This is a genomic window from Colwellia sp. 5_MG-2023 (assembly GCF_030547795.1).
GTDB lineage: Bacteria > Pseudomonadota > Gammaproteobacteria > Enterobacterales > Alteromonadaceae > Colwellia.
Genome location: NZ_JAUOPW010000007.1, coordinates 57,672 through 115,342 on the forward strand (window position 1 = coordinate 57,672; position 57,671 = coordinate 115,342).

Here is a 57,671-nt window from a genome sequence, read left to right on the forward strand (position 1 = left end):
TTTTTTACTTGTATTTTTTTATAACTCTCATGTCCTGTTACTATTACAACAACATCCGCCCAATTAAATACCTCATCTATTGCTTCAATTCTCTCACATTCCCATTGAGGAACATGATCATCGTGATATTTAACATTAAAACCCTGAGATAAGAGGTGTTGTAAAATAGGCTCTGCTGGTGTCTCTCTACAATCATCAACATTGGGTTTATAAGCTACACCTAAAATAGCTATATTTTTACCTGACACCTGTTGTGCCATTTCTATTACTTTATTTGCAATAACAAAAGGTCTTTCATCATTCACTTTACGTGCTAAACGAATAAACTCACCTGTTTGTGTGCTTTCTACTAAAAACCATGGATCAATAGGAATACAGTGTCCACCAACCCCTGGGCCAGGATTTAACACATTAACTCTTGGATGACGGTTAGCTAATTTAATAACTTCACTCACATTCACATGAAGCTCATCACAAACCTGAGCCAATTCATTAGCAAAAGCAATACCAACATCTCTTGAAGTGTTTTCTACAAGTTTCACACATTCTGCGGTTGTTAAATCTGTTAAAAAGACTTCACCTTCTACAAAACTTTGATAAATATCTTTTACTTTTTGCTGTGCTTCTATACTAGACGCACCTATGATTCTGTCGTTATGAACCAGTTCATGTAAAGTTTGACCTGGGATAGCACGCTCTGGACAATGAACTACATCAACATTTAACCCTTTTGATTGAAAACGTTTTTCAACTTCCAAGCTAGTTCTAGGTGAGATAGTAGATTCAATTATCACTGTTTGTCCATCTTTAGCCACTTTAGCAATAGCATCAACAGCAGCAAAAACATAAGAACGATCACAGCTCTTATTTTTGTGTGGTGTAGGCACTGCAACTAAATATGTTTGACTTGATGGTATCGATAAAGATGCTGTTAAATACCCTTGGTCAACAACCTTTTTCACTAATTCAGGCATACCAACTTCATCAAATGGACATTCACCTCGATTAATTGAATCTACCTTTTCTTGGCTTAAATCAACTCCAGTAACCGAATAGCCAGCTTGTGCCAATAGACTAGAAATAGGTAACCCCATATAGCCCATACCAATAACACTTAACGTTTCGTTTTTCGCTATTATAGGACGTTCAACAAGTTCAGTATTATCAGCAACAATAATATCCAAAATAGCCTCTGCAACATGCCCGTCACCAAACGGATTATCCCAAGCATAGCTTTCTCGACTTAACCATTGTTTTGCAGCTTTTACCGCTTTTTCAGCATTTCTACCTACGAGCTCACTGGCACCGACTTCAACAGCTTCTGGACGCTCGGTATTCTCTCTTAGTGTTAAGCTAGGGACACCTAACAAACAAGCTTCTTCTTGAATACCACCAGAATCAGTTAAAATTAATTTGGCGAATTTTTGTAATTGAATAAAATCTAAATAACCCACAGGAGGAATGAGTTGTAGGTATTCAGGTAACTCAATATTAAATTCTTTTATTTTCGCTTGAGTTCTAGGATGAATAGGCCAAACAATGGTACCAGTATAATTAGCGTGCATTTCATCAAATAAATGCAATAGTTCTAAGAGGTTAGAGGCTATATCAACATTAGATGCTCGATGAGCCGTAACTAAAAAGTAATCTCGTTTCTTTAACTTCAAATCAGCTAAAATAGTACTATTTTGCGCTGAAATTTCTAAATGCTGAAATAAAGAGTCTGAAACCGTATTACCAACAGTATATATACTTTGATCTGCTATACCTTCTTTTAGCAAAATTTCTTTTTGATTAGGGCCAACTGCAAATAAATATTCACTGATGTGATCTGTCATTATACGGTTTGTTTCTTCTGGCATAGTACGATCATAGCTACGCAATCCTGCCTCAATATGCCCGACTTTAATACCAAGTTTAGAAGCCGCTAAAGCACCCGCCAGCACTGTATTAGTATCCCCTTGAACAAGTACTACATCAGGGTTTTCATCAATGAGTATAGGTTCCATCTTAATTAAAATGTTACCTGTTTGGTTACTATGCAACCCCGAGCCTACGCCTAAATTATAGTGTGGCACAGGTAGTTTTAATTCATCGAAAAAAATACTATCCATTTCTTTTGAATAATGTTGATTCGAGTGAATAATAAAAAAAGATATATCTCGCTTTTGGCATTCTCGAATGACCGGTGCCATTTTAATAATTTCAGGGCGAGTACCAACGATAATCCCAATTTTCATGTAAACTTTCCTTTAATTTATTTTATGAATTAATAACAGCAGAATAACAGCAGTTTACCCGTTTCAAAAAATATTAAACAGCACTTTGTCGGTAACTTAACCTAATATAAAACATTGAGACTAAGCTATCTCTACTAGTGTGAGTATTATTTTCCTTTAAAGCATATGCTAACCAAAATAATTGCACAGAGATACTTCTCTTAGAAAAAAGTGTTAACAAGGGCTTATCATTAAAATCAAAAATATCTTATCGAGTAAAACGAGCAAACAACCAAATAATGTTAGCCATCATAACTTTAATATCTCTTAACAAAAAGTTACTCTCCAGAGCATACTTTTTAATACAAAAGATGATATATTAGGCCATTAAGTAGTACGTCTGTACCCTACTGGAGCATAGTAATTAAATGCTAAACCACATTGACAAATTATGGCTGTAATAGACAAATCAATAATACTTTTTTTGTAAATTACTAACTAACACCCCTTATAAGAAAGCTGGTAATTTTTTATATTAGAATGGATACCAAAAAGTAATGAATATTTATCATATTACGTTAAAAACAAAGCTTTTTTATGTGTTTTTTATTTTACTACCTTTACTACAATCTTGTGGTGGAGAAAGTGTTGTTAATCAAGCTACTGCAAGTAGTAATAATATTGAAATTATCTCTATTGAAAGCGAAGAAGCGCTTTATGAAGAAAATGATGCATTCATAACTGGGAAAATAGTAGCACCAGATAACACACAATTGACTTATCAGTGGATTCAAACATCGGGTATTCCGCTTACTTTAAAAAACACGACCCAACAAACAGTAAACTTTTCTATCCCTAACTTAAATGCTGATGAAGAAATCACTCTCGAATTAACAGTGACAGACGCCAATAATAACACGCAAACAAAGCAAACTAAGTTTACTTTATTATATGTCAATACTCCTCCTAATATAGATATAGAAAAAACAGTAACTGTTAACGAACTATCCGAAGTCACGCTAACGGGTAGTCTTTTAGATAAAGAAGGTGACGTAACAAGTAAGTGGCTACAGAAATCAGGAACAATTGTTGAAATAACGCCACTGCAAAATTTAGGCATATCATTCACAACGCCTAAAGTTAACGCTATCGAAACATTAGTATTTGAGCTAACCATAATAGATAGCGATGATGCTCAGACCAAAGAAACAATCACGGTAACGATATTACCTTACGCGGTTGAAATTCCACAACATGTGTTACTGTTAACCAACGACAGAATTAACCAAGTAAAAATAAAAATAGCAGAAGACGATAGTGCCTGGAATGATCTCACGAGTAACCTTGAGAATTATTTTGTCCAAATACCATATAATTCTGGAGAATATGCCGCTAGCTTTGCGTTAGCTTTCTATGTAAGCGGTGAAATAAGATACATGGACAGGGTTATTGAACTATTAGAACATACCTACTTTAGTGAACCTAATATCGGTTGGAAATATTACAATAACCGTAACATTTTCAGAAGTGGATCTCGCTGGGCCATTATGGGATATACATGGATCAAGTCATATATATCTCAAGCTAAGCAAACAGAAATAGAGAGTTTTTTTGCCCTATGGGGTGAATATTGGCTAGAATATATTGATTTTAAGAATGATTTTGAAAAATTCAGCGTTGGAGATAGTGATGAACTTACTTCATTAGCTGAAAACTTGACACTATTAGGTTATGCCCTGAATGACTCTTCTCAGCATACTGATTTAAGCCAACAACTGTTAAGTGCCGGTGATACTTTACTTAATCGTTTTGTTGGTGAATATTATATGAAAGATATAATGGCAGGTGGTGCTTGGGCCGAAGGTTCAGACTACAGTCCTGCGACACAAGCTCATTGGATAAGAATATATATGATCAATAAAGATCAGCGCGATATTCCTTACCCAACAAATTACGGTCATGACGCACTGCAAGCACTTATCCATCAAACACTCGCTAACTATTCTGGTGTTTATAAGTATGGTGACGAAGAAGGCTCAACTGATTACGAGCCGTTGTCTGACGACAACCGTTACCAATTCGCTTTAGAATTAATGGGTTTATTGGAGAATGAAGACGATATTGCGCAGCTTAACCAATGGTTTAATACGCTATTAGCCAATGAAGGCTATAAAAGCAGCTCTATAACTACGCATTTTCAACGTTTATTACATCATGACCCTCAGCTTAAAAACAGCTCACCAGTTTTCCCAGAAAGTACGCTCAACATATCCCCGGGCGTAGGCCTGATAAGTAGTAGAAACGATTGGACAAGCTCTGCTACTAATCTATATTTTATTAACAGAAAAATACGTGTTCATCATGAACATAAAGATGCATTGTCGTTCGACATAGCCTATGGTGGAAATTGGATCACCAAAGAAGTAACAGGGTATGATGGCAGTGCAGTATCAAGCTTAGCCCATAACACAATTTTAATAGAAAATGCGGACAGTGGTTCATCAAGCCCAACTCTTAGGGCCGCCGGAAAACCTAATTACACACACATATCCGACGATCCATATACGACATTAATTTCTGCAGATGCAACAAATGCTTATAATATGTCAGCGTATTATGCTACGAATTATGCGGCATTAGTCAACAGACAGTTAGCCTTTATTAAACCCGGTATAGTCATAACCTACGATCATGTAATAACGATACCTGACCAAATAAAAGATTTAATCCAGTATAGTGACCTTGGATTAACAGCAGGAATGAGCCACACAAGATGGGTGAAAACCATTCAGCACTTTCAAGCTAAGCCTGAAAAACAAGCATCATTGAATAATAGTTTTTTAATCAAAGACGGCATAAGCAAAGTGTTATTTCAAAATATATGGCCATTAAATACCAATATAGAAGTGGTTGATGAGCAAAAGCTATGGGCTGATGTCGCGGCTTATCAAATACAAGACAATCAAAAAAAATGGCACTTAAGTATATCCAATGAATCAAAAACACCAAATAATGAAATTATAAACATTCTTCAATTCTCTGCAGAAGATGAAAATATACAATTTGATCAAAACCCTATAATGATGACAATAGAAAATGGGTTAATAAAAAGTAATAACGTAATTGGGGTAGCCATTTCCTCTGATTCAGAAAAATTTATAATATTATTTAATCAAACTCCGGATAAAATCATAGAAAATGTCGAATATGTGCATCCGAGTGGTTATGATAACGCATTAGTCTATGGCATTGGTATTGACTTAAAATAAACGATAATCAATTCAATTTAAGCCATCTTTTTATTTTCAATAACTAACATTACAAATCTTGGAAGAGTTAATATGAGAAAAGGAATAATTTTAGCGGGAGGCAGTGGAACTCGCCTTTACCCCTTAACAAAGGTTGTTAGTAAGCAACTAATGCCTGTTTACGATAAACCAATGATTTACTATCCATTAGCCACATTAATGCAAGCGGGTATTAATGAAATTTTGATTATTTCAACGCCCGAAGAAATAGACAGATTTAGTGATTTACTTGGCAATGGTGATAATTTTGGCATCAAACTTTGCTACGAAGTACAAGCAAGTCCTGATGGCTTAGCACAAGCCTTTACAATTGCAGAAGAGTTTTTAAATGGTAGCTCTGCTGCCTTGGTACTTGGCGACAACATGTTTTACGGCCACGATCTGGTAAAATCACTTAAAAATGCTAACGTTCAAACATCCGGCGGCACAGTATTCGGTTATCATGTTGCTAATCCAAAGTCATATGGCGTAGTCGAATTTGATAAAAATGGTGTTGCAATTTCTATCGAAGAAAAGCCTGAAATACCTAAATCAAACTATGCCGTTCCTGGTATCTACTTTTTTGATGAACGCGTGGTAGAGTTTGCCAAAAAGGTAAAACCATCTGCACGGGGCGAATTAGAAATAACCGATGTTATCGACCAATATTTACAAGCAGGTGAATTACGCGTAGAAATTATGGGGCGAGGCACTGCCTGGTTAGATACCGGTACGCATGATGATCTACTCGCTGCAGCACAATTTATTGCCACTATAGATAAACGCCAAGGATTAAAAGTTAACTGTCCTGAAGAAGTTGCCTATAGAAATGGCTGGATTACCGAAGACAAGTTACGTGAAATTGCAGCTCCTTTAGTTAAAAGCGGTTATGGCGCATATTTATTGAAACTGATCAGCGAGAAAGTATTTTAATGAAATATATTGAAACAGCCATTCCCGATGTAAAAATAATAGAATCTAATGTATTTGGTGATGAACGTGGTTTTTTTATGGAAACGTTTCGGGTCGATGAGTTTATTAATAACTGCGCTGAAAAAACCTTTGTTCAAGATAATCACAGTAAATCAAGTCATGGTATTTTACGTGGTTTACATTACCAACTACAGCAAACTCAAGGTAAGCTTGTGCGAGTTACTGCAGGGGAAGTATATGATGTAGCAGTAGATATGAGAGCAAGTTCGCCCACCTATGGTCAACATGTGGGTGTTGTATTATCAGCTGAAAACAAACGTCAATTGTGGGTGCCTGAAGGTTTTGCTCACGGATTTTATGTAATGAGTGAGTCTGCAGAATTTGTTTATAAATGCACTAACTACTACTCACCAGAACACGAAGTCTCTTTATTGTGGAATGATGCCGACTTAGCAATAGAGTGGCCGCTAGTCGATAATATTGCACCATTATTATCAGCAAAAGACAAAGACGCTCTACCCTTTGCAGAAGCTCCCACATTTAAATAATTTCAAATGGTACTGTTTTCATGAAAATTGTTGTTATAGGTAAAAGTGGTCAACTGGCAACCGAGTTAAGTTACCTGGCAAATGATCAACTAGACATCATTTGCTTAGGTAGGAATGATATTAATATTGAAGATAAAAGCGCTATAGAAGCAAAGTTATCTGAATTAAAACCAAATGCAGTGATTAATGCTGCTGCATATACAGCGGTAGATTTAGCAGAAACAGAGTCTGACAAGGCAAAAAAAATAAATGGTTATTATGTCGGTTATTTGGCAGAAGTTTGCCAAGCCCTTTCGTTACACCTTGTTCATCTTTCAACAGATTTTGTATTCGATGGTACTCATTCAATTCCATATACAACCACTGACACAATAGCACCTGTAAATACTTACGGTGAAAGTAAAGCTATCGGTGAAAACTTACTATTCCAAGCCGCGCCAAATAACAGCTGTATAATTAGAACAGCATGGGTATATTCAACACACGGTAATAACTTTGTAAAAACCATGCTTACCTTAATGGAGAGTAAGCCTGAATTGGGAGTTATTAGCGATCAAATTGGTACACCAACTTATGCTAAAACCTTAGCTCAAGCGAGTTTACACGCCGCAATTAACAAGTTAACGGGCATTTATCATTGGACAGACCAAGGCGTGGCAAGTTGGTATGACTTTGCTGTTGCAATTCAAGCATTAGCCTTTGATAAAAAAATTATTACTAAGTGTATCCCTATAAAAGCAATAACCACTGCTGACTACCCAACCCCAGCAAAAAGGCCACACTTTAGCGTTTTAGACAAATCAAAAAATGCAAATATTTTCCCCTTAGAATTAATTAATCACTGGCAGACACAGCTTGATTGCATGTTAAACAATTTAAAGAACAGAGAAGAATAACACTATGAAAAAATTACTTGTTACTGGTGGTGCAGGGTTTATTGGCGCAAATTTCGTTCATTACTGGATGCAACACTACCCTTTAGACAAAGTTGTTGTTATTGATGCACTTACATATGCGGGTAACATCGCTAATTTAGCCTCAGTAAAAGACAAGCAAAACTTTACCTTCATCCATGGTAATATTTGCGATCAAAGCCTGATAGAGACACTATTAACTGAGCATGATATTGACACGCTAGTACACTTTGCTGCCGAATCTCATGTAGACCGTTCAATAACAGGGCCTGATGCCTTTATTGAAACCAATATTCTTGGTACTTACGCACTACTAAAAGCCGCGAAAATAGTATGGTTAGACGCGCCTAAAGCAGAAGGAAAAGAACCTAAAGAAAATCATCGTTTTCATCACGTATCAACGGATGAAGTATACGGCACATTATCGGCGACGGACCCAGCGTTTACTGAAGATACCGCCTACGCACCTAATTCACCTTATTCAGCCAGTAAAGCCGCAAGTGATCATTTAGTTCGTGCATATCATCATACCTACGGATTAAACGTAACGACTAGTAATTGCTCAAATAATTATGGCCCTTACCATTTTCCTGAAAAACTTATTCCACTTGTTATCACTAATATTCTTCACAATAAATCATTACCTATTTATGGAGACGGGCAACAAATTAGAGATTGGTTATATGTAGAAGATCATGCCTACGGTATCGACTTAGTATTACAAAAAGGGAGAATTGGCGAAAATTACAATATTGGTGGTGATAATGAATGGGCGAATATCGACATTGTTAAAGAGATATCAACACTCGTTGAAAAAGCCTTTGCAAATGATGCCTCTTTATCAGCAAAATTTCCAAATGCCAAAGCCGCGATAGATGCCAATACCGAGTCATTAATTACCCACGTAACCGATAGACTAGGTCACGATCGCCGTTACGCTATTGACGCAACAAAAACTAATAACGAGTTAGGCTACAAACCCAAAGAATCATTTCAATCGGGTATAGAAAAAACAGTTCAATGGTACTTAAATAATGAACTGTGGTGGAAAAGTATTATGAATGGCAGTTATATTAAGTAGACCAATGAATTTATTGTGAATTTATAAAACCTTAAGAGTAACCAAATAAAATGACTAAAAATATATTTTATAGAGCTGATATTGATGGCCTTAGAGCATTAGCAGTAATAAGTGTGATTATTTATCATATTGATTCTAGCCTTTTACCTGGCGGTTATTTAGGTGTAGATATATTCTTCGTTATCTCAGGGTTTTTGATAACAGGGCTATTACTGAATGAATTACAAAAAACAAAAAAGATCAACTTCAAAACCTTCTATTCTAGGAGAGTTAAACGATTATTACCTGCACTATTAACTGTAATTATATCAACACTTGTTGTAGGTTTTTTATTATTCGCACCCGCTGATTACTTTTCACTTTTAAAGTCAGCTGTTGCATCATTAATATCTGTTGCAAATATATTTTTCTACGTTAATTTAGATCAAGGTTATTTTGCTAAAGACAGTAGTGAAATACCATTACTTCATATGTGGTCGTTAGCTGTTGAAGAACAATTTTATTTGATATGGCCTGTTTTAATGGCATTTATTTATAAGCAAAAAGGCACCTCTTATTTATTTTATTTCTTAGTTATATCTATATTTTTATCATTTGGCCTTGCTCAAACATTACTTTCTTTCGATCAATCCTTCGCTTATTACTCACTTCCAACAAGAGTTTGGGAACTTTCAGCTGGTGGCGCACTAGCAATCTACTTAAAAGACAGAAAAGCATTCTCCAATAATATATCTACGGCTTATTCCATTATTGGTGCGATCTTAATAGGAGCAAGCTTCTATTGGGTAACTTCCCACAGTGATGTACCGGGAAAAGATAACATCCCGTTAATTATAGGTACTTTAATGCTTATTACTGCAGGGAAAGTTAAGGGTAATATTTCACAAAAATTACTTTCTAATAAACTTTGGGTATTCATTGGACTAATTTCTTATTCTGCATATTTATGGCACTGGCCTATTATAGCTTTTACAAAATATGCTGCTATAGAAATAGACCTCATAGTTGGTACCACTATATTTATTTCAACATTCCTACTCGCTACAATAACTTATTATATAGTTGAAACGCCCTTAAGAAATGTAAAAGTAACTCCTAGTAAAGCATTTACCCGTTACTACATAGTGCCTGTAGCTCTAGTAGGATTAAGCACTGTGGTTTTAGCTTATGGTATTAAAAGCTTTTCACCTTCTATGTACAACTGGAGTGCTTATTCTGAAGTTACTGATATAACCCCAAACTGGAAATATAAGTACAATTGCCAATACTCAAACTTTGGAGCCGAAAGTAAGGATGAGAGTGAATGTATTTTCCCAAAGGGGTCACCTTATAAAACTTTATTAATTGGTGACTCTAATGGTGCTCATTATATTGGGATGCTTCAAGAGTTTGCTCAATATGATCATTGGAGCTTCAAAAATATCACTCAGAGCGCTTGTCCGCCATTGATTGAAACCAAAGAACTCGATTGGATTGAAAAGAAATATGCAAAAGCATGTTTAGAATACAGAAAATACTTATCATCTAACCTTATGGCGTTGGATCACATAATTATTGGCGGAGATTGGTTAGATTATGATAGATTTGCTGAATTTAGGCCTTTATTTATTGAAACAATAAATAAATTAGCTAAAGAGAATGAAAAAGTCACTATTTTAGCAAAAATCCCTACATTTTCGCATTACAATACCGAATGTGAAAAGCGACGAATAAAAATTACAAGCTTAAATTGCTCATTAAGCCGCTATGATAAGTTATACGAAAAAAAATCTTCACATTATGCTGTTAATAATTTCTTACTAGAGCTTTCAAATAAGTACAAAAATGTGAATTTCTTCGACACAAAAAATAGTTTATGCCCTAACAATATTTGCTCTCCTGTCTTAAATGGAAAGTTTATATATTCAGACGGTTCTCATTTAAGTATGGACGGCTCTCATATGCTAGGAGCAAAAGTATTAAAATCTCAAGAGAAGAGTGCATTAGGATTTAATTAATTTTCAATATTAACAATTAATTAAGGAGAAAATTATTATAGCTATTATTAATAAGATGATATATATACTCGCCATAATGGTTGGAGTCTTCACTTGTTTTTTGTTTTTTTTTCCTGATAGCACTGCATTACTTCCCTTGCAGTATGTTGTGTTCTTTACTCCAAGATATTTTTATTTGTTTATAATATTGTATCTTTGCTTCCAATGGAAAAATGCTAAAAAAATTAAAAGAATGATACTTACTACTTTAATATTTTTGTGTATTTATTTACTAGATTTTCAAGTGAATATTAATACGAAAGTCGCTTTCAAACAGAAAAACCCGACTTTTACATTAGTATCAATTAATATTGGTGAAGGTATCGAGTTGAAACATTTGATGTCTGTCATGAGGTTTCATGATCCTGATATCTTCACATTACAAGAAGCGGGTAGGATCACGAATATTGATAAATTAGATAGTTACCCATTTCAAGATTGTAAAGGCAACTTATGCTTAATTAGTAAATATCCTTTTGAAAAAATCAACTCATTTAATAATGATATGTATAAAGGTTATGGTGATTGGGCTGCATTTTATAAAATTGATATCAATGGCGTTCAAATAAATATGGCTAACGTGCACTTTCCTTCAGTACGAAGAATATTTCCAAGGTTTGATGGAATAAAAGATATTCATCAAAATAGAACTTTGTCTGCACTACTTATTGAGAACTGGGCTCAATCTAAACAAAATGTCATAATTGCAGGAGATTTTAATATGAGTGTAATTGAAGGTATTTATCAGCAAACATTCAAGAAATATCAAAATGCACTTTCAGATAAAGGTAATGGTTTTAATAATACAGTGGATTATAAATATAAAGGAATAGGCCTCCCTAGTGTACGAATTGATCATATATTGTTATCACAAAACTTTAATATAGAAAAAGCTTTAGTTCTAGAGGCATTAGGTGGAGATCATTACCCCATTCTATCTAGCATTTCATTAAAAGAACATTAATCATGACTAATTATATACAACAATATTCTGTATTTACTTTCTTGTTTATAAGCTTAATATCGTTTAGAAGCATAGCCCAAGTTGTTTCTATTGAATTTTCAGCCCCTGCCAATGAATCAATATTGATATTACCTGTACCGAATATGAAAATAGCATCAAACTCTTCATTAAAAATCACTCAACAAGGTAAAACGATAAATGCTTCATTCTATTCACTTAATATATGGGATACAGACAAAACGGAAAAATTCGTTCGCCTATTAACTATTAAGTTAAAAAATGTAAAGAACAAAACAAAAGATAAACCTTTGAATTTTATATTAAGCTGGTCTCAGTCAAACAGAAGCCTTTCAAGAGAAACTATTACTTTCAACAAACAACCTTATTTGGTATTCCCAAATAAGTCGTGGTTATCAGAAAGCATTTTATTGCACCCTAAAACTAAAAAAAACAATAGTACTTGGTATACTCAAGGACAAATTTTATATGCTAATTTTGTAACTAATGAGTCTTTATTGAGTGAGAAAGGTTATGCTAAAACTAAATATTCACAATGGTTATTTGATCGCCCAAGAGCAATTTATCAATTATATATATTAACTGGTGATCCTAAATGGCTTAAAGAAGGAACTAAATTAGCAGAGTTTTATTTAGAAAATTTAGACGAGACAGGAAAATTCAAATTAAAAGAAAACTTCGATTTAAAATATTTAATGCCTAACGGACTACTTTATTACTACTTCCTTACTGCTGATAGTAAAATAGAAAATGTATTAAAAACTCTTTTTGAAAAGTCATTAATTTGGACACCTAAATACGAAAATGAATATAAATTCTGGACTGAACGTCACCAAGCTGCAGCATTAAATTTAGCAATTGCCTATTGGGAGATATCAGGTAGCCAGCGAGCTAAAAATAGAATAGATGAAATTGTTGATGCTACTGTTCAAATGGTATTTAACCCTATAAACGATTGGCCATTAAGAAGTTGCCCTCAACATACATATGAATCACACGAAGGTAAGCCAGGTAATTCCCCTGTTTGCTCTCCTTGGATGATGGCCTTACTTGGAGATGGTTTATGGCGCTATTACCGCCTTACTAATGATAAAAAATCAGCTGCTTTACTTAATGCCTTTGGTGATTTCATGCCAAATTATGGAATTCATTTTGCTGATAAAAGATTAAACAATAAAGTATTACCTTTGTATCTTGCTTCAATGGGCAATAAACTTTTGGAAATAAGGAATCAATGGACAGACGGCCAACATGCTTGTGATGTAGCTGGCCTTATTGGAAAATCCATATATATAAAGAAAAAGTCAGGCGAAGAGGCTTTTTTATTAAAAGAGCTCTTCAATGTATTTATTCAACAATGTAAAGATATTGATAAAAAATATAGAAACAGTAAAAAAGACTATTCGGCTATGCTACCTCCGAGACGTTTTGGTTGGACATATTCAACAACCAGTGATTTGCCGTGGCTAGAATTTTGGTTAAACCAAGCAGAAGCTAATGAATAATAAAAGTATCAGCTGGCATGTGATTGAAGATATTTTAGAACTTAAAAAAATGTCAAAACAATGGGACTGTCTTGCAGAAAATTCAATAAACAACACCTTATTTTCTAGTCCTCACTGGATTTTAAATTGGTATGAAGTGTACTGGCAAAAAAATTGGAAATTACATGTCATTGTTGGTTTTCACAATGAAAAGTTAATCGCTATACTACCTAGCTATATACAACACTCAACTAGCTGGCCCCATATTTCTACCTTATACCCGTTAGGGCAAGGAGAGCCTGAAGATGAAGAGGTTTTATCTGAATATTGCGATATATTATTATTACCAGAATATTCTGAACAAGTTACGACTGAACTTTCTGAGCAAGTATCACAAATCACAGTAGACCAAATCATTTGGCATTCAGTATTAGTGAGTAGCGTTATAACAAAATTGCTAACAAAGCTACACAATGTGTCTAGCCCTGCGACTAATTATAGATATTGTATTGACCGTTCAAATTGGTGTATTAAGAAATTAAGTAAAAACACACGTTCACGCTATAAAAGGTCATATAACCAATTAAGTCATTTAGATTATAAATTTCAATGGATTAATCCTGATGAATATGACACTTATGCTCAATATATGATTGAATATCATCAAGCTCGATGGAATAAAAAGGGGAAACTTGGCGCGTTCGTTCAACAAAACTTTCAGTTATTTCATCAAAAATTTATGAAGGTAAACGCTCGAAAATTTGTAAATATCAGTGCTCTTATTGTTAATAACAAGCCAATTGCAATAAACTACTACCTAAGTGATAAAAATACACTCTATTTTTATCAATGTGGATGGGATGAAGTAAACTACTCACACTTTTCACCCGGTTTATCTTTACATTTATGGTCGATTGAGAATGCTAAACAACAAGTTTATGATTTTATGAAGGGAGAATTAACTGACAGTTACAAAAGTAAGTTTGGCTGCCAGCAACAACTAATGACAAACATTATTATCCCTATTCACAACTGGAAATTGATGATAAATAAGCTCATAGTGAAATTAAAAAACGACTATTTGAATAAGTTAAAGACTTCTATTAGTCTATTTAAGTAATATTAAAATTTATATACATAATAACTCGCTAATATCTAAGGTTTCCCCTAATGGCTCGTCAGTTACCTGTAAGAGAAGAAAAAGATTCAACCGCGGCATTCTTTTTCTTATTTTTATATACCGCATCAACATTAATTCGCCCTCATGAAATGTTTCAGACAAGTATCGATTGGATAGTGATTAAAGTATTTGCAATTATTGCTTTTTGTTTAGTATTAGTCGCTCAAAGACCACTCAAACTATACCCCCAACATTGGATGTTACTCGCTTTACTACCTTTTATTATTATGTCTGGCTTTCTAAATGGCTCTGGAATATTTGGTATTGAAGAAGCTCAAAAGCTTCTTATAACAGCAATTATTCCATTATTTTTAATGAGTACTTGTATAACCACCATCAAACGTCAACACATACTTATGGTGATTTGTTTAATTGCAGCATTATTAATGGTCCACAATGGTCATGTTCAACAAACCGCTTATCAAGGTTTTGGTTGGGCATTAAATTCTCATTCTGTAGGCTATATTGACTTAGGTGAACGAAGAATTACCTATCTAGGATTTTTCAATGATCCGAATGACCTAGGTATGTTTTTAGTTATGAATATCCCTTTTGTGATTTATTTTTATAAAAAAGCAAGAGGAGTTATAAAACTTGCTATGTTCGCTATGTTAGCCATATTGGGCTATGGTATTTATTTAACAGGCTCTAGGGGGAGTATGCTTGGTGCGGGCGGTCTGCTTGGCATATATATATTAGTAGTGAATGCAGGGCCAAAACTATTCATTTCAGCTGTATTATTAGCTCCTATTGCCGCTACTGTTGTTGCCTCACTACAAAGTAGCATTGATGCTTCAGCCAATGGAAGATTAGAAGCCTGGTATGCTGGTATACAAATGCTAATATCAAATCCCATATTTGGTGTCGGTAAAGGTCAATTCTTTGACCATCATGGGCTTGTTGCTCATAATTCATACATACATGTAGCAGGTGAATTAGGTGTACCTGGTTACTCCTTGTGGGGTGGAGCTTTAATTTTCACCGTGTTAACGGGTTATCTATTTATTAAAGCTAGCAAGCTAAAAAAAGATGCTGAGACTACTACAGATGACACTGTAATAAATGAAGAATTTGAGAATGAACGTTTACTAAACAAAACTTTATTTTTCTCGATGATTGGCTTTATGATCACCGGATTTTTTATTAGCCGTATGTTCACCCTGACACTGTTCATTTTTATGGGTATGGCGATTGCCTCTCATATTCGTATGGTTAAAGTCAATCCTGAATATAAAAAATACTTCAGCAATTCTTTTGCTTTTAGATCTATGGGATATTGCTGGGTCGTTATTGTGGCTGTATATATTTCCTTAAAACTAGGTTTATAATATCTAAAGAGGATATAAAATGGTGATGGCAAACTTCATTGAGAGTTAGTGTTACTAGTAAACTATTTTATTAGTATAACTGTAACTATATTGTGTTTAATGAATGAAGCTTTATATTTTTAGCTGTTTACATGCTCAAACAGCTAAATTTATAATCGAATTATACTATCAATGATTCTTGTTAACCTATCAGCAAAGATATTTTTTCAAAATTTTCTAAATACTTTTTAGTTAAAAACTCTTCTTTATCTTTAAGCTCTGATTTTGGTACTGCCATTGCTTGAGATACTGCTTTAGATAATTCACCTGGTAATACTCCACTAGGCATAGCAGGCAAATCCCATGTTGCCATATAGTTTCTTTGTTTACGTAATTTTGGAAGTAAACCAACGCGCGGTACATGAAAGGCCATCGATGTTATAAGCCCATGCAAGCTTGTTCCACAGTAGCATTGTGAGTTTCTAATAATATTCATTAAATCAAAAACCCCTCCACTGAGGTATTGCTTAACCTTAATATTCTTGTCTAAATGTTGTTTAATCCTTTCTATACCTTGTGAGTCACTATGACCCGCAGCATTCCCTATAGCGATAAAGACAATAGTTAAATCATGTTCATTTGCTATCGCAGTTAAATTATGTGCGAATTCCGCTTCTAATCCTGCACAGTGAGCAGATGAAATTTGAAAAACTAAATAGTTCCCCTTCAATTCTGTAATCAGTGATTCAGCTATACTACTTGTTTTTTGATGTATCTCATCATCACTAAACACTGAAGACATTACCGTGGCAGAATCAGGGTATACATCATTAACATTACCGCCAATTCGCTCGATGTGTTCTCGTGAAAATTCATCTCGAACTGTGACATAATCAGCATTATTCAATGTATTAGCTAAAGTTATCGCGGATTCTCCTTCAATACTTGAAACTCCAGTAGCTCCCACTGAATTGTAAATAAGTTTCATATTCTCAGTTAGATCTTTAGATGTTAAATCAAAAGGACCGTCTGACTTTAACCCTATAATCTTTTTAATTACCCCTTCTGTAGCCCTAGGAATAAAGCGAGTAAAAATTCGTTGAAATATTGAAAATGAAAAGTCTGATAACAAATAGCTATAGGCCGAAAGCCAATCACAAGCAACAACGTCACCGCCTGCTAGTATAATGCTTACGTCTTTGCTACTTTCTCTCATTGCTTTTTTAATACTATCAGTTTGTAGCGCATAAAATTCAGACAGATCACTATCAATCAGCCCTGCCACTACAATTTTTTTGTTTGGAAATCTTTGAGATAAAATACGTTCCATCACTAATGGAAATAATAAATCTCCATAGTTATGCCTATCAAATGCTCCATATAATATAATGTCGTTCATACTCTTAATTCCCATGTAAATGTTTTTTTATTTGCCTAAGGTAAAAATTACCGCTTAGTTTTTAAATGACGTATAGTTACAACCCTGAGCGACTCTTTAGTTCAGTAGACTCTACAGCCTCAATTAAGTTCATGTAAGGCTGAGAGAGGAGACACCAAAATATCTGACACTCGGGCTGCTCTAGTTTTATACAAGCTTCATATACTTCATTGCAAAGGGCTTTTATTTTAATACCGTTTATATTCATAGAATAAGCGATAATACCAGTATTCATCACTCTGTTGTTAGGGGAATAACAGCTTTCTTCTAGCTTAGCATTAATAAAATCAATGGTTTTATCCATATGCTTTACATACCTTTGTTGCCCTTTTGCTTCTTCTACCTCATGCCATATAGTTGGTTTAAATTTAGCCTCATATCTTATAAGAATGCCTTTTTGGTTCATGCGAATTATGTTAGCAATATCATCAGAAATTCGACGGCTGTCCATATAAATAAGATGTTCAAAATCGTTGAAGTTAATGTCATTAACTTGCAGAAACTTAACTTGTTTCGCTAATAATGATGAAGTTATACTTTCCCCATTATCAAGCTCGCTTTCAACAAAACAAAAGCGCCAGCCTTTAAACAACACCTCTTTTTCTAGTCGCTTATTATTTGAATAAAAATAACAGTGTTCAATGTCTTTAGGTGCTTGAGGTATTATAGATACAAAACCTAGGTACTCTAAAATGTTGAAAGGTAATCGGTTTTTTATCGTGGCATATAGCCATCGTTTACAGGTAGAAAACGAATTTATTTTTAATGGTTTATTATATTTATAACCAAACCAACAAGATAATATAGCGACGCTTTTCATTTGCTCTTCCTTAATCATCCAATAATTTAAGCAGATGGCCGAGAAAAGCTCTCAGCATACATCCGCTAATCAAAGCAATTTTTAAACTGTCAGAGCAACAAATTATTTCCTTAACAGTTTCTTACTAATAGAAATAAAATAATCTCCAGATATCTTTCTTAAGTTTTTATCTAGTACCAATAGCCAGCTAAGTATCAAGAAGATAGCAAAACTTAGTGCGCCATATATAACAAGTTCGAACCAAGAAATCTTTGTCATAACAACAAGTGCAAGCCACAAACCAACACCAAAAACTAAGAAGTTAGCCCAAAATAGTTTACGTATGATCAACCAAAGTTTTAACTGATTATAAAAACTATATAACCATAAACTTAGCACAACATTTGCGATAAAAGAGCCGATTGAAGTCCCGATAGCGACACCAACAAGTCCATACTTCAAACCAAGTACAATTGATAATGAGATATTAGTAATGGCCCCAAAAAGGCTCACTAATGAAATATACTTATGTTGAGCCTGTGCCAATAAAACTTGATTAACTGAAGTATAAATTGCCTGACAAAAGAAGGTGAAAATTAAGAAATAAAGAATATATGCAGCTGACTCAAACTCTTCACCAACCCAAAGTACGATAAAAGCTTTTCCTAAAATAATTAAAGGCGCTGAAAACAGTGTCGCAAAGAACAAGTTAATCATTATAGCATTATGAAATAGCTCATCTAAGCTTTCATTCTTAGACATTTTTTTCATAAAAACAGGCGACAAAAAACCATTCACCGTAAATACAAACGATTTAATATGTTCAGCTAACCGGTTAGCGACACCATAAACAGCAACAGATGAAAGACCAATAAGCTTAGTAACGATAAACGGATCAGCTTTTGAATTTAAGGTATTAGCAACACCGTTTGCTACTACATGCTTAGAAAACGCAAAAAGTGATTTCAACTCTTCTTTGGAGACTAACTTGAAGCTGAATTTCATGGCTGGATAAAGTTTCTTTATGTAATAAATCTTAACTCCATTCGTTAATACATCAGCAAAAAGAGTCGCTATTATTGCTCCCCAAATGTTCATAGTAGGTATTAATAAAAAAATCAGAACAGATTTTATCAATACATTAACCATCACCAGATTAGAGTCTATATCTAGCCTAAGAAAAGCGGTAATGAAACCATGAAATGGATTCATTAAGAAATCCATTAATATTTTGGCTGACAAGACGAATAAAGCCATTTTCAGGGCATTTTCATCAACAGCAGCACCAAAAAAGTCAGCTGAAAATAATGCAACACAAGCTAATAAAGCAGCGGCAACAAGCCCAAGACAGCCAAAAAGTACAAGACTTGTAGAAAAAACAGTGTTAACGGCTAAAGGATCATCTTTTTCTAATGCTAATATGGTGTGTCGTTGTACGGCTGACGGAAAACCTAGTTCAATAATATTAAACCAACCTATTATCGAAAGGATCAGCAACCAAAAGCCATAACCATTTGCACCAAGTACATTGATAAAATAAGGAGTTAGTAATAATGAGGATATAACTAATACAATTCTTTCTAGAAAGCGAAAAACTGAACTTTTAAAAAATAACTTTTTAGTACTCATTATTCAGTACTCGTGGAGAAACATTCATAATTAACTCTTTGTGGATAATAGCTTTGTCTTTTACGCTATTTAATAAGTTAGATAGCACGTTTTGTTTTTTGTATTAATCGCCAAACACAATTAGGTACTGTTTTAAACAGTCGACCTTTTACTGACAATTTACTGTTGTTTTTCAATTTCGATGCTTCGAGCAGAGTGTCACCTGCTAGGTTAAACATCCCATTGTAAATATAGGTGTTTGCATATCTAACATGTAGATTCTGCTTTATCTCATTCCAATCAACGGACTTATTATGTTTCTCAGCCATTGGTTGAATTTTATCTAAACAGACTAACTCAGCAGCATGCATTTTTTCTTCATTTGATGAATAGTTATCACCATGAAATACATGAATGGCTAAATGTTCAGGTACAAAATCAAGCTCACAAACTAAAGAAAGTTTTAACCATGCTAACCAGTCATCTACTCCCATTAGGCTACGTTCGTCATCAAATGCTTGTGTTTCTTGCAATAAGCTCTTACGTGCAATGGCTGTACAGCACGTGAACATGTTTACTTGAATAAGCTTATCGAATACATCACCGCGATACTTACGTTCAAAACTTGGCTTATCTTGCTTGTTTAAATGTGCATAGTCAGCGATAGCGCCGCAATAAACGAGACCTACTTTAGGTTTTTCGAATAAAGGGACTTGTTTGCTTAACTTAGTCGGTAACCAAAAGTCATCTTGATCACAAAAAGCGACAAGATCTCCACTTGCTCTTTCTATGCCGTAGTTTCGAGCTGCCGCCACACCACCATTTTGTTTGTGAAAGCCTTTAATAGAGCTATGGTTTTCTACTAAGGTATTTATCAATTGTTCAGAGTTGTCTTTACTACCGTCGTTAATTAGCAATATTTCAACGTTATCGTAGTCTTGGGCTAGAATGGTATTAACCGTTGCTTCTAGGTATTCAGCCCCGTTATATACGGGTATAACAACAGAAACTAATGCGTTCATGCAAAGTCCTTAAAAATTAGTGTTCAATCAGCTATAAAGCTTCATATATTTTTGTGCGACTGTTTCTAGTGAATAATCTTGTTCCACTAATTGATAAGCTTTATTTCCCCACTCTTCAATAAGTTGAGGGTGTTCTGCTATATCTGTTAACAGTCTTGAAAGCTCTTTGTCATCATTATAATTAAATAACTGACCTGTTACATTACTTTGCACTAGCTTAGGGTTTCCACCAACTTTAGTCGCTAGCACAGGTATACGTCGCGCCATAGCTTCTAAAATAGCAATAGATAAGCCTTCCATCTCTGAAGTAACAATCATGACATCGATATGTTTATATATGTTTTCTCGGTCGACCAACATGCCATGAAAATGTGTATTATCAAGCAGTTTGCTTTCAGCTGCTGCAGACTTTAATAGTTCTTCACATGGACCATTACCAAAGAAGTGAACTTCAAATTTATTTGCTAATGACTCGGACATTAATGAAATAGCTTTTAACAAACATACCTGATTTTTCAATGGCACCATCCTGGCAACAGAGCCTAATTTAATTTTAAGGTTTTGTTGTTCAAACGGCTGTCGATGATGTTCTTTCGGAATTAAAATACCATTATCAACCACTGACTGTGGTTTATTTTGCCAACCATTTATTTGACCAAATACTGTCTGCCCTTCATTTGAAACGAAGGTTATTTGATCGACAATGGAGTGAGTGATTTTATGCATAACTCGCCACTTAAACTGATTAAATGGTTCAGCTCCGTGACGTGTATAAATAACTTTTTTTCGTCCGCATAATATTGGACTATAACAAGTAAATAATAAGGTGAAAGGTGAATGAAAATGTAAAACATCAAACCCACTTATCACGCGTTTAAATGTTTGTATTTTGTCTAATCGGCTACCTTTAACAAAATGCACAGGGATATTATTTTTTATACATTCAGCAACTAAGACATCATCCTTTTCGCCAAAGGATAAAATAGCACTATTAAGTTTTAATGACTGACGTTGTTCAATAGCTAAATCGATAACAAAACGCTCTGCCCCACCTATATTCAAACTTGATAAGATATGCAGTACACTTTTAGGCTTAATGGTCACGTTTTCTCCTGATGTGCTTGCTATATTTTGCACACTGTTACTCGTCTTTTACCTGAAGGTGTTAAAGGAATATCATCTACAATATTAAACTTTATAGTTAAGCTCTCAGCGGCGTATTCATTAATGATTGATTCTATTGCACTAAAGTCAGGGTTTTGCTCTTGTTCTTTTAATACCAGTTTAATTTCAATTTCATCTAATTGTTCTTGTACTACTTGAAATATATAGATCCAAGAAAAGTCTTTAAACATATGAGGAAATAACTCTCCCGGTATTAATTGCCCATTAGGACATTTAATAATGTCGAGTTTACGACCGTCTACCGAGTTCATCATTGGCAAAGGGTTACCGCAGTCACAAGTGTCATTAGTCAAGGTCGCACAATCGCCATTAAGGTATCTAATTAATGGCATACCGTAATTAGTTAAATCGGTGATCACAATGTCGCCACTTTCATTAGCGATAGTTTCTCTTTTCTCATTAATAGTTTCTACGACTAATTGATCAATGTTTATATGCAGTCCTTTTTGCTTTTCGCACTCCGAAGAAATTAGCATGAACTCTCTGCAGCCATAGGTATTATGAACGTGACAGTTAAATGCTTTTTCTATTAACTCTCTTTGATGTTCATAAAGTGCTTCAGCGCCCGTAACGATAGTATTGGGTTTATGCATTTTTATATTATGAGCAATAATATACTTTGCTAATTCAACCAATGGATTTACATAACTAACGATTGCGTCTGGTTTAATGTTATTTATTTTTTCAATATATTGATGAATGTTATTTTGGTTCATCTCAAACGAGTTGAGCATATAGTTATTGAAAAATCGGTGATATAAGGATTCTTTAGTTCTTCGTAAAAAAGAAACTTTTCCAAGACTTGCACCCCATAAATAAACTGTTTTTGTTCCTAAGCCGGCACCTACTTCACGATAACCTCGCCAAGCAATAGCTAATCTAGCCTCATGACTAGCCACATTTAATTCAAAATGAAACGGTTGACCCGTAGAGCCTCCCGTTGATTTTTTTATATTAGATGCTTTATTACATTCAGGAATAAGCTCATTATAATGAGCCATAACATCTTGCTTAGTTAGAATAGGAAGTTTAGCAAATTTGTCTAAGTTATTAATTTGTTCAATTGACGTTATTCCAGCTTCTTGCCAAACTCGTTTATAATAAGGTACGTTGTTCCAACAAAAGTTTAATAGGTTTGTTAGTTGTTGCCATTGATATTCTTTTAATTTTTTTTGATCCCATAATAAACGAGCATTAGCGTCATTTACCTTCTCTACTACCTTACTTTTTTTGAGCACTCGGTAGTAAAAAGGAAATAAGAATTTAGTGAAAATTGAGCTATATTTCATTGTTACTTCCAGTTATTAATCAGTTTCTTTATTGCAAGCTTGAGTAACCTAATCGCTAACTGATCAGCAGTGCAATTATTATCAACTGAGATTCTTTCAATCGCATAGTTATCAATACTCTTTTGTGTATTAATACCGGCAATGAAAGAAAATGATAAATTGTAATGTTTTTTAATTATTTCAACAGTATCTTGTGTATAGCTTTTAATGCCACCTACAGGGTATGCAAATGCATTCACTTGGATATTTAATTTTTCACGCAGAATTCTTATTGACTCTTTAGCCTCATAATCTTGTTCTGCTATAGATAAATGAGACATGATTCTATGGCTACAAGTTTGAGAGCCAAAAGTCATGCCTGCGTCATTCATTTCTCTAAGCATTTTCCATGTCATAAAAAGAGGTGGATGCTCAATATTATCAGAGTGTTTTACATTTAATTTCTGCTCTAGTTCAAATAAAACTTCCTCAATACATTGGTTTTTGTTCTTTTTCACCATTTTTAGAACTTGTCTAATACTTGAGGTAACATTCGATTGATGTAAGTCGATTGTTTCGCTCCAGCTGGATAATTTCACTTCGCACTCTTTTGTATGTCGAACTAAATAAGCTATTTTATCCCACCATGGAATAGTTAAGTCATTGATAAAGTTTGTCGCTAAAAAAAATGTTGCAGGAACATTATACGTTTTTAGTATTGGGAATGCGGTTGTATAGTTGTCAATATAACCATCGTCGAAAGTAATTAAGGCATACTTCTGACTTTCTAGTTTTGCTTTTATAATTGTATCAATGTCATCAAGTGCTATTACATGAAAATTTTCTTTAATGTATTCTATTTGCTGCTTGAAATTTTGCTCATCACAACTAAATACATTAGGGTCATATTGCGTTAGTTCAGGGTCACCTACTCTATGATAATTAAAACAATAGAGCCCATTAGGTAAGATAATTTTAGAAAAATTCCGGCAAAGTATATTTTTAAAATCATGCGACATCGGATATACCTTAACTATAATTGACGGAATTCAGGTTTTGACAGCAAAAAGTCTCGATATAGATGAGGATCGCCACTTTTACCTGCTTCAGCCGCTTTAGTTATGTTATACATTTCTCGTGCAGAAACATAATGCAAAACATAATTAGTACCGTCATTGTATTTTGATTCTAAATAATCATGCATATCATGTCGGGGTTGTCCCAATAATGTATCCATACTGTCTTCTTGCGTCCCATGCGTATGCACTTTAATAAATATCCATTCAGGGCGACCTTTTACATGAATATGAGAATTAACCCATTGGTCGACTCTCGACTTTAATGGTGGCATAGTGTTACGGACATCTGAATTCTCTATTCGAGGTAAACCTTTAGGCGTTCGCCACTTTAATGCAACTCCTAACGGCCCTTGTATTAACATTAAGTCACCCGAAGCAGCTTTACCAACTTCAACATCAACACCGTCATTATGTGCTTTACAGCCACCAGGTTTACCTGTGGCATAGTAAATTGAATTCACTTTAGTTGTTTGTGCAGGGCTAGGTGCCGATGGTAATGTCATATCAACATAACAGCCAGTCTCCTTAAGCAGAGATATCTCATTATCTATACCACACATATATCCATCTGGTAATGAATTATCTAACGCCCAATTACCATGAATAAAGGCATACATTATTTGTCCAGTTTCAGGGTGAACAGGTAACGCACCATGGTCTTCATGTAATGTTTTAGCAAAGTTTGTCATTACCTTGGTAAAGTTTTCGGGGGTATCTTTATCATGATGAAGATGAATTTCAATTTCACCAAAACCGCGATAACACATATCTGATACTTTAGCTAAATGCTCGTATCTGTATTCTTCTTCAGGATAGAAGAAACAATGCTTTGGCATATGACCATCTGCATCTTTATGCTGTTCCGCCATTAATGGGTAGTCTTTAAACCATCGATCAACCCGCGCACGTTCTAATTTAATATTATCTCGATTTTTCCATTGCGGTTCAAAGTGATCAACAAAGCAAAACATCACATGTACTGGACCTTTAACTTTAGGACGATTAAATACACTTTTAATATAAGAGAAAAACCACATTTCCATATTTTTCTTTTTTAGCACAAGCCAAAAAGCAAATATGCCTAAAAATAGTAGAATAAGAATTAAGTACATTATTTTGTGTCTCCTGAGCGAGCAGTTCGTTGCCAACCACCACTTTTATGGCCTTTTAAAAATTTCAAAAAGCCTTCTCCTAGTGCTATATTCATCGATAAAAAGAAACTAACGATGGCCACAATTTTATTTACTTGTTCGCCTTTATCAATTTTTCGTTGACCATGTAAGCCAATAGCATAAAAAATAATTTGCCCTATAAATAACAACAAATAGAATGGTGTTTTTATTAACATCAAGTTTGTAAATAATATAATTAACAATAAATGTGGAGCAAACCAACGCAAGACTTTATGCGACCAATAACATAAACTAAACCATCCTTGAAATGGAGATAATGCCCATAAATTAACCATAAAAGCTTTGTAATTACCAACTCCTATTCTTACACGACGCCCATATTCTTCTTTAAGGGAAGGAGCAATTTCTTCTGTTGCTATTGCTAAATCGTTATACAGTACTTTGTAACCTTGTTTTTTAACATTCATGACAATACAAAAGTCATCAACAACAGTATCTTTTGACAAAGGTATATATAACTCTCGCTTTATAGCATAAATTGCACCATTAGCACCTAACAAGCCACCAAGTGACGATTCATATTTTTTAAGTAATTGTTCATATCGCCAATATAATCCGTCTTGATTTTGATTACCATCATCGGTTTCTAAGACTAATTCACCTGAAACTGCACCTACTTTACCGTTAAAGCTACGTATTAATATATCGACAGCATCTTCTTTAAATTCAGTATTTGCATCAGTTAGTACTAAATAATCGGCTGTGGATTGTGAAATAAGATCATTTAAAACAGAAATTTTACCTCTATTTTCTGGGAAGTCGAATGCTTTAACACGTGGATCCGTGAACTTAGTGATGATTTCACCTGTTTTATCTGCACTTCCATCTGAAGCAACAAAAATATTAATTTCACCTTGATAATTTTGCTGTAAAGCATTTTCAATACGCGCTTTAATACATGATTCTTCATTGTATGCTGCAATAATGATATCAACACTTGGGTATTCACTTAGTGTTTGTAATGTGATTTTTTTAGGTTTGACCAGTAATTTTAATAATAGTGGATAAACAAAGTATGAATACACTAGAAGGCTTAATGAAACCCAAAAAATAATTAGCATTCTTTTATACCTTTGTTTATTATTTTAGCTGGAATGCCGACAACGGTTACATCGTTAGGCACATCTTTTACAACTACGGCATTAGCGCCTATTTTTACATTACTACCCACACTTATTCCGCCGATAATTTTTGCACCTGCACCAATAAATATATTATCACCTAATACTGGAGCTTGGCCTTTTTCATCACCAATAACCACACCACTTTCAACAATAATATTTTTTCCACCACGTACTTTTGAATTAATCACGACACCAACAGGATGCATAATAACAAATCCGTAGCTAAAACATGCTGCAGCACCAATTACGCAACCATTAATTACCCGATTAAGCCACAAGGTAATAATTGCGAAAGGTGTTAACTTGTAAGTAATCAACCATTGAGTTAATCGATATAGCACGTTTGCAGAACTGCCATCACTCAATAGCACACGCAACATCGATACCTTATATCCTTCATCAGTCAACACTTGCTGTTTTTGCTTAAAATCACTTTTTAGATATTTCACAGTTTCTATATTTCGTCCATTACTCGTTGTACATTTATATGCCAATCAAATTGCGCCGCATGTGCTAATATTTTTTCACTACACCAGTCTTTATTCAATGCCGAGATCATTGCATTAGCCAACTGTTTACTGTTTTTTTCATCAACTAAAATTCCAACATTGTTATTAACGACTTCAGGAATGCCACCTACACGTGTTGCTATAACAGGTGTGCCACAAGCAAATGATTCAAGTAAAACATTAGGTACACCTTCTCGATAACTTGGTAACACCAAAACGCTAGCGTTACGTATAAAGTCGGCTACACGAGGTAAAGGAACTGAACCATATAACTTTATTGTGTCATTCAAATTATGCTCATTAATTTTATCGATTAAAGCGCTTTTCATCGGACCTTCACCTAATATATCTAAGGTTATGTCAGGACACGTCTGTTTGCAGATGATAATAGCTGAAAGTAATTCATTTACCCCTTTTGTAGTAATTAAACTACCAACAAAAACAAACGATTGACGCGGCGATTTAGTTTCAGTTGGATAAAATATTTTAGGATTGACGCCATTATAATTAACCCGTAATTTACTTTTATCAATACCTCTCTGACTCAGTTCATCAGCAAGCGCTTTACTTGCACAGAAAATTCGCTCTGCTTTATTCAACCAGTAGCGCATGAGTCTAGTACGCCCACTAAATTTTATATTTTCATTAACATCTGTGCCATGTACTTTAACAAAAAAAGGTAAGTGTAAAAATTTATTTACCATAGAGGCCGCTACCGCATCTGGGAAGCCCCACGATGCCATTAGCGCTGACACTTGCTGTTTTTTCATCCAAGGTATTAAAAACATTAGCGAAAAAAATTGAAAAAATGGAACAAATCGACGACCTATTTTAGGAATATAAAAATAAGGACAGTATTTAATTTCATTGGTTGAATGACAAAGCTTACGATGACTCAACCATTCTTTCCACGTAAGTAAAATCACAATTTTTACGGGGATATCCTGGGCGATTAAATCAAACTGCTGTTTGTTAAAACTAGCTCGATTTGGGCCCCAAGGTACAGGATATAAATTAGTGATAATCAACAGTGATTTTTTTTTATCCTGCATTTACTTAATTAGCCTTTGGTATACTGGCAAGTATTGTTTGGCCGTATTTAACCAGTTACGTTCCTCTCGAACAAAGGTCAACCCCTGCTCACTCACTTGTGTTAATAGTTTATTATCATCAATAATAGCAACTATTTTATCAGCAAGTGCATTGGCATCATCAGCAGGAAATAAGAAGCCTGTTTTTCCGTCTTCAATTAACTCTCTATGTCCACCAATATCAGAAGCAATTACTGGTTTAAATTGTGCCATAGATTCAAGCGGTTTAAGCGGAGTAACTAACTCAGTTAAACGAATACTCTCTCGTGGAAAAACCATAACATCCGCGAGGCTATAATAACGATTCACTTCAGCAAAAGGTACGCGGCCAACAAAAGTAACAAAACTACTAAGATTTAGCTCCTTAACTTGCTGCTTTAAATTATCGAGCTCATTACCCGCACCCACTAATACGAGGTGAATATCATCCCTTGATTTTGCAATTTTTTTCATTGCTGTTACCGCATAATGCAAACCTTCATATTTAAAAAAGGTACCAACAAAAGCGACAACTTTTTTACCTGATAAGTTTAACGATTGTTCAAGCTCCGTATCACGCTGCATTGATGGGTGAAAATTATCAATATCTACCGCATTTGGTGTTACATAAAGTTTATCTTCTGGAATGCCACGTTTAATTAAATCTTGTTTAAGCCCCTGACAAATACAGCTTACTGCGTCTGCCTGTTCAAATGCTCGCTGTTCTATCGCTTTAATTATTTTGTATTTAAGTGAACCTTCTTTGGTTTTTCCAGTATCAACTGCAGCATCCTCCCATAACGCCCTTACTTCATAAGTAACAGGGATGTTATATTTTTTCCCCACTTTAATCGCCGCTAACGCATTAAACATAGGAGAATGTGTTTGAATTAGATCCGGTTTGTCACTCAATATTGCTTTTTCAATACGCTTCGCAAGGTGATTAATATGAGCCAAATAATTCACAAAGGGGATTTTACTTAAGAGTGAAGTGGATTTTTCTGTACGTTGATAAATAACACCATCAACATCTTCCTCTAATGTAGAAAATTCTTGATAACGCTGACTTGTTAGTTGGTTAGTCGTTATACCAACTTTTCTCTGATGACGAATGATCGCATCAGATCTTAAAGAATAGCCACTTATATTAGGTCTAGAGTATTCCAATACATGTAAAATTTTCAACTAAACGTCCTTTTCTCTCATAATTCAACTAAACGATAATTAGGTATAGCAGCCAAGAACTATCGCCCTTTACCAAACAAGACAATTTCTACTGTTCTAATTAATATCAATAAATCGAGCATAAAACTACGATGCTTAATGTAATACAAATCATATTTAAGCTTTTCTAATGAATCCGCTTCCGTAGCACCATAAGGATACTTCAGTTGCGCCCAGCCTGTTAATCCAGGTTTAACATTATGACGTTCATTATAATAAGGAATATTTTTAATTAAACTTTGTACAAATTCTGGCCTTTCAGGCCTAGGGCCAACAAACCCCATATCACCACGAATAACGTTATAAATTTGTGGTAATTCATCAATACGATATTTACGTAAAATATTACCTATTTTGGTGATACGAGGGTCATCTTCCGAAGCCATTTGAGCACCAAATTTTTCGGCATCTAAACGCATACTTCTGAATTTAATTATATTAAAAGGTTCACCGTCTAAACCAACACGTTCTTGGAAGTAAAAAACAGGCGCTTTCAACCCTTCATCTAATTTAATTAACACAGCAGTTAACAGCATTATTGGCCAAGTAACAAATAATAGTATAGAAGCCATTGCCGCATTAAATATCCAATCTAACGTATTACGCAAATGATTTGCTGAAGCAAAACCGTTCGAATAAATAACCCAACTCGGATAAATAAGATTTACTGCTATTTGTCCTGTTTCTCGTTCAATAAAGTCTAAAATTTCAGTAATTTCAATACCACGAATTTTACAAGCAAAAAGCTCATCAATAGGAATATTATTACGGCGTTCATCACTCGCCACAACGATTTCATCAATTTGATTATTTAACGCATAATTCACTAGTGAACCCTTAAGTTCGATTCTTGTTTCTTGTTTTATACCTTCTTCAGCATCGCCATTCATAACAATATAACCATGCACTGAAAAACTTTGTCTATCGACATCTCTGCGCATTCGCCTTTCTATTATCGATGCCCTTTCACCTGCACCAAGTACTAAAACAATACGTTTATTAAAACCAAAAAAGTCTATTTGAACCGTTAAGTATCTAAAGAAGCTAATCAATATAAAGCTAACTAATGACGCTATCGCTAATACTTCTATTGGTAGCGCATAAGTACCATAAAGAGGGTTAATGATAGTAAGAATAAAAAAGGCAACTGCAACACACATTAATACTCGGCGAATAACGCCTCGAAAGTTAACTCGTAACTTAGAGTTATATAAACCTAACGCGAGTGAGGTTAGTTGGTTAAGTAGGGCAAAAACAACCGAATAAATCAGTAAGTAATTATCAGGTATAGCAGAAAACTGACTTTCCATAATAAAGCTACTACCATATGTGACAAAAGGTAATGCACCTAAAAATAAAAAAAATTCTATTAATATTAATGATTTACTTGCGATTGATAAATCTCGAAATTTGGGGCTAGACATAATAGACTAGATTCCTTGATGAATTATATATTTGTCGGGATGAATTCCACCCCAAAATTAGGGGGCATAAATAAATGTAGTTTTAAATTTATTTTAACTATTAGGATAAGGTTAATTTTTGATAGATATATTAAATTTCTATGAAAAACTTTTATCTAATTCGTACAAAAAACTTACACTACAAATCTAAAGGAAATGATTCTATCAAAAATGTAGCTAAAGTTAAGGTTTTATTTACCGTTGTTAAAATGTGGCATCTATGAAAAAAATACCATACAATCAATAATCGAATTACAAATAATTTTTGATGTTGAAGGTATATACCATGGATAAAAAATTTACCAAGTCACTTAAAGTAATCGTTGTTTTACTTTTAGCTCAAATCATTTCAGCCTGTTCTACTAATCAATTACCAACAGCTACACTCCACTCTTCAAATACCGACGATATTAACTCTTATAAATATCTTATTGGTGCTGGAGATGTACTGAATATATTTGTTTGGCGTAACCCTGAGGTTTCAGGATCATTTGTTGTACGTCCAGACGGCATGATTACTACTTCACTGGTAGAAGATATAAAAGTATCAGGTAAAACACCAACTGAACTAGCTCGTTCAATTGAAGAAATATTAGGAACTTATCTAAGAGACCCTATTGTGACTGTTACAGTAAATAGTTTTGTTGGCCCATTTAGCGAACAAATCCGTGTTATTGGTGAGGCAGCACAACCACAAGCGATCAATTATACTCAACACATGACATTATTAGATGTAATGATACAAGTTGGTGGCTTAACGGAATTTGCTAATGGTAATGGTGCTGTATTAGTTAGAATTGAAGATGGTAAGCAACAACAATACGACATCATGATTGATGGATTATTAAAAGATGGAGATATTAGCGCCAACGTGGATATGTTACCTGGTGATATTATCATTATTCCTGAAGCTTGGTTTTAATCAAGTAGCCTTTTAGTCTGATTAGAGAATACTAATTTATCTTCTAAACAGATTGAGCTTAATGTAGGTTGGACTTATGTCTGACAACGGAAAAATATAATTAATGAAGGTTAGTAATTAGAATGCAAGAAATATTTAATGATCTACTCGATTATTTAAAAGGTATTTGGATTAAACGTCGGTATATTATTATATCGACTTGGCTTATCTGCCCGATCGGTTGGGGTGTTGTTTCAGTAATGCCAGACGTTTATGAATCTGAAGCGCGTGTTTTTGCCGACACTCAATCAATTTTAGCGCCTTTATTAAAAGGACTAACGGTACAAACCAATCCAGACATTCAAATCAATTTAATGATTAAAACATTACTTAGCCGTCCTAATTTAGAACGTATTTCACGAATGACTGATTTAGACATTCAAGCTGAAACACCGCAACAATATGAAGATATTATACAACGCTTACGAGAGGATATAAAAATAGTAAAAACCCGTGGGAAAGATAATATCTTCACCATTTCTTTTGCTGATACAAACCCTGAAATGGCTAAAAATGTTGTACAATCAGCATTAACCGTATTTATAGAAAATACTCTTGGGCAAAATAGAACGGATTCAGACTCTGCACAAAAATTTTTAAAAAGCCAAATAGCCGATTATGAAAGTAGGCTAATAACTGCAGAGGGACGTTTAACAGATTTCAAACAAAAATATAGTACCATGCTACCCGACCAAAATGGTGGTTATTATACTAGGCTTAATCTTGCCAAAGAAAATTTAGAAAACATTAAACTTGAATTAAAAGAAGCTGAGACACAATTAGCATCTGCTAGAGCTCAATTAGGCACAGTACCTAGCGAGTCAAGCGCAAGCCAAAATAAAATAAAAACAGCCAACTCTATTAAAACTAATTTTGATGATCGTATTGCTGAATTAGAATTATCATTAGATGCTTTGCAATTAAGGTATACCGACAAGCACCCTGATGTAGTCGAAGCCAAGAGACGTTTAGAGCACTTAGAAAAAGAACGCAGTAATGAAATTGAAGAGTATTTAAATGAAACTAGTAATAATGATAGTAACTCATTAGTTACAAGCCAAAATCCTGTTATTCAAGAGTTGCAAATTCAAGTTAATCAATTTGAAAATCAAGTAGCTTCAATGAAAGTTAGAGCTAATGATTACCAAAATAAAGTGAGTGAGCTTGAAAGTAAAATCCACGTATTACCTGAAATTGAAGCGGAACTCGTCGCACTGAATCGCGGTTATGAAATCACCAAAGATAAATATGAACAATTATTGAATCGACAAGAAACCGCTCAGCTAGCTCAACAAGCTGATGAGACAACCAATAACATTCAATTTAAAGTGATCGATCCCCCTAGAGCAGCGGATAAACCTTCAGGGCCTAAACGCATATTGTTATTTATTGCCGTAACAATTATCGGCTTTGGTGCAGGAATTGGTTTATCATTATTATTCAGTCAATTATCACCGGTAGCAACATCTACTGCTCAATTATCAAAAGCAACCGGCGTACCTATATTTGGTGTGGTATCAGCTAATGAAAATTTGGGCCTACAAAAATGGCATAAAAAGAAGACAATTCTTTTTATTATATCCAATCTTTGTCTACTAATTATTCTGATGATGTTTATGAGTTATTTTTTATTTCCTGATGCCATTCAAGCCCCATTGAAAAGGATATTATAAGCCATGAGCACTATAGAAAAGGCATTGGCCAAACAAAAAAAAGCGGCGCAAGACAATAAGAGTAATATTGAAGCGCAAGATATCAGCTTGAAAGAAAGTAATGATGCAACAAGTGCTGAAATATCGCACCAAATAATAGATACCCAAACTGCTTTGAAAAGCTCTACGTCTACTAAAACATCAAGAGCAAATAAAGAAGTAATCACTTTAAATGGTGAGCACCTAACTGAGCGTGGATTTATTTTCAGTGCTAACAGTGCTCATCATATACAAGAAGAATTCCGCCATATTAAACGTAAGTTAATCAACAATGCTTTTGGGCCTACCTCGAAAACATTAAAGCACAGTAACTTAATTATGGTGAGCAGCTCTAACCCTAATGAAGGTAAAACTTTTATCTCAATTAACCTTGCTTTAAGTATTGCACTTGAACAAGATAAAACTGTTTTATTAGTTGATGCTGATGTATTAAGACCAAGCATACACAGAGAGTTAGAATTTGAAAGTAAGCAGGGTTTACTTGAATATCTACTTGACGAAGTACCATCATTATCTGATGTTATTTATAATACCAGCATTGATAATTTAAAATTAATCCCTGCCGGTAAGCCACATCATTTAACCAATGAGTTACTAGCTAGTGCTAAAATGGCTTCATTAGCAGAAGAGCTTGCTCAACGCTATCCAGACCGTATTGTTATATTTGATTGTCCACCTATACTAGGTGTTACTGAGACCCCTGTATTATCAAGCTTAGTGGGACAAGCAGTTGTTGTGGTTGAAGAGTCCAAAACAAAATTAGATAGTGTAAAAAAAGCGGTTGCTCAACTTAACGAAGATATCGCTGTCGGCTTCGTAATGAATAAAACAATCAGATCTAAAAAGGATGAGTATGGCTATTATGGCTATGGCTACGGTAAGAAAAGCTAATAATTATCACTTAGCCAATGTTTTAACATTATTAACATGCTCAATTTTCGTAACTCCGACCATGGCCGGAGAGTGGCAGTTTGTGCCCACTTTTGGGATAGAAGAAACCTATACCGATAATGTAGAATTAACGATTACTGACCCCACTTCTAGCCTAGTATCTCAAGCGATTTTAGGAGTGGGGGTAGATTACCAATCTCGCTTTGCTAACTTTTCTTTTACTGGCGAGAACAATAACCTCTTCTTTAGTCATGATAGTAGTATTGATGACAATTATTTAACGCTGAATAGTCAGGGAAGTTTATACCTCTGGTCTGATGGACCAGAGATTTTTGCGACAGCTGTCGTCGATAATACCAGTAGAAACTCAGCTAGCAATAGCCTTGCTGATTTAGTCTCTGGCGATACAGTCCAGTCTGAAAGTTATGCTACAGGTCTACGTTATAACGTCAATAACAGCAGTTTCGCTCTACAATCTGCAGTTACATATAGTACCAGTAGGTTTGAAGATAATATTGGTGATTATGATAGTGAATCTATTTATATAAATACCAACAATAATAACAATGCACGTCTCGTTTTTTGGCAGCTAAATAGTAGTTATTCAAAAAGAGAACAGAACTCTTTAGGTATTACTAGAGATGGAAAGCAATATAGTGTCGATGCAAAATTAGGCTTAATAACTCCGATAGATCTCAATCCTTTTATTCGTTTCTATGATGAGGATTTCTCAGGTACTTTTGGCAATCAAAGCCAACCGACGACGTCTTCATGGGGCCCTGGTTTCCGCTGGTTAGTTTCACAACACTTACAATTAGATTTGTCTTATAACTATGTTACCGATGATGAAGTTAGTGATGATTATGTCGCCGCATCAATTCAATGGGATCCTTCAGCAAGAACTTCATTAACAGCAGGCTACAGCCAACGTTTTTTCGGCGATTCATATGACCTCAGTTTTCAACATAGAACAAAACGTTTAACCAACACTATTTCTTATGATGAAACTCTAGAAGTGTTTGATCGAAATAGTTTCCAACAAATAGATCTAGGTGCATTCTGGTGCCCAACAGGCTCTACCATCGCAAATATTGCTAACTGTTTTGCCCAATCAGAGCAACCAGACGATAGTCAATTTCAATTAACAAACTTTTTTTACTTAGAGCCAGTTGAGAGTAACGAATTTTCGTTAAATAAACGCTTTTCTTGGAATTCAACATTACAACTTGCTAGAACCTCTTTTACTTTTAGCGCCTCAGGTACTAGACGTGAAAGTATTGAATCTGAAATAGTAGACGATACCTTGTCAGCCTCGTTCACAATAAATCGTAGAATTAGTGGTAAAAGTAAGTTAACGCTATTAGCTAAGTACGACAACAATATTTATGACAAAAATAATCCCGCAGGGAGTAGACAAGAAGATGATTACAGAACATTATCTGCCACTTACACTAAAAATTTAGCATCATCTTTATCAACTCATTTTACGCTTCAACAAGTCAATAGAGACTCAACGGTTGAGCAGTATACCTACGATGAATTACGCGCAATAATTAACGTAACCAAAGAATTTTAATATGTATGAAAGTTACTATGGTTTTAAAGAAAAACCTTTCCAGTTAAGTCCTGATCCTCGTTTCTTCTTTGCAACCAGCCATCATCAACGTGCATTATCTTATTTACAGTATGGCTTAGATCAAGGTGAAGGCTTTATTGTTATTACAGGTCCTATTGGCACAGGAAAAACGACCATTGCTCGAAATTTATTGGCTTCTATAGGCGATGAAAATATTGTTGCTGCACAACTTGTGACAACAAAGCTATCACCGGATGAATTACTTGAACTAGTCGCTGCCGAGTTTAAAATTCCTTTAAAAAGCAACAGTAGCAAGGCGGAAGTATTACGCAATATAGAAGCTTTTTTAATTCAACTTAATAAGCAAGGAAAGCGCGCCTTACTGTTAGTGGATGAAGCACAAAACCTACCTTCTGAAACGGTTGAAGAATTGAGAATGCTTTCAAATTTTCAACTTGATGATAAACCGCTTATTCAAAGTTTTTTACTCGGTCAAGAAGAGCTTAAAGATATTATTCAAGCGCCTAATATGGAGCAATTCAGACAGCGTATTATTGCCTCTGCACACTTAAAACCATTAAGCATTGAAGAAGTAAAAAGTTATATTAATCACCGATTACAACAAGCGGGTTGTAAAAAAGAAGCACTTTTTTCTGATGATGCGTTTGAATTAATTCACCAAAAAACATTAGGTGTACCACGTAAAATTAATATTTTTGTCGACCGTTTGTTATTGTTTGGTTTTTTAGAAGAAGTATCTCATTTTACAGTTGATAATATTAATGAAGTTGCGCAGGAAATGTCGGTTGAACTAACCGGTTCATTAAGCTCAAAGACTCTTGAGAATACTCAATCACCAAACCAATCCACCACTCAACAATTTGTCGTTAACTCGAGTGAAAATGTTGAAAATATAAAAGAAGTTTTAAGAGAAGTAGAAGAGATCTTAGAAGCTAACATTAAACAAAAGATAAAAATGGCGCGTTATGTTGATAAACTACTTAAGCAGAAAAATCGCCAATACGCTCAAGAGCAAATAGAAAAAGATATATAGCCAGTACTTACAATGCTTTTATGTTGTGACTGTAAAAGCTATTGCGGGTTAAAGTGTTATTGATAACCCGCAATTATTAGTAAATTAACTGTTAATGCTCAGCTCATATTTTTCAATTAATGAATACAGTGTAGGCCTAGTAACCCCCAAAAGTTCTGATGTTTTAGACATATTCCCCTCAGACAGCGCATATGCCTTTTGAATAGCCAAAGATTCTGCTTGCTCTCTTACCGTACGTAAATTCAATGAAAGCTCATAATTGGTATCACTGTGGTCGAAGAAGCCTAAATCAAAAGCAGTGACCTGCACGCCGGTACTCATGACCACGGCGGATTTAACTTTATTTTGTAATTCTCGAATATTTCCCGGCCATTTATGTGTGTTAATAGCACCAATAGCGTCTTCAGAGAAAGATTTGGCATTACGTTTATACTCAGTAGCATAAAGCTGTAGAAAATATTTAGCGAGAATTAAAACGTCTTCATCGCGATCACGTAATGGCGGAATATTTAACGTTATTTCACTCACACGATAAAATAAATCTTCTCTAAATTCTTTATTGGCAACCATCTCTTCTAAGTTTTGGTTCGTTGCACAAACCACCCTAACATTAACCGGAATCTCTTCTCTACCGCCTAAACGTTCAATAATTTTTTCTTGTAAAAAACGCAGTAATTTAGCTTGTAAATTAAATGGCATATCGCCAATTTCATCTAGAAATAAGGTGCCGCCTTCTGCACATTCTATTTTACCTTTCGTGGTTTTATGGGCGCCAGTAAATGCCCCTTTCTCAAAACCAAATAATTCACTTTCTAATAATGTTTCAGGAATAGAAGCACAGTTAATAGCTATAAAAGGCTTATCTGCACGATCACTAGCCAAGTGTACTGCTTTTGCCGTGACTTCTTTACCAGTACCGCTTTCACCTAATAATAAGGCGGTGATATTCGTTGGTGCAATCCGTTTGACCATAGTACATAAACGATCAATCGCCTCACTATTACCAATAATACCAATATTACTATCGGTAACCGCCCGCATAGAGCGGTTTTCACTTTCAATATTAGCTAACGTGAAAGCTCGAGAAATAATGACATTAATAACTTCAGCATCAATGGGTTTTTGATAAAAATCATAAGCGCCTGCAGCAATCGCTTCTAGGGCATTAACTCTATCTTCATTGCCTGTAATAACAATAACTTTGGTATGAGGAGCAATAGCAAGAATTTCTTCTAACGCTTTCAAGCCTTCGCTTGCATTGGTTTCATCTGGTGGTAAGCCTAAATCTAAAGTAACTACTTTAGGCTCATGGCGTCTTACGGCAGCAATTGCAGATTCTCTATCTCCGGCTAAAATAGGGCTATAATCAGACAAACTCCATTTCAGCTGTTTTTGAATGCCTTTATCGTCATCAACAATTAATACTTTTTCCATTAGTTCCTTTCCCAATTATTTTTACTAATATACTAATCAAATCACATATTTGTGTTTCATCATAGAATGCAATTACCCTAACGCATACAGCACTAAAGTAAAGCCTGTAGTGTAAATATGCTTTATTTATATAGGTAAAGAAATCATCATTTTGGTTCCTTGCCCTTCAATACTTTCAACCGTTAAGCTACCTGCTACACTTTCAAAAAATTGTTTTGCATCAAAAACACCTATCCCCATACCAGCATTCCCTTTGGTGGTATCGAAAGGTTTAAACAATCGAGTTTTTATGAAAGTTGCAGACATACCACAGCCATTATCGCTCACGGCTATATTTATTCTCTCTCCCTGCTTCTCTAGAATAACGTCTACCCTGCCATCTGCAGCACTTGCTTCTTGTGCATTTTGAATTAAATGATTCATCACTGAAAAGAATCGCTCGTCATCAAGTGTTGCTAAACAGTTGTCAATTTTTTGCAAGTAAACTCGCGGTTGTATTACATTTCGCTGCTCTATAACACGCTCGATAATGTCACCCAGATCAACTTTTCTACTTGTTGATTGTGCGACTTGCTTATTTCTCAGTTGTGTTAATACCTTCGCTAACCTCTCTGTTGCTGACTCTACTGTTTCAAAGACATCATCCACAAACTCAGGGTTATCCCGATGCTGTATCGCATTAGAGGTAATTAACGCTAATTGGGCTTGAATGTTTTTGAGATCATGCACGAGAAAAGCTGACATTTGATTAAATGCATCAAATTGTTTAGCTTCGGCTAGTTTATCATTGGCCTCATTTAAAGAAATAAAATTACCTAATTGTTTCGAAATAGCAAACAATAAATCTCGGTCTTCCCAATTAAGTTTATTTTCTTCATTGCTATTTGATAACACAAAAAAACCATAAAAAGTTTTTCCGATAAGGATAGGTACTAGGATATTTACCCCCACAGCATGCCAAATTTTAGGCTGAATAAATAACCCAGGATATGACAATGGATTTTCGCTGTATTCATTAATATCGATAATCCATCCTTGACGTTTAGTAAAATTTTCAAGTAGCTCTAGATCTTTGTCGAACGATTCATCTAATTCAATTCCATCACTATGAGGCACAACAAAACGATTATTCTCCATCGCTTTTAAGATAACCCCACCCGTCGCATCTACTTTAGACATCATAATTTGTAATGACATTTGATAGTAGTTTTCAGCTGTAGCCGTTTCAATTTTCTCAATTAACTCTAACCATTCTTCTCGATATTCATATTTATTCGCAAAAAAATGTTTTGAAATAAAAACCTTCACTCGACGACGTACACTTTCTGTAATGAGTAATACTGCAAGCACAATACTGCCGAGGATGAAGAAACCGAAACTAACCAATTCTCCCCACTTTCCACCAAAATAGTTTATCAAATAACCTGCGACAGCCATTGCTAATAAATACAATCCTGCAATCATTAACATTGAACTATAGAAAACGACATTACGCGACACAAATACTCGTACTGTGCCGGCTTTAAAGCGCCTCACACTGACTAATAACAATGGTACGGCTAAAGCGGACAAATACCCTCTTATGTACCAAAATTGAAACTCAATTCCACCAACCATGGTCGCTTGAGCAAAAAGCACAAAATCAAATACAGCTATCCCCCCTAAAGCAAGAACTAGCGGTGTAACAGATTCTTTTGCCTCATCATTCGCTCCCCTATATATTTGCTCAAGTAATACTAAACTCAATAAATTTAGTATGACAAAAAGCAAAAATAAATATTCATAAGAGTAATCTAAGGTGTAGCTTAATCCCCAACAAACAATAGATGAGCCAAACCAAAACAGTAGATATTTACGTACTGTTTCATTATGTAAAACATCTTTAACATTTCCTTTTTCAATATTAAAGCTAAGGATAAAAACAGAAAAAGCGGCGATTTTAATAGCGTCAGCTAACATTGCCCATTGCAACGAAAAACCCAAGCTAACCTGCAGCGCACCAATAATATTAGCTGTTGCAGCCATTAACGCACTAAATAATAACCATTTAGCGATACTTGACTTATTATGAGCTGCGAGAATAAGCAAAGAAAAAAGAACATAAGCAATGCTCGCAAAACTATAGCCCCATATACCTACCGTATACATTTCCATAAGTTAGTTTTTTATTTCCTGATCAATAAATGATGATACGTTTGAGCGAGTAAATAACTCTGTTAACACGGGTACTAATATAAAACTTGAAATAGCAGATACACAAAGCCCCGAAATAAGGACAACGCCCAATGGTTGCCATAATCCACCACCATATAATGTTAGTGGAATTAATCCTCCAATAGTCGTTAATGTGGTAAGTAATATGGGGGTAAAACGGGTAGCGCTAGCTTTGAGTACAGACTCTTGTTTATTTAACCCCTCTGCTAAGTTTCTATTAGCACTATCAATTAAGATAATGGCATTATTGACCACAATACCAAATAAACTAATGAGACCAATAAAAGCCATCATAGAAAAAGATAACCCGGTTAGGTACAAGCCAATAACAGAGCCTGCCATCGCAAACGGAATTGAACTAAAAATAATTAATGGTTGTAAAAAAGATTTAAATTGCAGCACTAACACTGCAAAAATACCAATAGCAGTGATTAACATGATTTGTGTTAATCCCGAAAAAGATTCTTGTCTAGACTCTTCTTCGCCACCTAAGATGTAATACATACCTAGCGGCAAATCATATTGCTCGATGTATTGCACAAACTCTTCGGTAAGGGCGTTAACTGAGTAACCAGGCGCAGCATCAGCAGATACTTTTGCCATACGTAATTTTTGATAATGAAAATAATCTGTTTGCCCTTTTTGTAACTTGGCATCAACCACCTGCATTAATGGTATCTGTTGTCCTGTTAAGCTAGTGACATAGACATCTGACAAAGTGTTGATATCAGGGTTTTTATTACGCACTAAAATAGGGTAATTTTCACCATTATCATCATTAAAACGACCAACATAAGTACCTGACAATACAGATTGCAGGGTATTATCTAGCGTATTAACATCGATATTTGATAATCCTGCTTTTTCATAATCAATTTGTAAATTAAGCTCGGTATTTGCTACACCAATTGGATTATCAATATTAATAGTACCTTCGGTTTTCGCCATTTTACTTTCTAAATCTTTGGCGACACGCTCTAAGTCGGCTAGAGATTCAGAAATCAAACGAATAGCAATAGGTTGATCTGTCACCGGCCCTTGAGTAAATTCTTTTATGGTGATTTTTGCCTGTTGCCAGCGATCAAACTCAGTACGTAATGTGCTAACAAGGTCTTCAACTGCATCAGGATCAAATTCAGTTAATACAACCAATATTTGCCCATATTTAACCACACCTCGTTTAGGAATTTCATTATAATAAATGCGTGGATTAGAGCTACCGACATTCAATGCTACTTTTTCAACTAACTCTTGATCTTCAATAAAGTGCGTCATTTTTTGCATCACGTTATTGGTATGTTCTAATGATGAGTTAGGCGGTGTTTCCACATCGATTAAAATCATCGGCTTTTCTGCTTTTGGAAATAAACTTAAACCGACCTCAGAAAAAAGTGACAACATAGCGATTAAGCTTGCGATAGCAACTGCAATAACGACTACCTTCAAGTGGAAAAGTTTTTGCAACCAAGTCACATAAAAGTTTTCAGCAAAATTATTTATATAATGTTGTAGTGTTTTAATTTTTCTTTTTGTATTTTCACTAGCAGTTTCATCTTCATGAGGTAATAAAAACTTACTTGCTAGGAGCGGGGTAAACGTGAGTGCAATTAACAATGAAGCCAATAAAACTAGCACTACTGTTACAGGCATAGAACGGATAAAATCACCGGTATCACTTGCGAGCATTAACATAGGTAAAAACGCTAACATAGTAGTAATAGTACCGCTTGAAACTGCCCATCCCACTTTGCTTGCGCCCGCTGCAGCAGCTTGGGTTAGTGATGTATGTTTTTTTCTTTCCCGGTGAATACTTTCTGTTACAACAATGGCGTTATCAACCAAAAGCCCTAACGCAATGATAAGCCCAACAATCGACATTTGCTGTAATCCAAAACCAGCAAAATCCAACCAGCCAATAGCAATAACAAACGAAAGCGGGATAGCAATCATCACCACGAGTGCCTCTCTTAATCCCAGAAACAACAATGATAAAATACCGACCAGCACAAGCCCTTGCCACAAATTTTCAAAAAAGCCGTTAACTCTATTTTCAACACTATGGGCTTGCTCAAATAACACTTCCATTTTCAATTCTGGCGGAACTGTTTCTTTAAATAATGCAATTTCTTGTTGTATGGCTTGTGTTAACGAAAAAATATTCGTGTTCATACGTTGTTCAACGGTAACAAAAATTACCGGTTTATTATCATAATACGCTAAGTAACTTGGATCTTGACTACCAAAGCTAATCTTAGCAATATCTTTAAGACGTAACACAAAATCATCATTAGAAAGAATAATAGTGTCTTCTAGTTGAGATATTTTTTCAAAATTACCACTGGTTTTCACATTAAATCGACGCGTATTAGCATCAACAAAGCCAGGGGTAATATTAATTGCTCGCCCTTGCAATACTTGCATGACTTGCGTGGTAGAGATTTTATGATGTAAAAGAAGATCTAAATTAAGATCAACAGCCATAATTTGCTGGGGATATCCCCATATATCGGCTTTTTTCACACTACTTATTGTTTCTAAGCGCTTTTCTAATAATTTTGCATAAAACTCCATTTGCTTATAATCAGCTGGCTCTGTCCACAAAGCAAGCTGTACAACAGCAACTGCAGTGGGCGTTGCCTTTAATACCAGTAAATCTTGTACTCCCGCAGGCAACGACGGTTTAACCGAAGAAACCGCAAGTTGTATTTTATTGAAGGCCAATTCAGGATCGGCTCCATACTGAAATTTAACTTCAATACGAGCCCCATCATTTTTTATTTGTGCTTCAACTTGTTTGATATTCTCAATATCGGCAAATTCTTCTTCGAGTGGATCTACCACTAAAGTTTCAATATCCGTTGGCGATGCACCGGGATAAATCACTTCAATTAGGGTAATCGGAATATCAAATTGTGGATCTTCACTGCGAGGCATATTCAAATATGACACAATGCCAACAAGTACCAGTAATACCACTATAGTTAAGGTAAACTGTGCATTTTTAATTGCTAGATTAGGTAACTTCATTATGCTTACTTTTTAGTAGAAATCAGGGGGAAATTATTCCACCCTTGAGTAATAACATCTAATGCTGGTGAATTTTCTTGCGCTGTTAAGTAAATAAAATCATTGTCTAATTTATAAATAACAAAAGCCTGCTGCACAGGAGCGTTATCCTTTTCAATAGTAATCAACGCTTGTCCTTGCTCATTAACTGAATTTAGAGCTTCTATAGGTAAACGATAAATATAATTTTCACTTTGTGCATAAATAAGTATTTTAGCTATTTGCCCTACAATCAAAGGCTTCGTTAGATTTGTCTCTTCTAAAGATACCTCGATAGTAAATAAATGATTTCGACTATCGGCTATGGCAGGGATTTTACTTATCCTACCATTCACTAACCCTGCATAAGCTAAATTAACTTTGACCTCTTGATTTAAATGTACTAAAGATATTTCCTCACCCGTTAAAGATACACTCGCAATAAGATTTTTAGATAAGGTTGCCACTTGTAATGCGCCTGCGCCAGGAGCTTGTAACTCACCTAAATCGGTACTACGTTGAATTACAACCCCATCGAAGGGGGCTAATATTTGTGCTTTATTTAAGTTATAAGAAGCGACTTTGTAGGCTGCTCTGGTGGTTTCCACGGCAGTTAAAGCATCATCTAAATCGCGTTGGGAACTAAGATTTTTTTCTAGTAAAACTTTTACACGATCGATATTACGTTTAGCTTGCAACAAACGTGAATACGTTGCGTTTTTTTCTGCTAATAATTCTGAGGTATCTAAGGCAGCAAGCAATTGATTTTTTTTAAAAACTTCTCCTTCATCAACATTTAATTCAGTTAAAAAACCCGCTGTTTTAAAAGAAAGATTCACCACTCGGGCAAAATCAACCTTACCTGTTCGTTGTATTACTTGGGTGTAAGGCTCTGCTTCAATTGTTGCTACTTGATAACCTTCTGAGGGTGAAGCATACGCAGCAGTAATACAGCAAGAAAATAAAAAAAGACCAAAGATCTTGTTATTCAACGCTTTTAATAACCTACGTTGGAAGAAATAAGATATGTACATTTTCATCATCATAAAATAGTAACTATTCAATAGTGTATTGTAAATATAGTGACTACTTTAGGCATTTTTACCATTAAAGTACATCAATATCGTTGCCTTATACTCGCTAGATAAAACAGTATTGCGTGTAATACAGAAATATTCATGTTCATCTCTAGACAAACTCCCTTATTAGCTATAGTATTTCCGCGCTTATCGTATGCTATCAAAAGCCTAGCGCGATAACCTTTCCTTTAGTGTTTACAACTATATTAAGATGTGAAACTTAGAAGAAATAGTCAAAACTAACAATATGCGCCATTAGCTCAGCTGGATAGAGCGTTGCCCTCCGGAGGCAAAGGTCGCAGGTTCGACTCCTGCATGGCGCGCCATTACCTATCTTATGTAATAATCTAACTCTGAAGTCCACCTTTCATATCCAAAAGCATATCAAATACAAAACTCGAAATCTTAGCTGACTTCCTTTTATACCTACCTCAACTCTTCCTGTTTATAAAACATAAGTAGCATGGCAGGCAATACTGTTAAACTCACTAAGGTTGATACGGTAATACCACCTAATACTATAATCCCCACTCCACGATAAAGCTCAGAGCCCTCCCCTGGTAAAAAGACTAAAGGCGCTAAACCACATAAGGTAGTCATAGTCGACATCACAATAGGTTTTAATCGTGTTTCTAGTGCATTAATAACAGCTTTATATGGCTTAAGTCCTGAGGCTAAATTGCGACGACTTTGATCAACGATCAAGATTGGATTATTGACTACAGTGCCTAATAAAATTAAGAAACCTAACATGGTAATCATATCGAATGGTTGATGGAAACCACCAACAACAGAGCCAACACTATTAGTAATTACTAAACCAAGCAACCCGCCTGCCATGCCCAAAGGTACTGTTGCCATAATGAATAGCGGCTGTCCCCAATGCTTAAAAATAGCAACCAATAGTAAATAGCATAATGCTAAAGCGACAATAAAGTTGCCACTTAGTGCATCACGGGTTTTTTCGAGCTGATCGGCTGCACCACCGATAGTAATATTAACATCTGGAAGTAAATCGCCTTGTTTTTGTAGCTGAGGTAATAGCTCCTCTCGAACAATTTGCTGTGCTCGCTCTAATGCCACATCACGCGGTGGAATAATATATACGGTAACTGTTCTACGTCCATCAACACGGCGCAAGCTATCACTATCTGCTTTTTCATTTAAGTTTGCTAACGCATTTAATGGTAATAATCCTTGTTTAGTAACAACAGGTGCTTGTTCTAAGCCTGACAAAGATTGTTTATTACCTGCTTCTGAGAAAATAAAAATATCGACTTTATCATCATTAATAATTAGCTCATCAACATAGGCTCCATCACTCAGTGCGGCAATGGTATAACCTAGCTCATCAGCCGACATACCAACTTCAGCAAGACGTTGCCAGCGAGGTTGAATTTCAATTAACGGTTGATCTAGTGTTAGTGAAGAAGGCTCAGAGTCCACTTGAGGATTATCAAATACATCACTTGCAAGCCTGTAAATAGCATCGGCCGCACGATATAAGTTAACCTGCTCAGGGCCACTTATATCAATAGCAACGGCTCGTGTTCCCCCATCATTACTTGAGATAATAGAGCCACGAGAAGAGAAAGCGCGCATCCCTGGATAACTCTTAAATTTTTGAGTGATAGCCTTCATCATGGCATCGATGTGTTCAGTATTGCTAGGCTCACTTAAAAACCAAATACTTCCTACCCCAATTGACATAGAGTAATACTTTAAGGAAGGTAGATCGGTTTTTCCTTGTTCAAAATCACTACTGGGCGCATTTAAATGCTTATTAAAATAAGGTAATAATTCATCTCCAATTTTTTCCATATAAGTTAAATTATACCCTGGTGGTGCAATCATCATCGAAAAGGCTTTAGGTTCCTCACCTTCAGGTAAATACTCTGCCTCAGGCATAAATAACCAAGCGCCACCAATTAAACCAACAATAGCAAAAACCACACAAACAAATCGTTGACGTGTAGAAGCTAAGAATTTTTTAATAAATGCAGGCAAGTGCATTTGTGTAGTCATTGCTGATGTTTGCGAGTCTTTAGTTGAAAATTTAGCGAAGGCTGCTGGCACAACTAACAACGCGACTAACATTGAGGCAATAATTGCTGCAGAAATAGCAATAGCAACGTCTGAGTATAGCTGCCCTGCTTCTTGAACAATAAATAAGATGGGAGCAAATACCAATACTGTCGTTAATGTAGAGGCTAATACTGCCGGCCAAACTTCTTGTACTCCGGTAATAGCAGCTTTAAATTTCGATAATCCTCGTCGCTTAGCTTGTTCAATATTTTCCAGTACAACAATTGTGTTATCAACTGTCATACCAATAGCAAAAGCCACCCCTGCCAATGAGATAACATTAATGGTTCGATTAAACAAAAGTAAGCCTAGAAAAGCGGCAATGGTACAAATAGGTACCCCCATAACTCCTATAATAGTAGAGCGAGGGCTTTTCAAAAACCAAAACATTACCAAGGTTGCTAATAAGGCACCTAATGCTAAGTTAGTCCAAACATTTTCAATCGATCCTTTTACATACCTAACATCGTCACTAAGCAAAGTTAGTTGTAAGCCATTTTTTTCTAATAAATCATGATTTAGTCTTTCAACGACCTGTAACATTTCATCTTTGATCGCAATAACATTTGAGCCACTTTCTCGACGAACCATAAGCATCAAGTTACGTTCACCATCATTGTACGCTACGTCACGTAATTCATAATGATCTAAGGTAACTGTCGCTATATCTTTAAGTTTAACTGTACTATCTTGATCTTGTGCAATAACTAATTCTTCAAGTGCCTGTGCTGATTGAAAACGACCAACCATACGTAATAAATAACGTCTTTTACCGCTATCGATATCACCAGCAGAAGCATCTAAATTACGACTTTTAATGGCATCTCTGACGTCGGTTAAGCTGATATTTCTGCTAGCTAGTTTTTGTTGATCAACCAATATTTGCACTTGATATAACGCACCACCTCGAATACTCACTTGTGATACACCTGTAACACGCTCCATTTCTGGTCTAACATTGTCTTGCGTAAAATCACGCAACATATCAATATCTAGGTTTAATGGATTACCTGCTAAAGGTTTTAACGTGAAAAACATAAAAGCATTAGATGAAAAAGAGCTACTATACAGTACAGGTTGATCAACGTTATCAGGATAGTTAGGTACTTGCGCTAGAGCGTTACTAACATTGATCAGCGCTTCATTCACATCTGCACCAAAGGGAAATTCAAGTTCAACTTCTGCTTCGCCAGTATTGGCATAACTCGACATTCGTTTTAAATTAGGTAACGAACGTAAATAACGCTCTTGTTCTATCAGTATTTCCTTTTCGACATCTTGTGGTGTTGCACCTGGCCATTCTGTTACTACCGTAATAGTTCGTACGTCAAGATCTGGAATCATTTGTACTGGTATTTTAAAGGCCGCCACAATACCTAAAATACAGGAAATCATAACAACTACGGCAACTAAAATACCTTGCTTAACAGCACCTTGTAACATTATTTAATACCTATTTGAGAAACTACATTAACGACTTGTTTGTCTTGAAGTAATTCGTTTCCTTGGGTGACTACCCACTGGCCTGCTTGCAAGCCTTGAGTGATTTCAATCTTACTATTAATTCGTGTACCAAGAGTTACACTTTGTCTATAGGCAATACCGTCTCGAATTATAAACACGCTAAAGCCACCGTCCGGGTGGCGTAATAAAGCATCCCGATCAATCACAATACTTTCCTTAGTTGTTGCTTTTAAAGCAATATCGGCATTAGCTGATAAACCAACTTGCAAATCAGTAGTACTCTCTAATGCTAAACGCACTAAAAAGCTGCGATTACTGGTGTTAATCACGGGAACTTTAGTAATTACTGTCGCATTAAATATTTTTTCCGGTTGGGAAGCTAAGTACACATTAACGCTATTGTTTATATCAATCGCATTGAAATGCTCTTGAGGCATATACAAATCAAGCCATAATTGCTTATTATTAACTAGTTCAAAAACACTTTGTCCTCGAGTAACCCATTCACCCACATCTACCATTCGCTGCGCAATAACCCCGCTAAAAGGTGCTATTAGTTGATGACGATTTAATAATTGCTGTTGATAATATTGATTTGCTTGCTCTTCAAGCAACGTTGCTTCTGCGCTTTTTAAAGTGGCTTCTCGATCAGCAAGCTCAGTTTGGGCAAATAGGTTTTGTTCCGATAAAGATCTTGCTTCAGTGTAGCGGCGAAATGCGTCGTCAACAGCAACTTGTGCTCGTGCTAATGTAGCTTTATTAGCTTGTAGTTGTGCTTTTACTAACGCTGAATCTAAAGCTAATAATGGCGCACCTTGTTCAATTTGATCACCTGTTTCTCGATGAATTTGGGTCACAACTCCATCAGTTAGCACGGAAAGATTAGCATGACGCTGCGCTTTTAATGAGCCAGTTAATGTAACGGTAGGAGCAAGTTGTTGTTGTTTAACTTGATCTATAACGACATTTACTTTTTGGTTTGCGTTTGCTGAAAAAATACTAAAAAAAAGTATAAGGTAACACCAAAACAACTTGTAAAAGCTCAAAATAACTCCCTAATTAACGACTAAATAACTACAATGAAAGTGACCACTAATATAAATCAGAAAAAGTACTGAGATCAACATTAATTGATAATAATTCTCATTTATAATAAATTAGAAGGTCGACTGTTTGTTGATAAACAAGCATCACTATCGATAATCCCTCGATAATTAAAATACAGTACCTGCTTAAACTTTGTCATAAGCCATGCTAATTTATCCAACCTTTTCAACAGCTCTCTCCCAGCAGATATAGTAAAGCAATGTAATCATGAAACTAAACTGGCATAAATTTTATATTTTTTATAGAATAATTATTTTTGCAAATAAAAATCATTATCAGTCAAATTAAATTGATAATGATAGTTTTAAGCTTTATTATGCGCGTTTATTGTCCTTTATAAGCTTAATATTTTATGGCTAAAATAAGTAATCGTTTTTGGTTTCAGCTTCACGGCTGGTTTTCATTACCCGTTTGGATCATCTTCTGCTTTGTATGCCTTACTGGTACTATTTCTGTGCTTAGTCATGAAATAACATGGCTTACAAATAATAATGCCCGTGCGACTAACCCTGAAAATCTTGTCGAGAAACCTACTGCTGAGCTTATTTCAATAGTACAAAAAGCCTACCCCAGCGCGAAAATTACAACGGTGATGACTTTTGAACCCTATTTAGTAAATGCTGTAATTTTTACCGATAAAGATAAACCTTATGCTATTGCCTATGTAAATCAATATACTGGCGACATTCAATCAATCAATGAAGGCTTAATCTTTACAGACTTTATGCGTTCATTACATGGCTGGTTACTCTTTCCATGGCATGGCAGCTATAGTGTTGGATATTATTTGGTCTGTGCTATGGCGATAGTTATGTTAGGTGCATTAGTAACAGGGCTAATTATTTATAAAAACTTTTGGCGTGCATTCACTCAGCCTAAACTTCGATTTACTCAAGGAAAAAAAACACTACTCGCTGATTTACATCGTTTAGCTGGAGTTTGGTCAATATGGTTTTTAATGCTAATGAGCCTCACCGGCTTATGGTATTTGGTACAAGCTATTTTATGGCATGCCGATTATGATATTGAACCACATGCTCCTATTGCACAGGTGTCACAGTTACCGTTAAATACAGTAGAGTCTGCTGCTAAGCTTGCCATTAACGATATTCCTCGTCCAAATTACACTTTAGATAATGCGGTAGAAATAGCCAAGCAACAATTTCCTGATTTTCATACTACTTATGTAATGTTACCCGAGCATAATCGAGATACTTTTAAAGTTTATGGTAGCGGAGACTTTATTTTCTATGATCAATATTCTTATGGGCTTGTGATCAATCCATGGACAGGTGCCATTGAAAGTGAAAGAGCACCCGATAAAATGACGTTATTACAAACCTTATCTCATATTGCTGATCCTCTTCATTACGGTACTATTGGTGGAATATGGACAAAAATAATCTGGTTTATTTTTGGCATGATATTAACAGGCATGTCAATTACAGGATTTTTAATGTGGGGAAGCCGTACCATTAAAGCCAGTAAAACGGAGCAAGTAACCATACACCATAAGAAAATAACAGCTCAGGAAATACAATAATGGCAAGAGTTAACAATACTATTTGGAATCGCTATAAATATAAATTGAATGGCTTAGTCTTAATTTTGCCTTTTATTTTTCTTTATCAATCATTAACACCTAAATTTCCACCAACTTGGCAACCTAAAGACGTAGGCAGCTTTTCGGTTACTCCAATGCCTTACAACCTTGATGCTCCCTATTTGCATCATGACACCTATACTAAAGATTTCTTTCTGATATTTACTAAAGGAGATATCAATAATATTCGCCAAGCTTATTTTACCTTAGGAAAGGAGCCTCTTTCGTTAGCAAAGCTTGAAATGGGTGACGAAGGAATATTACACGGTAGTATACATGGACAAGAAGTACATGCTATTAGCCCTAAAAAATTAACCGCTGAGGATAAAGCTTGGTTAACCATTGAAGATTGGCAAGGTGAGGTCATTATCGCTAGCTGGGACTTACCTAAGTCATTACTACAGTATAAATAGCTTACTTATTCAACTAAACTACAGAATTTCAGTGGTAATTAGGCTGGTGAAGCAAAGTATTCGAGGATAATAGATTAGTTCGCTATCAGTTAATAACGTATGCTGAATAGTTATCCCCTCACCAAAAAATGATATTAGCAGTGATTCAACAATATCACTGCTATAGCGATATATTATGTTATTAAAATTAAATGAACCACCTAGGTTCATTTAATTTATCAGTACACTTGCTCTGTTGAGCTGTTGAGCTTAACGTTTAAACTCTGATGTTTTGCTCCACTGAGGCCAAACATTTTCTTTCGATAATTCATAACCAACTTCAAAGAATGCTTGCATGTCTTCTACCGCGCCAGACAGATCCCAAGCGTCGCTATATTCATCACATAAATTATGATAGCACTTACTTAAGCTCTCGCTCAGTTCAGCACGCAAGGCTTTAGTTGCTTCATCTACTGGTGTTTTACCTGTTTTTGCATAAAGAGCAGGAATACCTATATTAGCAAAAGCAAAGTGGTCTGAACGATAGTAAATCCCCGCGGCTGGGCGTGGATCGCCTGCAATGGTGCGCCCTTGTTTCTTGGCTGCAACCGTAAGGAAGTTGTCTAATTCTGATTGCCCTAAACCATAAACAGACACATCACTACTTCGTCCATCAACACCCAAAGCGTCCATATTAATATTAGCTACTGTTTTAGCTGCTGGAATAACTGGATTTGCCGCATAGTATTTAGAACCTAATAAGCCTTGTTCTTCTGCTGTTACAGCCATAATAGTAATTGAACGTTCGGGTGCAACAGGAAGTTTAGCAAAAGCTTCAGCTACTTCAATAAGCGCCCCTGTTCCTGAGGCATTATCAACGGCACCATTATAAACTTGGTCACCGACTAAACTTTCATCTTTACCTAAATGATCCCAGTGTGCTGTATAAATAATGTGTTCATCTGGGGTACTACTCCCCGGTAAAGTCGCGATAAAGTTATATGAAACCGACTGTTTCACTGTATTCTTTACGCTAACTGATGCCGATAGATCGCCCATATCAACATGGTAACTACCCTTTGCAGCTTCTATTTTAGCTTGCTCAAAATTTAAACCGGCACGTTCAAATAACTCGGTAGCAACTTCACTGTTAATCCAACCTTCAACGGCTACACGTCCTTTATTTAGGTCTTCACGCACAAAACCAAATTGTGGCCCACTCCATGAATGCTCCACTACTGACCAACCATATGATGCCGGTGCAGTTTCATGAATAATAATTGCTCCTTCAGCACCTTGACGGCTAGCTTCCTCGTATTTATAAGTCCAACGACCATAATAAGTCATAGCATTGCCATTAAATAAATCAGGGTCTTGAGTCGCAAACCCAGGGTCATTCACTAAAATAACAACTGTTTTACCTTTTACATCTAAACCTTTGTAATCATTCCAGTTATATTCAGGAGCATTAACACCATAACCAACAAAAACTAATTCTGAATTTTTAAGCTGCTCAAAGTCACTAATACGGCTAGTACCCATTACCATTTCTTCACCATACTGATAATCTTTACCATTGATTGATAAAGTCATATCTGGTGAAGCTTCAATAGATACCATAGGCACTTCTTGTAAGAAGCTATCGCCATTACCCGGTTGAAAGCCAATGGCCGTCAATTGCTTTGTTAAATAATCAAGCGTTAACGCTTCACCTTTAGTAGAAGGAGCTCTGCCCTCAAACTCATCAGAAGAAAGCACTTTAATGTGCTCAATTAATTGCTCTTTATTAATACTATTATAACTAGCAGTGACATCCGCCGCCGTATTAGTTGTTGCAATATTATTAGTAACACAACCACTTATTACAGCAGAAACAAGTAAAGTTAAACCGATTGTTTTTTTCATTAAATTGATTCTTTTATTTAAAATGACATAATTGATTATAAACAAATATTTTCATTATTAGGTATATTTACTAACAAATAATATGTTGTTTAAATAGTTAATTGTAAAGACACTCAGACAACAACAATTAATCGTAATCTTCACTACCTGAAACAACAATTTGATTTCGCCCGCGATCCTTAGCCAAATAAAGTGCATTATCTGCATCACTCATTTGTTTTGAAAAACTATCTTGGCTATCAAAAACGACACCAAAACTAACACTAATCGATATTTCAGCATCGCCTGCTGGTATACTAGATACTGCTACTTCACGACGAAAGTCATCTAACTTATTGTACAGTTGATCAGAGTCTAAACCATGCAATAAAATACCAAACGTACCTCCACCTAAACGGGTAGTTAAACCGCCACCAAAATATTTACGCATATATAAAGCTAATACTTTTAACACTTGATCACCCGTGTCATGGCCGTAAGTGTCGTTAACTTTTTTGAAGTGATCGATGTCAAATACCGCTAAGCAATAAGGAACGTTTCGCTTAGCGTATTCAACGATACGCTGCTCTGAATTTTTAATGAATGTTCTGCGGTTCGATAATTCAGTTAAATAGTCTGTATTTGCTGTATGTTGAATTTTTGCAATATTGTTCAAACTCTCAATATTTTGAGTTATCCGACAATAAAACTCTTCTGGACAAAAAGGCTTTCGTAAAAAGTCATCGGCACCATTTTTAATAAATCGTGCTGAATGACTCCCGTTTTCTGCTCCTGAAATACCAACAATTGCTAGTTGCTCTCTCGTATACTTTTTGCGTATTTCATTGGTTAAGGTAATACCATTCATAACTGGCATTTCTAAATCGGTCACCACCAATTTAATATGTTTATGCTCGGCTAACTTTTCTAAGGCTTCTACGCCATTATTTGCAGTGTACACGGTAAAATTACGACGTTTTAATAACTCTACAATGTGAGTGCGGGCAGAGGAGGAATCATCCACCACTAGAATTTCATTATCACTATTAGTCTGTTGCCAATGCAGTATGCGCTTTAAGTATAAAAATGCTTGGCTATTTTCTTTAGTAATATAATCAATAACAGGTTGAGCTAAGATTTTTTGTCTTGTAGCATCATCCATTTTACCAGTCATGACAACGCTAGGAATCTTGTGAGATAGCACATAGGCGATAGCTTCACCGTCTAGCGCATCAGGTAAAGAAAAGTCAATTGTCGCTGCAAAAAAATCGGTATCACCCGATAGAATCTCTTCAACTTGGGCTAACGTCGTAGCCATAACAACTTCATAGTTTAACGATTGCGCTATTTGTTTAATAACGGTTGCAATAGGTTTACTGTCTTCTACTACCAATAATCTTTGTGACATTCTAACGCCCTTCCTAGTTATTTTTAGCTCTTGATACACCCTACTAAACTGCTTGTAAATTAGCATACTCAACGACTAGCCACTTACTCCCAACATCAGTAAAGTTAACCTGAATTCGAGATTGCGCTCCACTTCCTTCATAATTTAGCACAACACCTTCACCAAACTTCGCATGTTTAACTTGTTGCCCTAATTTAAACCCAGTATTCGCAAATGTTTCTAAGGTAAAAGTATTAGAAAATTTACCAACGGCTTTGGGTTTAACCACTTGGTTTTGTAAACGAATTTCGTCAATACAATCTTCAGGTAGTTCACGTAAAAAACGACTGGCTTTATGAAATTTTTCTTGTCCGTAAATCCGACGACTTTCTGCATGACATAAGTATAGCTTACTCATGGCCCTTGTCATGCCAACATAGCATAAACGTCGCTCTTCTTCTAAGCGCCCAATTTCTTCCACTGATTGCTGTGATGGAAACATGCCTTCTTCAAGACCGGCGATAAATACCAACGGAAATTCTAATCCTTTCGCAGAATGCATTGTCATTAATTGTACAGCGGCTTCAAATTCATCAGCCTGAGATTCGCCAGACTCTAACGCTGCATGCGTTAAGAATGCGGTTAATGGCGTTAGCTCTTCAGTTAATTCTGGATCACTATTAAATGTTTGGCAAGCCGTAACTAATTCATTTAAGTTTTCAATACGTTGTTCTGCACGTTCGCCTTTTTCAGCTTGGTACATTGCTTTCAACCCTGAATGCTGAACAACAAAATTAGCCTGCTGATCTAAGTCTAAATCGGTCGAATCATCTTCAAGTTGATTGATTAACTGAATAAAATGAGTGATAGTTTTAGCACTACGACCTTTCAGCTGCTCAGCTTGCAGCATTTGTTGACACGCTTGCCACAAGGTCACTGCTTGGCTTCTTGCCGCATCACGAATTAACGCCACTGTTTGATTACCAATCCCTCGAGTAGGGGTGTTAATAATACGTTCAAAGGCCGCATCATCATCTCTATTATTAATTAATCGCAGATAAGCTAAAGCATCTTTGATTTCTTGACGTTCGAAAAAGCGTTGTCCGCCATAAATACGATACGGCAACTGTCTTTGTAATAACGCTTCTTCCATCAAACGTGATTGCGCATTAGAACGGTATAAAATGGCAACCTCGTCAAGCTTACCGCCATCATCACGCCATTTTTTGATACAGCCAACAATAAAGCGTGCTTCATCTATTTCATTAAAAGCGGTATAAACAGAGATCTTTTCTCCAGCTTTATCATCAGTCCATAACTCTTTGCCTAGGCGATTATTATTGTTACTAATTAACTGATTCGCCGCATTAAGAATATTCGCCGTAGAACGATAGTTTTGCTCCAAACGAATGGTTTGAACATCATCAAACTCATTCGTAAAGCGCTCAATATTTTCAATACGTGCACCGCGCCAGCCATAGATAGATTGATCATCATCACCAACAATCATTACTTTAGATGTCGCACGACCTAACATAGTTAACCATGCATATTGAATAGCATTGGTATCTTGAAATTCATCAACTAATACATGGCTAAAACGTTGTTGATAGTGAGATAATAGTTCTGGATTATTAAGCCAAAGTTCATGGGCGCGTAGTAATAATTCAGCAAAATCAACAAGGCCCGCACGATCACAAGTCTCTTGATAAGCTTTATATACTTTAACAAAAAGCTCTTCACTAGGGTCAAATTGTGCATCAATATGTTGTGGTCTTAACCCTTCGTCTTTTTTTCCATTGATATACCAAACAAATTGTTTAGCTGGCCATTTTTTTTCATCCAATTCTAAAGAGCGAATAATACGTTTAATCAATCGCAGTTGGTCGTCACTATCTAATACTTGAAAGCTTTGTGGTAACTTTGCTTCTTGAAAATGCATACGCAATAATCGATGGGCTAAACCATGAAAAGTGCCTATCCACATACCGTGGGTATTACCACCAGTGACCTCTTCTACCCTAGCACGCATTTCTGCTGCAGCTTTATTGGTGAAAGTTACTGCTAAAATAGAATGTGGGGCTGCTTGCTCAACTTGCATCAACCAAGCTATACGCTGTACTAATACCCGTGTTTTACCCGAACCAGCTCCCGCTAACACCAACATATTTTGTTTTGGCGCTGCAACTACTTCACGCTGTTTATCGTTTAAAGAGTCGAGTAATTCTGAAACATCCATCGAGGAAACCTTTCACTTTTGAAGAGTAATAATAAAAATAACAACAGTATAGCACTGGACTTATATACAGTCAGTTAAATATTTACGTGACTAGCAACGTCTATATTTGATTAAGTTGAGTAATTTTACTCAATTCAATATGGGGTAATACGGTAATAGGCTTACCAACATCATAACAAGATAACCAAGCTGCTTGACAACCGGCCTGAAGTGCTCCTTGAATATCAGCACGACCACAATCACCTACATGCAGCAACTGAGATGATTTAATAGCGAGTTTATGACAAGCTAGCTCAAACATATCACTCATCGGTTTTTGTCTTAATAAAGTGCCGTCAGCTTGCCAGCCCGCATGATAAATATGTTGAAAATAGTCAGCTATACCTAATGCCTTGGTATCGACATTACCATTACTAATAGCAACAAGAGGATATTGTTCACTTAAACTCGCCAAGAGTGCCTTACTTGCTTCCGGTACAATAAAATCGCTACGCAACGCCACAAAGTAATCTAACGCCGTTTGTGCCTCTTGCTCAGCAGCGTTTTCAGTTAAACCAAGTGCCATAAAACCAAGGCGATAAGTCACCAACC

At 35.5% G+C, this 57,671-nt stretch carries 41 protein-coding genes and 1 tRNA gene (2 of these 42 cut by a window edge); 18 read left to right on the forward strand and 24 right to left on the reverse strand.

What is annotated here, in order from left to right:
- Positions 1 to 2,240 carry the 5' portion of a non-hydrolyzing UDP-N-acetylglucosamine 2-epimerase gene (wecB, locus tag Q4496_RS07430; protein WP_303610158.1) on the reverse strand. Its footprint begins 34 nt before the window's first position, so 2,240 of the gene's 2,274 nt are visible here — the first part of the coding sequence; its start codon is at positions 2,238 to 2,240; its stop codon lies off the left edge, out of view.
- A 536-nt stretch (positions 2,241 to 2,776) separates the two neighbouring features.
- On the opposite strand from wecB, the gene Q4496_RS07435 reads away from it, so the two are divergent.
- The 10 genes from Q4496_RS07435 (at position 2,777) to Q4496_RS07480 (ending at position 15,992) form a co-directional block, all read left to right on the forward strand.
- On the forward strand, positions 2,777 to 5,488 hold the full coding sequence (locus Q4496_RS07435) for a hypothetical protein (protein WP_303610159.1): 2,712 nt from the start codon (positions 2,777 to 2,779) through the stop codon (positions 5,486 to 5,488).
- A gap of 72 nt (positions 5,489 to 5,560) precedes the next feature.
- Positions 5,561 to 6,439 carry a glucose-1-phosphate thymidylyltransferase RfbA gene (gene rfbA, locus Q4496_RS07440; protein ID WP_303610160.1) on the forward strand — a complete coding sequence of 293 codons (879 nt, stop codon included), beginning with the start codon at positions 5,561 to 5,563 and terminating at the stop codon, positions 6,437 to 6,439.
- On the forward strand, positions 6,439 to 6,987 hold the full coding sequence (gene rfbC, locus Q4496_RS07445; RefSeq protein ID WP_303610161.1) for a dTDP-4-dehydrorhamnose 3,5-epimerase: 549 nt from the start codon (positions 6,439 to 6,441) through the stop codon (positions 6,985 to 6,987). Before rfbA ends, rfbC begins: the two co-directional genes overlap by 1 nt.
- Before the next feature lie 20 nt (positions 6,988 to 7,007).
- Positions 7,008 to 7,883, forward strand: a complete 876-nt coding sequence (gene rfbD / locus Q4496_RS07450) for a dTDP-4-dehydrorhamnose reductase (RefSeq protein ID WP_303610162.1) — start codon at positions 7,008 to 7,010, stop codon at positions 7,881 to 7,883.
- A gap of 4 nt (positions 7,884 to 7,887) precedes the next feature.
- Positions 7,888 to 8,982 carry a dTDP-glucose 4,6-dehydratase gene (gene rfbB, locus Q4496_RS07455; protein WP_303610163.1) on the forward strand — a complete coding sequence of 365 codons (1,095 nt, stop codon included), beginning with the start codon at positions 7,888 to 7,890 and terminating at the stop codon, positions 8,980 to 8,982.
- A 50-nt stretch (positions 8,983 to 9,032) separates the two neighbouring features.
- Complete coding sequence (locus tag Q4496_RS07460; RefSeq protein ID WP_303610164.1) at positions 9,033 to 10,979, forward strand: acyltransferase family protein; 1,947 nt, start codon at positions 9,033 to 9,035, stop codon at positions 10,977 to 10,979.
- 283 nt (positions 10,980 to 11,262) lie between these two features.
- Positions 11,263 to 11,982, forward strand: a complete 720-nt coding sequence (locus Q4496_RS07465; protein ID WP_303610165.1) for an endonuclease/exonuclease/phosphatase family protein — start codon at positions 11,263 to 11,265, stop codon at positions 11,980 to 11,982.
- Between the two features lie 2 nt (positions 11,983 to 11,984).
- Entirely contained in the window at positions 11,985 to 13,505 is a 1,521-nt protein-coding gene (locus Q4496_RS07470) for a hypothetical protein (RefSeq protein WP_303610166.1), read from the forward strand.
- Positions 13,498 to 14,604, forward strand: a complete 1,107-nt coding sequence (locus Q4496_RS07475; RefSeq protein ID WP_303610167.1) for a GNAT family N-acetyltransferase — start codon at positions 13,498 to 13,500, stop codon at positions 14,602 to 14,604. The genes Q4496_RS07470 and Q4496_RS07475 overlap by 8 nt, the downstream gene beginning before the upstream one ends.
- A 50-nt stretch (positions 14,605 to 14,654) precedes the next feature.
- Positions 14,655 to 15,992: an O-antigen ligase gene (locus tag Q4496_RS07480; protein WP_303610168.1), complete on the forward strand. Its 1,338-nt coding sequence runs from the start codon at positions 14,655 to 14,657 to the stop codon at positions 15,990 to 15,992.
- Positions 15,993 to 16,173: 181 nt separating this feature from the next.
- On the opposite strand, the gene Q4496_RS07485 is transcribed toward Q4496_RS07480, so the two are convergent.
- The 13 genes from Q4496_RS07485 to Q4496_RS07545 form a co-directional block, all read right to left on the reverse strand.
- On the reverse strand, positions 16,174 to 17,370 hold the full coding sequence (locus Q4496_RS07485; RefSeq protein ID WP_303610169.1) for a polysaccharide pyruvyl transferase family protein: 1,197 nt from the start codon (positions 17,368 to 17,370) through the stop codon (positions 16,174 to 16,176).
- Positions 17,371 to 17,446: 76 nt separating this feature from the next.
- The gene (locus tag Q4496_RS07490; RefSeq protein ID WP_303610170.1) at positions 17,447 to 18,229 is read right to left on the reverse strand and encodes a hypothetical protein; all 783 of its coding nucleotides are present in this window, start codon (positions 18,227 to 18,229) and stop codon (positions 17,447 to 17,449) included.
- A gap of 102 nt (positions 18,230 to 18,331) precedes the next feature.
- Complete coding sequence (locus Q4496_RS07495; protein WP_303610171.1) at positions 18,332 to 19,837, reverse strand: oligosaccharide flippase family protein; 1,506 nt, start codon at positions 19,835 to 19,837, stop codon at positions 18,332 to 18,334.
- A gap of 77 nt (positions 19,838 to 19,914) precedes the next feature.
- Positions 19,915 to 20,838 (reverse strand): glycosyltransferase family 2 protein, encoded by a 924-nt coding sequence (locus tag Q4496_RS07500; protein WP_303610172.1) that lies wholly within the window; start codon positions 20,836 to 20,838, stop codon positions 19,915 to 19,917.
- A gap of 27 nt (positions 20,839 to 20,865) precedes the next feature.
- Positions 20,866 to 21,942 (reverse strand): glycosyltransferase family 4 protein, encoded by a 1,077-nt coding sequence (locus Q4496_RS07505; RefSeq protein WP_303610173.1) that lies wholly within the window; start codon positions 21,940 to 21,942, stop codon positions 20,866 to 20,868.
- Positions 21,943 to 21,962: 20 nt separating this feature from the next.
- On the reverse strand, positions 21,963 to 23,312 hold the full coding sequence (locus tag Q4496_RS07510; protein ID WP_303610174.1) for a phenylacetate--CoA ligase family protein: 1,350 nt from the start codon (positions 23,310 to 23,312) through the stop codon (positions 21,963 to 21,965).
- Positions 23,313 to 23,314: 2 nt separating this feature from the next.
- Positions 23,315 to 24,310 carry a polysaccharide deacetylase family protein gene (locus Q4496_RS07515; RefSeq protein ID WP_303610175.1) on the reverse strand — a complete coding sequence of 332 codons (996 nt, stop codon included), beginning with the start codon at positions 24,308 to 24,310 and terminating at the stop codon, positions 23,315 to 23,317.
- Positions 24,311 to 24,324: 14 nt separating this feature from the next.
- The gene (locus Q4496_RS07520; protein WP_303610176.1) at positions 24,325 to 25,482 is read right to left on the reverse strand and encodes a hypothetical protein; all 1,158 of its coding nucleotides are present in this window, start codon (positions 25,480 to 25,482) and stop codon (positions 24,325 to 24,327) included.
- Complete coding sequence (locus Q4496_RS07525) at positions 25,482 to 26,624, reverse strand: glycosyltransferase family 2 protein (RefSeq protein WP_303610177.1); 1,143 nt, start codon at positions 26,622 to 26,624, stop codon at positions 25,482 to 25,484. The genes Q4496_RS07520 and Q4496_RS07525 overlap by 1 nt, the downstream gene beginning before the upstream one ends.
- Positions 26,618 to 27,136, reverse strand: a complete 519-nt coding sequence (locus Q4496_RS07530; protein WP_303610178.1) for a serine O-acetyltransferase — start codon at positions 27,134 to 27,136, stop codon at positions 26,618 to 26,620. Before Q4496_RS07530 ends, Q4496_RS07525 begins: the two co-directional genes overlap by 7 nt.
- A gap of 5 nt (positions 27,137 to 27,141) precedes the next feature.
- On the reverse strand, positions 27,142 to 28,248 hold the full coding sequence (locus Q4496_RS07535) for a glycosyltransferase (protein ID WP_303610179.1): 1,107 nt from the start codon (positions 28,246 to 28,248) through the stop codon (positions 27,142 to 27,144).
- A complete protein-coding gene (locus tag Q4496_RS07540; RefSeq protein ID WP_303610180.1) occupies positions 28,249 to 29,451 on the reverse strand; it encodes a TIGR04063 family PEP-CTERM/XrtA system glycosyltransferase in 1,203 nt (400 codons plus the stop codon). It lies immediately after the preceding gene.
- A gap of 59 nt (positions 29,452 to 29,510) precedes the next feature.
- Entirely contained in the window at positions 29,511 to 30,914 is a 1,404-nt protein-coding gene (locus Q4496_RS07545; RefSeq protein WP_303610181.1) for a TIGR03013 family XrtA/PEP-CTERM system glycosyltransferase, read from the reverse strand.
- A 325-nt stretch (positions 30,915 to 31,239) separates the two neighbouring features.
- Between Q4496_RS07545 and Q4496_RS07550 the strand changes: the two genes are divergently transcribed.
- From Q4496_RS07550 to Q4496_RS07570, 5 genes are all read left to right on the forward strand, one after another.
- Positions 31,240 to 31,875 (forward strand): XrtA/PEP-CTERM system exopolysaccharide export protein, encoded by a 636-nt coding sequence (locus Q4496_RS07550; protein WP_303610182.1) that lies wholly within the window; start codon positions 31,240 to 31,242, stop codon positions 31,873 to 31,875.
- A gap of 122 nt (positions 31,876 to 31,997) precedes the next feature.
- Positions 31,998 to 33,587: an XrtA system polysaccharide chain length determinant gene (locus tag Q4496_RS07555; protein ID WP_303610183.1), complete on the forward strand. Its 1,590-nt coding sequence runs from the start codon at positions 31,998 to 32,000 to the stop codon at positions 33,585 to 33,587.
- A 3-nt stretch (positions 33,588 to 33,590) separates the two neighbouring features.
- Positions 33,591 to 34,517, forward strand: a complete 927-nt coding sequence (locus Q4496_RS07560; RefSeq protein ID WP_215973027.1) for an XrtA-associated tyrosine autokinase — start codon at positions 33,591 to 33,593, stop codon at positions 34,515 to 34,517.
- Positions 34,480 to 36,093, forward strand: a complete 1,614-nt coding sequence (locus tag Q4496_RS07565) for a TIGR03016 family PEP-CTERM system-associated outer membrane protein (protein ID WP_303610184.1) — start codon at positions 34,480 to 34,482, stop codon at positions 36,091 to 36,093. The genes Q4496_RS07560 and Q4496_RS07565 overlap by 38 nt, the downstream gene beginning before the upstream one ends.
- 1 nt (position 36,094) lies before the next feature.
- Positions 36,095 to 37,147: an XrtA/PEP-CTERM system-associated ATPase gene (locus Q4496_RS07570; protein ID WP_303610185.1), complete on the forward strand. Its 1,053-nt coding sequence runs from the start codon at positions 36,095 to 36,097 to the stop codon at positions 37,145 to 37,147.
- Positions 37,148 to 37,231: 84 nt separating this feature from the next.
- Here Q4496_RS07570 and prsR read toward each other — a convergent pair whose 3' ends face one another.
- From prsR to Q4496_RS07590, 4 genes are all read right to left on the reverse strand, one after another.
- Positions 37,232 to 38,581 carry a PEP-CTERM-box response regulator transcription factor gene (gene prsR, locus Q4496_RS07575; protein ID WP_215973030.1) on the reverse strand — a complete coding sequence of 450 codons (1,350 nt, stop codon included), beginning with the start codon at positions 38,579 to 38,581 and terminating at the stop codon, positions 37,232 to 37,234.
- Between the two features lie 126 nt (positions 38,582 to 38,707).
- Positions 38,708 to 40,735 (reverse strand): XrtA/PEP-CTERM system histidine kinase PrsK, encoded by a 2,028-nt coding sequence (gene prsK / locus Q4496_RS07580; RefSeq protein ID WP_252727475.1) that lies wholly within the window; start codon positions 40,733 to 40,735, stop codon positions 38,708 to 38,710.
- Positions 40,736 to 40,738: 3 nt separating this feature from the next.
- On the reverse strand, positions 40,739 to 43,822 hold the full coding sequence (locus tag Q4496_RS07585; protein ID WP_215973031.1) for an efflux RND transporter permease subunit: 3,084 nt from the start codon (positions 43,820 to 43,822) through the stop codon (positions 40,739 to 40,741).
- Between the two features lie 5 nt (positions 43,823 to 43,827).
- A complete protein-coding gene (locus Q4496_RS07590) occupies positions 43,828 to 44,874 on the reverse strand; it encodes an efflux RND transporter periplasmic adaptor subunit (RefSeq protein ID WP_303610186.1) in 1,047 nt (348 codons plus the stop codon).
- 294 nt (positions 44,875 to 45,168) lie between these two features.
- Between Q4496_RS07590 and Q4496_RS07595 the strand changes: the two genes are divergently transcribed.
- Positions 45,169 to 45,245: transfer RNA gene (locus Q4496_RS07595), tRNA-Arg, on the forward strand.
- A 100-nt stretch (positions 45,246 to 45,345) separates the two neighbouring features.
- Here the strand turns inward: Q4496_RS07595 and Q4496_RS07600 are convergent.
- Entirely contained in the window at positions 45,346 to 48,447 is a 3,102-nt protein-coding gene (locus Q4496_RS07600) for an efflux RND transporter permease subunit (protein ID WP_215973033.1), read from the reverse strand.
- Positions 48,447 to 49,514, reverse strand: coding sequence for an efflux RND transporter periplasmic adaptor subunit (locus tag Q4496_RS07605; protein ID WP_303610187.1), 1,068 nt, complete (start codon positions 49,512 to 49,514; stop codon positions 48,447 to 48,449). Before Q4496_RS07605 ends, Q4496_RS07600 begins: the two co-directional genes overlap by 1 nt.
- Before the next feature lie 413 nt (positions 49,515 to 49,927).
- Between Q4496_RS07605 and Q4496_RS07610 the strand changes: the two genes are divergently transcribed.
- Together Q4496_RS07610 and Q4496_RS07615 are read left to right on the forward strand one after the other, a co-directional pair.
- Positions 49,928 to 51,118 carry a PepSY domain-containing protein gene (locus Q4496_RS07610; protein ID WP_215973034.1) on the forward strand — a complete coding sequence of 397 codons (1,191 nt, stop codon included), beginning with the start codon at positions 49,928 to 49,930 and terminating at the stop codon, positions 51,116 to 51,118.
- Positions 51,118 to 51,591 carry a hypothetical protein gene (locus Q4496_RS07615; RefSeq protein ID WP_303610188.1) on the forward strand — a complete coding sequence of 158 codons (474 nt, stop codon included), beginning with the start codon at positions 51,118 to 51,120 and terminating at the stop codon, positions 51,589 to 51,591. Before Q4496_RS07610 ends, Q4496_RS07615 begins: the two co-directional genes overlap by 1 nt.
- Before the next feature lie 249 nt (positions 51,592 to 51,840).
- Here Q4496_RS07615 and Q4496_RS07620 read toward each other — a convergent pair whose 3' ends face one another.
- From Q4496_RS07620 to Q4496_RS07635, 4 genes are all read right to left on the reverse strand, one after another.
- On the reverse strand, positions 51,841 to 53,475 hold the full coding sequence (locus Q4496_RS07620) for a M28 family metallopeptidase (RefSeq protein ID WP_215973036.1): 1,635 nt from the start codon (positions 53,473 to 53,475) through the stop codon (positions 51,841 to 51,843).
- 127 nt (positions 53,476 to 53,602) lie between these two features.
- On the reverse strand, positions 53,603 to 54,862 hold the full coding sequence (locus Q4496_RS07625) for a response regulator (protein WP_215973037.1): 1,260 nt from the start codon (positions 54,860 to 54,862) through the stop codon (positions 53,603 to 53,605).
- 43 nt (positions 54,863 to 54,905) lie between these two features.
- Positions 54,906 to 57,080 carry a DNA helicase II gene (uvrD, locus tag Q4496_RS07630; protein WP_215973038.1) on the reverse strand — a complete coding sequence of 725 codons (2,175 nt, stop codon included), beginning with the start codon at positions 57,078 to 57,080 and terminating at the stop codon, positions 54,906 to 54,908.
- Positions 57,081 to 57,180: 100 nt separating this feature from the next.
- Positions 57,181 to 57,671 carry the 3' portion of an HAD-IA family hydrolase gene (locus Q4496_RS07635; protein ID WP_303601998.1) on the reverse strand. It continues 247 nt past the right edge of the window, so the window shows 491 of its 738 coding nt (coding positions 248-738); its start codon lies beyond the right edge, outside the window; the stop codon is at positions 57,181 to 57,183.

Coding starts and splice junctions, on each gene's coding strand:
- Q4496_RS07435 (WP_303610159.1), top strand. CDS start 2,777: ATGAATATTTATCATATTACGTTAAAAACAAAGCTTTTTTATGTGTTT.
- rfbA (WP_303610160.1), top strand. CDS start 5,561: ATGAGAAAAGGAATAATTTTAGCGGGAGGCAGTGGAACTCGCCTTTAC.
- rfbC (WP_303610161.1), top strand. CDS start 6,439: ATGAAATATATTGAAACAGCCATTCCCGATGTAAAAATAATAGAATCT.
- rfbD (WP_303610162.1), top strand. CDS start 7,008: ATGAAAATTGTTGTTATAGGTAAAAGTGGTCAACTGGCAACCGAGTTA.
- rfbB (WP_303610163.1), top strand. CDS start 7,888: ATGAAAAAATTACTTGTTACTGGTGGTGCAGGGTTTATTGGCGCAAAT.
- Q4496_RS07460 (WP_303610164.1), top strand. CDS start 9,033: ATGACTAAAAATATATTTTATAGAGCTGATATTGATGGCCTTAGAGCA.
- Q4496_RS07470 (WP_303610166.1), top strand. CDS start 11,985: ATGACTAATTATATACAACAATATTCTGTATTTACTTTCTTGTTTATA.
- Q4496_RS07475 (WP_303610167.1), top strand. CDS start 13,498: ATGAATAATAAAAGTATCAGCTGGCATGTGATTGAAGATATTTTAGAA.
- Q4496_RS07480 (WP_303610168.1), top strand. CDS start 14,655: ATGGCTCGTCAGTTACCTGTAAGAGAAGAAAAAGATTCAACCGCGGCA.
- Q4496_RS07485 (WP_303610169.1), bottom strand. CDS start 17,370: ATGAACGACATTATATTATATGGAGCATTTGATAGGCATAACTATGGA.
- Q4496_RS07490 (WP_303610170.1), bottom strand. CDS start 18,229: ATGAAAAGCGTCGCTATATTATCTTGTTGGTTTGGTTATAAATATAAT.
- Q4496_RS07495 (WP_303610171.1), bottom strand. CDS start 19,837: ATGAGTACTAAAAAGTTATTTTTTAAAAGTTCAGTTTTTCGCTTTCTA.
- Q4496_RS07500 (WP_303610172.1), bottom strand. CDS start 20,838: ATGAACGCATTAGTTTCTGTTGTTATACCCGTATATAACGGGGCTGAA.
- Q4496_RS07510 (WP_303610174.1), bottom strand. CDS start 23,312: ATGAAATATAGCTCAATTTTCACTAAATTCTTATTTCCTTTTTACTAC.
- Q4496_RS07515 (WP_303610175.1), bottom strand. CDS start 24,310: ATGTCGCATGATTTTAAAAATATACTTTGCCGGAATTTTTCTAAAATT.
- Q4496_RS07520 (WP_303610176.1), bottom strand. CDS start 25,482: ATGTACTTAATTCTTATTCTACTATTTTTAGGCATATTTGCTTTTTGG.
- Q4496_RS07525 (WP_303610177.1), bottom strand. CDS start 26,624: ATGCTAATTATTTTTTGGGTTTCATTAAGCCTTCTAGTGTATTCATAC.
- Q4496_RS07535 (WP_303610179.1), bottom strand. CDS start 28,248: ATGCAGGATAAAAAAAAATCACTGTTGATTATCACTAATTTATATCCT.
- Q4496_RS07545 (WP_303610181.1), bottom strand. CDS start 30,914: ATGTCTAGCCCCAAATTTCGAGATTTATCAATCGCAAGTAAATCATTA.
- Q4496_RS07550 (WP_303610182.1), top strand. CDS start 31,240: ATGGATAAAAAATTTACCAAGTCACTTAAAGTAATCGTTGTTTTACTT.
- Q4496_RS07555 (WP_303610183.1), top strand. CDS start 31,998: ATGCAAGAAATATTTAATGATCTACTCGATTATTTAAAAGGTATTTGG.
- Q4496_RS07560 (WP_215973027.1), top strand. CDS start 33,591: ATGAGCACTATAGAAAAGGCATTGGCCAAACAAAAAAAAGCGGCGCAA.
- Q4496_RS07565 (WP_303610184.1), top strand. CDS start 34,480: ATGGCTATTATGGCTATGGCTACGGTAAGAAAAGCTAATAATTATCAC.
- Q4496_RS07570 (WP_303610185.1), top strand. CDS start 36,095: ATGTATGAAAGTTACTATGGTTTTAAAGAAAAACCTTTCCAGTTAAGT.
- prsR (WP_215973030.1), bottom strand. CDS start 38,581: ATGGAAAAAGTATTAATTGTTGATGACGATAAAGGCATTCAAAAACAG.
- prsK (WP_252727475.1), bottom strand. CDS start 40,735: ATGGAAATGTATACGGTAGGTATATGGGGCTATAGTTTTGCGAGCATT.
- Q4496_RS07585 (WP_215973031.1), bottom strand. CDS start 43,822: ATGAAGTTACCTAATCTAGCAATTAAAAATGCACAGTTTACCTTAACT.
- Q4496_RS07590 (WP_303610186.1), bottom strand. CDS start 44,874: ATGTACATATCTTATTTCTTCCAACGTAGGTTATTAAAAGCGTTGAAT.
- Q4496_RS07600 (WP_215973033.1), bottom strand. CDS start 48,447: ATGTTACAAGGTGCTGTTAAGCAAGGTATTTTAGTTGCCGTAGTTGTT.
- Q4496_RS07610 (WP_215973034.1), top strand. CDS start 49,928: ATGGCTAAAATAAGTAATCGTTTTTGGTTTCAGCTTCACGGCTGGTTT.
- Q4496_RS07615 (WP_303610188.1), top strand. CDS start 51,118: ATGGCAAGAGTTAACAATACTATTTGGAATCGCTATAAATATAAATTG.
- Q4496_RS07620 (WP_215973036.1), bottom strand. CDS start 53,475: ATGAAAAAAACAATCGGTTTAACTTTACTTGTTTCTGCTGTAATAAGT.
- Q4496_RS07625 (WP_215973037.1), bottom strand. CDS start 54,862: ATGTCACAAAGATTATTGGTAGTAGAAGACAGTAAACCTATTGCAACC.
- uvrD (WP_215973038.1), bottom strand. CDS start 57,080: ATGGATGTTTCAGAATTACTCGACTCTTTAAACGATAAACAGCGTGAA.